Raw genomic sequence first — 56,834 nt, forward strand, 5'->3', positions numbered from 1 at the left:
GCGCTGCAGGGCGCCATCTTCGCCACGGTGAAGGCGCTCGTCGACCGGGGCGGGGCGGCAGGTGTCCGCAAGATTACGGGTACGTGGCCGGACTGATATCTGAGATAGCTGTATCGACCACCGTCAAGGCCCTCAGCGCTGCTGAGGGCCTTTTCCGCTGGTGCCGGAGTCCACGGGATTCGTCCAAGGGGAAGCTTTCCGGGTGGTTCTTCGGGTACAGTGTGGCCAGTTTTTGTGTAAGTGGTTCAGGTGGTATGCCTTCTGCAGGAGGCAGTTCCTTCTGAAAGGCCGTACGCGGCGCCGCTGCTCGAAAACGACCATCGGCCCCGCATCACCGGGCCGGCATTTTCAGAAGGAGAGTTCAGCATGGCGCAAGGAACCGTGAAGTGGTTCAACGCAGACAAGGGCTTCGGCTTCATCACCGTCGACGGCGGGGGTGCTGACGTGTTCGTCCACTTCTCGGCCATCCAGACGAGCGGCTACCGCACTCTGGAAGAGAACCAGCGGGTCGAGTTCGAGATCGCCCAGGGCCAGAAGGGCCCGCAGGCGGAGCAGGTTCGCCCCCTCTGAGACCAACCAGCCGGCCCTGAGGCCGGCAGCCGACCGCCTGGCGGAGGTCGGCTCCAGCGAAGAGGCCCCGTGTGCTGCTCCGGCAGGATGCGGGGCTTTCTGCTTTCCGACCGGCGACGTGCGCCCCGGGCGGCCCTTGTGGGCAGTCCCGGGATGCGCGTCCGCGCAATGTTCGAGCCTGAGCCGCCGTTGGCGGACTCCGGGACGGCGGCTCAGTCTGCGGATTCGTTCTGACGGGCGGCGAGCGCGCGCTTGAAGCGGGCCCGGACGCGGACGCCGATGACGATCGAGCAGAGCCCGGCCGCCGCCAGCACGGGTCCGGCCACCGCGAAGGCCGTCACGCCGCTCATGATGCTGTCGTGCACGAGGTCCAGCCCCTGGACCGTCCACAGCACGCCGATCACCAGGGCGAGCATGCCGCCCGTCAGCCAGGGCCAGCCCTTCAGGGGCACGCCGTCCTCGGGGCCCGCCGCCCCCTGCTCACCAGCGGTCATGGACCTGCGGCCGGATCAGCTCGTCGTAGACCGCCTGCACCGCCTCGTGCGCCTCCGGCGGCAGCGGTGCCAGGCCGGCCGCCGCGGCGTTGCCCTCGGCCTGGCCGGCGTTGCGGGCACCCGGGATCACCACGGTCACCGCGGGGTGGTCCAGGATCCAGCGGAGCGCGAACTGGGCCATCGTGGCGCCCTCCGGAACGTACGGCCGCAGGCGGCGCACCGCCTCCAGCCCGGTCCGGTAGTCGACGCCCGAGAAGGTCTCGCCGACGTCGAAGGCCTCGCCGTGGCGGTTGTAGTTGCGGTGGTCGTCGGCGCTGAACGTGGTGTTCTCGTCGTAGCGTCCGGAGAGCAGCCCGGAGGCGAGCGGGACGCGGGCGATGATGCCGACCCCCGCCTCGGCCGCCGCGGGCAGGACGCGCTCGAGCGGCTTGAGCCGCAGCGCGTTCAGGATGATCTGCACGCTGGCCGTGCCCGGCCGGGCGATGGCGGCGAGCGCCTCGTCGGCCTTCTCGACGCTGACGCCGTACGCCGCGATGCGCTTCTCCTGCACCAGGGTGTCGAGCGCGTCGTAGACCGCGTCGGTGCTGAAGACGGGGGTCGGCGGGCAGTGCAGCTGGACGAGGTCGAGGGTCTCGACGCCGAGGTTGGCACGGGAGCGGTCGGTCCACGCCCGGAAGTTGTCGAGCGTGTAGTTCTCGGGCTCCTGCGGCACCCGGCGGCCCATCTTGGTGGCGACGGTCAGCCCGGGGTGGCTCTTGCGGAAGCTGCCGATGACCTGCTCGCTGCGGCCGTCGCCATAAACGTCGGCGGTGTCGATGAAGGTGACGCCGGAGCCGACCGCGGCGCCGAGCGTGGCGTGCGCGTCCTCCTCGCTGACCTCACCCCAGTCGGCGCCGAGCTGCCAGGCACCGAGTCCGATCACACCGACGTCCCGCCCGAGGCGGCCGAACCTGCGCTTTTCCACCCGAGAAGACTAACGTACGCTCATATAAAACGTACGTACGGTTTGGAGGGCGCCATGTGGGATCCCGCCGTCTACCACCGCTTCGGCTCCGAGCGGTCACGTCCCTTCTTCGACCTGGTCGCGCGGGTCGGCGCCGAGCAGCCGCGCACGGTCGTCGACCTCGGGTGCGGGCCCGGAGAGCTCACCGCCACGCTCGCCGAGCGGTGGCCCGGCGCCCGCGTCGTCGGGCTCGACTCCTCGCCCGAGATGATCGACAAGGCCGCGGCCCTGGGCGCGCGCGCCGAGTTCCGGCTCGGCGACCTCGCCGAGTGGCGCCCCGACTCCGGCACGGACGTCGTGGTCACCAACGCCGCCCTGCAGTGGGTCCCCGGGCACGACGAGCTGCTGAGCGCCTGGGCGCGCTCCCTGCCGGCCGGCGCGTGGTTCGCGATGCAGGTGCCGGGCAACTTCGACGCGCCGTCGCACCGGGCGCTGCGCGAGGTGGCGCGCAGCGAGCCGTACGCCGCCACGGTCGGCGACGTGGTGCGCGAGGCCCCGGTCGACGACGCCGTGGGCTACGCCGCCCGCCTGCTGGCCGAGGGCGCGACGGTGGACGCGTGGGAGACGACGTACGTGCACCTGCTGCCCGCCACCGGCGCCGAGCACCCCGTGCTGCGCTGGATGGAAGGCACCGCCCTGCGGCCGGTGAAAGCGGCGCTGGACGACACGCAGTGGTCCGCCTTCCGGGCCACGCTCGGTGCGAAGCTCGCGGCGGTCTACCCTGCCCGAAGCGGACACGTGGCGTTCCCGTTCCGCCGGATCTTCGTCGTGGCCCACGTCCAGGAGGAAAAGTGACCGAGCTGGCCTCGTTCATCGCCGGCCTGCCGAAGGCCGAGCTGCACGTGCATCACGTCGGCTCCGCCTCGCCCCGGATCGTCGCCGAGCTCGCCGCCCGGCACGAGGGCAGCTCCCCGGTCCCCGCCGACCCGGCCGCCCTCGCCGACTACTTCGCCTTCCGCGACTTCGCGCACTTCATCGAGATCTACCTGAGCGTCGTCGACCTGATCCGCGACGACGAGGACGTCCGGACGCTGACCTACGAGGTCGCCCGGGAGCTCGCCCGCCAGCAGGTCCGGTACGCCGAGCTGACCGTCACGCCGTACTCGCACGTGCGCCGCGGCATCCCGGCACCCGCGTTCTGCGCGGCGATCGAGGACGCCCGCACCGCCGCCGCCCGCGACTTCGGCGTCCAGCTGCGCTGGTGCTTCGACATCCCGGGCGAGGCCGGGCTGCCCGCCGCGGAGGAGACGCTGCGCATCGCGCTGGAGGAGCGGCCGGACGGGCTGATCAGCTTCGGGCTCGGCGGGCCGGAGATCGGGGTGCCGCGGCCGCAGTTCAAGCCGTACTTCGACAAAGCGCGGGCGGCCGGGCTGCACAGCGTCCCGCACGCCGGGGAGACCACCGGGCCGGAGACGATCTGGGACGCCCTGCGCGACTTGGGGGCCGAGCGGATCGGGCACGGCATCTCGGCGGCGCGGGACCCGCAGCTGATGGCGTACCTGGCCGAGGAGGAGATCCCGCTCGAGGTGTGCCCCACGTCGAACGTGCGGACCCGGGCCGTGGCCTCGATCGAGGAGCACCCGCTCGCCACGCTGGTGGCGGCCGGCGTTCCCGTCTCAGTCAACTCGGACGACCCGCCCATGTTCGGCACCACGCTCGAGGAGGAGTACGCGGTCGCCGCGCACCTGCTCGGCCTGGACGAGGCCGGCGTCGCGGACCTGGCCCGGTCGGCGGTGACCGCCTCGTTCCTGCCGGCGGCGGGCAAGGACCGCCTGCTCGCGGAGATCGACGACTACGCCGCCGGCCGGCGTTAGACGAGCGGTCCGTGCTCAGAAGCGGTCCGCGTAGAGCGGGTCCTGCCAGAGCGCGAGCACGGCGAGGATGCCGATCGTCAGGATCGCCACCACGCGCACGATCCGGCGGCGGTTGAAGAACGGCTTCCGGTCGTCCTCGTCGACCTGAAGCTGCGGGCGTACGTCGGTGTCCAGCATCGTCTCTCTCCCTCGCCCGGGGCTCAGCCGGGCACCGCCGTCCAACTCTGGTGCCGCGCCTGCTCGGGATTCTGCAGCACGAGCAGGCGGGCCGGGCCGAAGCGCTGGCTGCCCACGCCGGCGGCCAGGTTGCCCACGTTGGTGCGCAGGCTGAAACCGTGGCCGGTGGCGAACAGCTGCCACCGTCCGCTGCCGTTCTGGTCGCAGTCGCCCTGCACCAGCGGCGCCCCGGCCACCGGGTTGCCGCCCAGCGGGACCACGCACTTGCCGGTGGCCCGCGACTGCAGGTTGAAGGTGTTGTCGCCCCCGGCCGGGACGAGCTTCCACTGCTGCTGGGAGCCGCCGTCCGCGCCGCCCAGCGTGATCGGTGTGCCGTTCGCCGTGCGGGCCGCGTAGAGGTCGGCGGCGCCGCCGGTGAGCGAGTTGGTCAGGACGAACCAGGCGTTCGCCGCCGGCCGGGCCGCGGGCGCCGACTGGGCGACGCCCTTCGCCGCGTAACCGGTCTTGGCGCTGCGGATCGTGACCTGGTACTTGGTGTCCGGGCGCAGGCCGATCAGCCGGGCCCGGGTCGCCTTCGTGGTCGCGATGGTGGCGCCGTCGACGTCCACCTCGTACTCGGCGTCCGGGGTGGCCGCGCTCCAGGTCAGCCGCACGGACGTGCTCGACGGGTCGCGGACCTCGAGCACCGCCTGCACGGCCGGGGCCGCGACCGGTTCCGAGCCCGGCTCTCCGCCGCTGTGCACGATCGGGTCGGCCGCCACCGGCGCACCGACCGGCGAGGACGGCTCCGCCGACGCACCCGGGTCGCCGGGGCCGGCCGGCGCGTCGCCGCCACCGTTGGCAGCGTCGCCGCCGATGCCGTCGGAGATGTCACCGCCGGTGGAGCCCGTCGTGGGGTCCGGCGCGGCGGGCGCCTGAGAGGCCGCGGGGGGTTGCGAGGCGGGGGCCGACGGGGCCTTGGCGGAGGGCTCCGTGCGCGGCTTCGCCTCGGGCTCGGCGGGACGTGCGTTGGGCACGTCCGGCACGTCGTCGCCGCCGTCGCTGCGCAGCAGGAACTCGCTCTGGGCGACGTTCCAGTTCTCCGCGAGGTAGCTGCCCGGCTTCGGGTTGGTGCTGAAGTAGTCGTCGTGCCCGCAGTCGAGGCGGTTCTCCTGCTTCCTCGGGCACACCTGGCGTACCGCGGAGCCGGAGCGGTCGGGACGGCACAGCAGGTCGCTGTCGTCGGTGCAGCTGCCGGCGCCGGTCGAGTTGGGCGAGTCCTGCAGCAGGGCGCCCAGCGTCTGGGTGACCTCCATGGCCGCCACCGCGGAGCTCCAGCAGCCGGCGTCGACCCGGCCGTACGACGGCCCGCCGTTGTTGCGGTTGCCGAGCCCCGGGCGGTTGTCGGCGACGTACGTGCCGATGCCGCAGTACACGTTGGCGTCCGCGAAGATCAGATACTTGCGGTCGTTGCGGTTGTAGCCGAGCGTCTGCAGCGCGGCGATGTTGCGGGTGAAGGAAGCGAGCGCGCCCTCGGGCATCTGCACCTCGGCGACGTCCACCCGGCACTGCGGGGTGGTCACGAACCGTACGTGCCGGGAGCCGCCGGTCTCCGCCGCGCTGGCGTCGAAGATCTGGTCCACGCCCGCCGCCCAGGTCCGGATCGAGCCCAGGTAGCCGGTGTAGCGGCTCGGCGTGCCGAACTCGTGCAGGTAGAGCACCTGGACGCGGTTGCCGCTGCGCCCGTCGCCCTGGCACGCCACGTCGTGCGTGCCCATGACGAAGTCGGCCTGGCCGGGCGCGGCGTCGGGGATGAGTGCCGGGGCGCCCGGGGTCAGCGAGCTGCCGCCCTCGTCGCGGACGATCTCGGCGTCCGGGGGCACGGTGGCGGCCTCGCGCCGCGGCTCGGCGGGCTCGGGCAGCTTGCCGGTCACCGGGGCGACGTCGCGGCTCACCCGCAGGCCGGCCGGCGCCGGGTCCGGGCCGTGCGTGCAGGTCTCGTCATCGAGCTCGTACGTTCCCGCGCACAGCGACTCCTTGCCCGCCGGGACCAGGCCGTCGTAGATCAGGCCCTGGCCCGGGTCGTCGTCGGGCAGCGACGCGTACGTGATGCGCTCCCGGTCCCGGCCGCCGCCGTCCGGGCTCCAGCCGCCTCCGACGACGCTGGGGCCGACCACGCCGCCGATGCCGAGCACGGCGACGCCGAGCAGCACCGGGAGCAACCGGTGCGGGCGGGGGTTCGCGCGTCGCCGGCCGCGGTCGGGGGCCGAGCGCCGCCGCTGCGGTGCCTCCCCACGAAGCGCAGGCCGTCGGTGCGCGGACAAACCATCTCCTCCTGCTGCGGGGGCGCGGTGGGAGGGGGTTATGGGGTGACCACCTCCCACCGCGCGAGGGCTTCGCCGGTCCGGGGTGTGGGGACGTGCTGCGGGCTTCGGACCGGGAAGCCGGATGGGATCGGGGTAGAGAGTGCCAGCCCGGCTGCGCCAGGGGAACGCCCTTAATGCAGATCTAAGCAATCCTTCTACCGTCCGGGGTAATTGCCCGTCTCGCCGGCGCCGCGGGGCGCTCACGTCTCGTCCGTGCGCTGATGCGGCCACTTGCGCTTCGCGGGGTCGCGCTCGCGGGCCAGGCGGCCGACGAGACCGAACCGGCTCGCCTGCTTGGGCGGGGCCTCCGCGTCGGCGAGCAGCATGACCACGCTGGCGCCGCCCATGGCGGCCCGGGCCAGGCTGACCGAGCCGCCCGCGGCCTGCGCGGCCCGGCGGGCGATGTCGAGGCCGAGGCCGGTCGAGCCCTGCTCGCTCTGCCCGCGCTGCAGCGCCTTCTCCGGGTCGTCGATTCCGGGCCCGGCGTCGTCCACCCGTAGCGCCACCCAGCCGTCGCGGCGGGAGATGCCCACCTCGAACGCGGTGCCCTGCGGCGTGTAGCGGAAGACGTTGCCGAGCACGGCGTCGAGGGCCGCGGCGAGCTCCGTACGGGCCACCGGCACCGGGATGCGCAGCTGGGCGCCGACCACGCGGTACTGCCTGTTCTGGTCGCCGGCCAGCGCGGACCAGAAGACCATCCGGTCGCGCACGACCTCGGCCGCGTCGCACAGCCCCTCCTCGGGAGCGTCGGCGACCTGCGCGGCGACCGCCGCCCGGGTGGTGTTGATGAGCTGGTCGACCTCGCCCTCGAGGGTGACGATGGCCTGCCGGATGCGCCGGATGCCGCGCCGGCGGTCCAGCTCGGCGGCGGAGAACTCGCCGATGTGGGTGTCGTCCGGGTCGAGCGCCTCGGCGTCGAGGCGCAGCACGGTCAGCGGCGTCCGCAGCCGGTGCGACAGGTCGGCGACCAGCTCCCGCTCGCTGGTGCGGGACGTGACGAGGCGGTCCGCCATGCGGTTGAAGGCGTACCCGGCCTCGGCGAGCTCGCGGGGGCCGGAGGGCTGGATGCGCACGCCGAGGTCCCCGCCGCCGACCGCCATCGCGGCGTGCACAAGGTTGCGCACCGAGGCGACCGCACCCCGGGCGAGCCGGTCCACCACGATCACCGAGCCGATGACCAGGCCGGCCATGATGCCCAGCAGGATCCACCAGTCGCGGGCCGTGCCCTCGCGCAGCTCGGCGTCGGGCACGAAGACCTCGACCACGGAGGTCTTGTCGCCCGCTGCCACCGGCTGCAGCCGGACGACGCCGCCGTCGACGTCGACCTCGACGGGCTCGGTGCCGCGGCCGGCCGCGACGAGTTCCTCGACCGGCACCCGGCTGTCCTTGGTCGTGCCGGGGGCGTGCACGACGACGTCACCCCCGGCCGCCTTGACCGCGGCGTCGACGCCCTTCTTGTTGGCGTTGGCGGCGACCGCCCCGGCGACCGTGGCGCTGCGCTGCTCCGCCGCGGCCATGGCGTTGTCGCGATGGTCGGTGCGCAGCTCCCAGCCCAGCGGGATGAGGAACGCGAGGGCGGCGATGGTGGTGGTGGCGGCGCTGACGTAGGCCAGCCGGGCCCTCAGTCCGGGGCCACCAACCGGAATCCGACCCCCCGCACGGTGCGCAGGTAGCGAGGCTTCGCTGCGGACTCGCCCAGTTTCCGACGGAGCCAGTACAGATGCACGTCGATCGTCTGGTCCTCGCCGACTGACGGCTGTCGCCATACCTCCTCCAACAGCTCACGACGGGAGACGACCCGGCCGGGGCGTGCCGCCAGGTATGCCAGCAGATCGAATTCCTTGCGGGTCAGGGCCAGGGGCTGGTCCCCGAGACTGGCGCTGCGCTCGCCGACGTCGACGCGCAGCTCACCCACCTCGTGCACGGCGGGCTGGGCGGTCCGGCTGGCCCGGCCCACGCGGCGCAGCACCGTGGTGATCCGCGCGTCGAGGTGGGCGCCGGTGAACGGCTTGACCATGTAGTCGTCGGCGCCGGCGCGCAGCAGCCGCACGACGGTCTGCTCGTCGTCGCGGGCCGTCGCGATGATGATCGGCACGTCGGTGATGCCGCGCAGCATCCGCAACGCGTCCGAGCCGTCGAGGTCGGGCAGCCCCAGGTCGAGCACCACGAGGTCGGGCGTCTCCGCGGCGACCCGGCGCAGGGCGTCGAGGGCCGTACCGACGGCGTGCACGGCGTGCCCCCGATCGGCCAGCGACCGGAGCATCGCACCGCGCACGACGTGGTCGTCCTCGACGAGCAACACCGTGGCCATGCGAAGAAGGTACTGCCCTTGTCTAGATAGACCGAATCCGTCATTCAGCGGCGTCCCTCGGGCACGGAGAGTGACGGAAACGGCGGTAGGATTCGAGCACCGATGTCATTCACACTCTTTCCCGACACCCGGGCGGCGCTGGCCGCCGACAGCCTCACCGGCCTCTCCGTGGGCGACGCTCTCGGCGCCCAGTACTTCGTTCCCGGCATCCGCCCCGGCACGCTGCCGGCGCCGCCGTGGCCCTGGACCGACGACACCGAGGAAGCCTGCTGCCTGGTCGCCGCGCTGACCGCCAGTGATGAGACCGACCTCGACCGGGACAGCTTCGCGGAGCTGCTCGGCCGGCACTTCGACCCTTACCGTGGCTATGGCCCCGGCGCCGTGGTGATGCTGCGGCAGATCCGCGAGGGCACCCCGTGGCCGATCGCGGCGGCGGCGGCCTTCGACGGGCAGGGCTCGGCGGGCAACGGCGCCGCCATGCGGGCCGCCCCGCTCGGTGCCTGGCACGCCGACTCGCTCGCCCACGCCGCGGCCCAGGGCGCCCGGGCCGCCGAGGTCACCCACGCCCACCCCGAGGGCATCGCGGGCGGGGTCGCCGTGACCGTCGCCGCGGCGGTGGCCGCCGCCGCCCGGCTGGAGGGCCGGCCGGTCGACCTGCTCGGCGCGGTGCTCGCCCACACCCCGCAGAGCGGGGTACGCGACGGCCTGCTCGCCGCCACCCGCATCCGCGACGCCGGCGAGGCGGCGTACGAGCTGGGCACCGGCACCCGCGCGATGGCTCAGGACTCGGTGCCGTTCGCGCTGTGGGTGGCCGCGCAGCACCTCGACGACTATCCGCGGGCGATCGCGACCTGCGTCAATGCGGGAGGCGACATGGACACGACCGCGGCAATGGCCGGGGGAGTGGTGGCCGCCTATACCGGCGTGGACGGCATTCCGGCGGAATGGATCAGTGCCAGGGAACCGCTGCCGGAATGGGTGACCGCGTCGCGCGAAAGCTGATCCGCGGGACCCACTAGCATCGTCTGCGAATCCGCTCGTCGACCGAAGGAGAACCACCGTGTCCGCAGCTCTGGTCGTGCCGGCGGGGACGACAGCGGCCGACGCGGTGGCCGCCGCCGGCCTCCCGCAGTCCGGTCCGAAGGCGATCGTCGTGGTCCGCGACACGGACGGGCGCCTGCGTGACCTCGACTGGGCACCCGCCCAGGAGGCCGAGGTGACCCCGGTCGCGATCGACGAACCGGACGGGCTGAACGTGCTGCGCCACTCCGCCGCGCACGTGCTCGCCCAGGCCGTGCAGGACGTCTTCCCCGAGGCCAAGCTCGGCATCGGCCCGCCGATCCGGGACGGCTTCTACTACGACTTCGACGTCGAGAAGCCGTTCCAGCCCGAGGACCTGACGAAGCTCGAGAAGCGGATGCAGGAGATCGTCAAGGCGGGCCAGTCCTTCCGCCGGCGCGAGTACTCCTCCCTCGAGGAGGCCAAGGCGGAGCTGGCGCACGAGCCGTACAAGCTGGAGCTCGTCGACATCAAGGGCGACGTGGACGAGGAGGCCGCGGCCGTCGGTGCCGGCGAGCTGACCCACTACGACAACCTCGACCGCGAGGGCACGCGCGTCTGGGGCGACCTCTGCCGCGGCCCGCACCTGCCGACGACCCGGTTCATCCCGGCCTTCAAGCTGATGCGCTCGGCCGCCGCGTACTGGCGGGGCAGCGAGAAGAACCCCCAGCTGCAGCGCATCTACGGGACCGCGTGGCCGAGCCGCGACGAGCTCAAGGCGTACCTGAACCGCCTCGCCGAGGCCGAGCGCCGCGACCACCGCAAGCTCGGCACCGAGCTGGACCTCTTCTCCTTCCCCGACGAGATCGGCAGCGGCCTGGTGGTCTTCCACCCCAAGGGCGGCGTGATCAAGCGCGAGATGGAGGACTACGTCCGGGCCCGCCACATCGAGGAGGGCTTCCAGTACGTCGGCACGCCGCACATCACCAAGGAAGGTCTCTTCCACACCTCGGGTCACCTGCCGTACTACGCGGACACCATGTTCCCCCCGATGCACATGGAGGGGGCGGACTACTACCTCAAGGCGATGAACTGCCCGATGCACAACCTGATCTTCAGGTCGCGCGGGCGGTCCTACCGTGAGCTGCCCATGCGGCTGTTCGAGTTCGGCTCGGTCTACCGCTACGAGAAGTCCGGTGTGGTGCACGGTCTCACCCGCGTCCGCGGCCTGACCCAGGACGACTCGCACTCGTACGTCACCGCCGAGGACGCGCCCGCCGAGATCAAGCACCTGCTGAACTTCGTGCTGTCCCTGCTGCGCGACTTCGGCCTGGACGACTACTACCTGGAACTGTCCACGCGCGACCCGAAGAGCGACAAGTTCATCGGTACGGACGAGCAGTGGGAGAAGGCCACCAAGGTCCTGGAGGACGTGGCGGTCGAGTCGGGCCTGGAGCTGGTCCTCGACCCGGGCGGCGCGGCCTTCTACGGCCCGAAGATCAGCGTCCAGGCCAAGGACGCGATCGGCCGGACCTGGCAGATGTCCACGATCCAGTACGACTTCAACCAGCCGGCCCGCTTCGGCCTCGAGTACCAGGCCGCCGACGGCTCCCGGCAGGAGCCGGTGATGATCCACTCGGCGAAGTTCGGCTCGATCGAGCGCTTCTTCGGCGTGCTGGTCGAGCACTACGCCGGCGCCTTCCCGGCCTGGCTCGCGCCGGTGCAGGTGGTGGGCATCCCGATCCGCGACGACCACGCGGCCTATCTGGAGGAGTTCGCCGCCCGGCTGCGCAAGGAGGGCATCCGCGCCGAGGTCGACCACTCGACCGACCGCATGCAGAAGAAGATCCGTACGGCCCAGCAGCAGAAGATCCCGTTCATGGCGATCGCGGGCGACGACGACGTCAACGGCGGCACGGTCTCGTTCCGGTACCGCGACGGCTCGCAGCGCAACGGCGTGGGACTGGACGAGGCGGTGGCGCACGTCGTCGAGGTGGTGCGCTCCCGGGTGAACACCGGGCCCTCCGCGGCCTGACGCCCGGCATTAGGGTGGGCGAGTGGGCGACGTGGGGGAACCGGACGGTCTCGAGCGGCTGTGGACGCCGCATCGGATGGCGTACATCTCGGGAGAGGACCGGCCTGAGGGCGGGTACGAGCAACCGGACGGCTGCCCGTTCTGCGTCGCGCCGGGGCTGGCCGAGGGCGACAGCCTGGTCGTGGCGCGGGGCGAGGCCGTGTTCGTGGTCCTCAACCTGTACCCGTACAACCCGGGGCACCTGCTGGTCTGCCCGTACCGGCACGTCGCCGACTACACCGACCTGACCGGTCCCGAAACCGCCGAGCTGGCCGCGTTCACCCAGCGCGCGATGCGGGTGATCCGGCGGGCCAGCAGCCCGCACGGCTTCAACCTCGGCATGAACCAGGGCGCGGTGGCCGGCGCGGGCATCGCGGCCCACCTGCACCAGCACGTGGTGCCGAGGTGGGGCGGCGACGGGAACTTCATGCCGGTGATCGGTCGGACCAAGGTGCTGCCGCAGCTGCTCGGCGACACCCGGGAGCTGCTCGCCAAGGCGTGGGTGGCGCTGAGCTGACTCAGCGCGCGTTCCTCGCCGCGGCGACGGCCTCCCGCCAGCCCTGGTCGGCGGGGAGCCGGCCGAGCTCCACGGCGCTGAGCTTGTCCTCCACCACGACGCGGACGGCCGCGTTGTGCAGGCCGATGTACTGCGTCGGCTTGCGCGACGCGGCGGCCGTGAAGATCTGGCCGACCGGGGCCTGGGAGAAGAACTCGCTGCGGAAACCGGTCACCGCCGGATCGTCGTAGAGGGCCGGCAGCGACGGCAGGTTCCCGGTCTCCAGGAAGATGAGACGCTGTTGGTCCGGCGCCGTGAGCCAGGCGGCCAGCTCGTACGCCTCCCGCGGGTGGGCGCTCTGCTTCGGTACGGCCAGCCACGAGCCGCCCCAGTTGCCGCCGCCTCCGCCCGGCACCGCCGTCACGTCCCACTGCCCGCGGGTCGCCGGAGCGCTCTGCTGGATGAAGCCGAGCGCCCAGGCGGGGCACGTCATCGTCGCGAACCGGCCGGCCTGCAGCGCCGCGAACCACTGGGCGCTGTACGACACGTACTTCGCGGACTCACGGGCCGCCAGCATCTCGACCGTCAGGTTCCAGGCCCGCCGTGCCCCCGGTGCGGTCTCGATGGTCAGGTTCTCGTCGCGGTCGAAGTAGCCGACCGGCTGCTGGGAGAGGATCTGGTTGTAGACGTTGCCGGCCGAGTCGGTCCACTGAGCCGACAGGCCCGCCTTCTGGAAGCGCCGGCCGGCGGCGATGTACGCCTCCCACGTCGGCCACAGCTTCGCCACCGAGGCGCGGTCGGACGGGAGGCCCGCGGCCTGCAGCAGGTCGGGGCGGTAGCACATCGCGAGCCCCCCGACGTCGGTGCCGAGCCCGATCTGGCGGGTGCGGTCGGCGCTCAGCGTGGCGTCCCACTTCCACGGCAGCCAGTTGGCCGCGAGGTCGCCGGCGCCCAGCTCGAGCAGGTTGACGAAGTCGCCGCCACGGTTGCGGAACTGGGTGAGGTATCCCTCCTCGAGGGCGACGACGTCGCCCGCGCCGCTGCCGGCGTCGAGTCGCTGGGCCAGCTTCGTGTGGTGGTCCTTGAAGTCGACCGTCCGCTCGACGACCCGGATCCCCGGGTGGGTGGCCTCGTACTCGCTCAGCAGGCTCTTGTAGCCGAAGTTGCCGAAGTCGTCGATGGTCAGCGTGATCCGGGCGTCCTCAGCGGCGCCGGTCCCGCACGCGGCCGTGGCGGCCACCAGGACGGCTCCCGCCATCAGCGCGGTCAGCCTGCGGAATCGGGTCATGGGGACACCACCTCGGTCCGGTCCTCGTACGCGTGCACGCCCCCGTCGGCCTTCTTGGCGCGGTACATCGCGGCGTCGGCGCGCTGCAGCAGGGTGCTCAGGTCCCGGCCGTGCCCGGGTGCGACGGCCACGCCGATGCTCACGCCCACCGCGACGGCCCGGCCCTCCACCAGCACCGGCCGGCGGATGGCCTGGTCGATCTCGGACGCGACCGCCAGGGCTCCTCTCGTACCGGTCCGGGGCAGCACGACGGCGAACTCGTCGCCGCCGAGCCGGACGGCGGTCCCGCGCCCGCCGGCCACCCGCTCGATCTGCTCGGCCACGGAGGCGAGCAGCAGGTCGCCGGCGTGGTGCCCGAGCGTGTCGTTGATCTGCTTGAACCCGTCGAGGTCCAGCACCAGCAGCGTGGCCGGCTGGTACGCGGACGCGTTCGCGAGCGCCGCCTCGGCCACCCGGCGCAGCTTCTCGCGGTTGCCGAGCCCGGTCAGCGGGTCGTGCACCGCGGCGTGGTCCTGGTCCTTCTGCCGGCGGCGCACCTGCAGCACCCCGCCGAGCGCGGCCAGGAGCACCAGCACGCCCGCGCAGTACAGCAGCCGGGTCGAGCGTCCGATGGAGGTGTCGACGTCGCCACGCGGCAGCTGGACCACGGCGAGGGCGTCCATCACGCCGTCGCCGTTCGCGTCGTACGGATAGTTCACCTCGAGCAGCGGTTCACCGGTCCCCGGTTCCTCGGTGCTGCGCGCGGTCGGCCGGTCCAGCGGCACCGACGCCCGCCGGGCGTCGTCCAGCGGTCCGGACAGCTGGTGGTCCGGATCGGCGTAGACGAGGCGGCCGTCTCCGAGCGACCAGATCATCAGTCCCCGGACCCGGCCCTTCTGCTGCAGCAGCATGAAGTCGGTGTCGACCTGCGCGCGGTTGTCCGGGTGCATCTGGTCGGTGAGGTCGGTGAGGGTGACGTTCCGGTCGATCACCAGCGAGCTGAGGATGACCACGCTCTGCAGGGCGCTGTCGACGGTTCGCGAGCGGATCTGCTCCTGCAGCGCGTAGACGCCCCCGGCCACCGTGGCGGTGACGGCGACGACCACGGCGAGCAGCACGCGCCACGAGGTCAGCGCGCGGGGCTCGGTGGAACGTCCGCGAAGCACGGGTGTGTGATCGTCACCGCACCGCCCGAGCTGAGGACTAGACCGGAACTCCGCAGATGAGGCGCAGGCCGGCGGCGAGCTGCTCGGCCGAGGGGGCGCGGGACGGGTCGGCGAGCCACTGCGTCGTCATGCCGGACATCAGCGCCAGCGCGGCCGAGCCGACCGTGCGGACGGTCCCCTCGTCGAGGTCGTCCTCGGGGCGCCCGGTGAGCAGCGCCGCCAGGCCGCGCCGGCCCTGCTCCATGCCGTCGGCGAGCTGGGTGCGCAGCTCGGGGGAGCGCTCGGCCTGGATCATCGCCTCGACGCTGGCCAGCCAGAGCTCGCGGTGGGTGCCGAGGGTGCCGATGAGCCGCCGCCAGTAGCGCACGAGGGGGTCGCCGGGCTCGTCGGGCGCTTCCGTGGCGAGGGCGGCGCCGACGGCCTCTCCCCAGTCCTCGATGGCGCTGAGCATGGCGGCGTTCATCAGGGCTCGCGTGGAGCCGTAGTGGTAGCCGATGGAGCCGAGGTTGGTGCCGGAGGCGGCGACCACGTCGCGGGCGGTCGTGGCCGCGTAGCCCTTCTCGTAGAGGCAACGCTTCGCGCCCTCGAGCAGGTCCTCACGGTGTCCCATGGCCGTCATCCTAGGCTCTATACAAATGTATAAGACGTTTGTATAGTCGACGCATGACACGTCGAGAGGTACTGATCTCGGGCGCCGGTCTGGCCGGCCCCGCCCTCGCCCTGGCCCTGCACCGGCACGGCATGCGGGCCACGGTCGTCGAGCGGGCCCCGGCCCTGCGCGACGGCGGCTACAAGGTCGACATCCGCGGCGCGGCGATCGAGGCCCTCAAGCGTCTCGGCCTGTTCGAGGCCGTGCGGGCCGCGGACACCGCGATGCGGACGGTCACCTACGTGCGGGCCGACGGCGCCCCGATCGCCGAGCTGGACGCCAACCTGCTGATGGGCCGCCGGGGCGACGACCGGGAGATCATGCGGACCGATCTCACCCGGATCCTGTACGACGCCACGGCCGCCGACGTCGAATACGTGTTCGGCGACTCGATCGCCACCGTCGACGAGCGCGCCGACGGTGTGGCGGTGACCTTCGCGAGCGGTGCCACCCGGCGCTTCGACCTGGTGGTGGGCGCCGACGGGCTGCACTCCGCCACCCGGCGCCTGGTCATGGGGGACGTGCCGCTGCGGCACCTGGGGGCGTACATCTCGATCTTCGACGTCCCGGAGGACCTCGGCCTGGACCACCAGGAGGTCTTCTTCTGCGCGCCGGGGCGGATGGTGTTCACCTACAGCACGGGCGCCGCGGCGCAGACCAAGGCCGGGCTGGTGTTCGCGTCGCCAGAACTGCCGCGGACCGCGGATCCCCGGCCGATCCTGCGGGACCGGTTCGCGGGCATGGGCTGGCGGGTCCCGGCGTTCCTCGACGCCCTCGACGGCGTCCCGGACCTGTACTTCGACTCGATGAGCCAGGTCGAGCTACCCCGCTGGTCGGCCGGGCGCGTGGTGCTGCTCGGCGATGCGGCGCACTGCCCGGCGCCCTCGTCCGGGCAGGGCACGAGCCTCGCGCTGACCGGCGCGTACGTGCTCGCGGGCGAGCTGGCCGCCGGTGCCGGGCACGAGGCCGCGTTCCGCCGCTACGAAACGGTGATGCGCCCGTACGTCGAGCGCAACCTGCACCTCGGGCGCAAGATGGCCGGCGACATGGTGCCCGGCGGCCGGTGGCAGATCGCGTTCCGCAACTACGGGATGCGGACGCTGAAGTACAACCCCTGGAAGCGGCAGATCATCGAGCAGGTCACCCGGCCGCTGCACGAGGCGGCCACCGCCATCGAGCTGCCCATGTATCCGATGGCAGCGGACGTCTGAGCCCTATTTCGCCGCGGCGTGCTCCTTGCGGACCGCATCGGCCAGGTGGGCGGGCATGGGCTCGTGCCGGGCGTACGTCCGGCTGAACGTCCCGGCCCCTGAGGTGAGCGCGCGCAGCTCGACCGCGTAGCGCACCAGCTCGGTCGCGGGCACCTCGGCGCGGACCAGGCTGTGCTCGCCGTCGGTGTCCGCCTCCGAGCCCATCGGCCGGCCGCGGCGGCCCGAGAGGTCGCTCATCACCGCACCCACGTACGCGTCCGGGACCCGGACCACGATCTCGTCCACCGGCTCGAGCAGCGTCATCTGGCCCTGCTCGGCGGCCTCGCGCAGGGCCAGCGCCCCGGCGGTCTGGAACGCGGCGTCGGAGGAGTCCACGCTGTGCGCCTTGCCGTCCACCAGCGTCACGCGCAGGTCGACGACCGGATAGCCGGCGACGATGCCGCGCTCGAGCTGGGCGCGGACACCCTTCTCCACCGAGGGGATGTAGTTGTGCGGCACGGCCCCGCCGACGACCTTGTCCACGAACTCGAAGCCCGCGCCGCGGGGCAGCGGCTCCACCTCGATGTCGCAGACGGCGTACTGGCCGTGGCCGCCGGACTGCTTCACGTGCCGGCCGTGACCCTTCGACGCGGCGCCGAAGGTCTCCCGCAGCGAGACCTTCACCGGCTCGGTGTCCAGGTCCACGCCGCCGGCCCGGAGCCGCTCCAGGACCACGTCGGCGTGGGCCTCGCCCATGCACCAGAGCACGAGCTGGTGGGTGCCGGCGTTGCGTTCGAGGCGCAGCGTCGGGTCGCCCGCCACCAGCCGCGCCAGGTTCTTGGCCAGCGCGTCCTCGTCGGAGCGGGACTTGGCCACCACCGCGATGGGTAGCAGCGGCTCCGGCATGCTCCACGGCTCCATGAGCAGCGGCTGCTCCTTGGCCGAGAGGGTATCGCCGGTCTCGGCGCTGCCGGACTTCGTGATCGCGCAGATGTCGCCGGCGATGCAGGCGGGCACCTCACGCAGCTGCGCGCCCAGCGGCGAGTAGACGTGGGCGATCCGCTCGTCGGCGTCGTGGTCGGGGTGCCCGCGCTCGGTCAGGCCGTGCCCGGAGACGTGCACGGTCAGCTCCGGGCGCAGGGTGCCGGAGAAGACACGGACCAGCGACACCCGGCCGACGTGCCGGTCGATCGTCGTCTTGACCACCTCGGCCACCAGCGGGCCGGCGGGGTCACAGGTGAGCGGCGGCCGGGGGCTGCCGTCGACGCCGGTCACCACGGGCAGGTCGTGCTCCAGCGGCGACGGGCCGCCGTTGACCAGGCCGTCGAGGAGCGCGTCCAGGCCCACGCCGGTGCCCGCGCAGACGGGGATCACCGGGTAGAAGTTGCCCCGGGCCACCGCCTTCTCCAGGTCCGGCACCAGGGTGTCGGTGCTGATCAGCTCGCCGGCGACGTAACGGTCCATCAGGGTCTCGTCCTCGCTCTCGGCGATGATCCCCTCGATGAGCAGGTTGCGGTCGTCCTGGATCGGGTTGAGGTGCTCGGGCTCGGCCTCGGCCGTACGCGGCGGGTAGCCCTGGGAGTAGTCGAGCACGCGCAGGGTGACCAGGCCGATGAGTCCGGCCACCGAGGTGCCGTCGTCGCCCAGCATGGGCTGGTAGATCGGCATGACGTTCTCGCCGAACGCCTCCTGGCAGTCCTGCAGGGTCTGGTCGTAGTCGGCGCGGGGATGGTCGAGCCGGGTGATGGCGACGGCGCGGGGCATGCCCACGGCGGCGCACTCCTCCCACAGCGCCGTGGTCGCGTCGTCCACCCCGTCGACCGCCGAGACCACGAAGAGCGCGGCGTCCGCGGCCCGCAGGCCGGCGCGCAGCTCCCCGACGAAGTCGGCGTAGCCGGGGGTGTCCAGCAAGTTGATCTTCACGCCCTCGTGCACGAGGGACGCGCAGGCGAGCGAGACGGACCGCTGCTGGCGTACGGCCGCGGGATCGTGATCGCTGACCGTGGTGCCCTCGGTCACCGACCCGGCGCGCGGGATCGTGCCGGTCGCCGCCAGCAGCGCCTCGACCAGCGTCGTCTTCCCCGCTCCGGAGTGGCCCACCAGCACCACGTTGCGTACTCTGCCGGGCTCGGTCACCACCGGCCCTGCCGCGTTGTCCTGGGTCTTCTGCGCCATCCCTGACGCACCTCCTGTCAGCCGGTCGGCGGCCATTCTTCCGGACCCGCCCGCTGCGGACGCGGCCGCCTGGTGCGATGGCGCGCCGCACCACCCGGCCCGTGCCGATGATCGTTTCCCGGCTGTTACGACGCTGTCCTTGGATCTGACACCCGCGCCCGCGCGCGGCGCAACCCCCCGTAGTCATGCGATTGCGCGAGGGCGGTCGCCTGTGACGATTCGGCGACGCGTGACCGGGGCCGTACCGCCCGTCGCCGGGCGCCGTTATGGTGGGACGGCCATGGCAAAGATCGTCAGCGTGCCCGCCCGTGCCGTCGTCGCGTACGGGGTCAACCCGACCGCCCGCCTCCTGCTGCGCCTCGGCGTCTCGCCGAACGCGGTGACTGTCGCCGGCACCGTCGGCGTGCTCGTCGGTGCCTGGTTCGGCGCCCAGGGAATGCTCTTCTGGGGCACGGTGATCGTCACCGCCTGCGCGCTCACCGACGCGCTGGACGGCACGATGGCCCGCATGCGCGGCCCGTCCGGCCAGTTCGGCGCGCTGCTCGACTCCTCCATGGACCGCATCGCCGACGGTGCCGTCTTCGCCGCCGTCGTCTACTACCTCGCGACCGAGGGGAACCCCTACGGCGGCGTGTGGGCGGCGCTGCTCAGCCTCATCGGCGGGCAGGTCGTCTCGTACGTGAAGGCACGTGCGCAGAGCCTCGGCCTGAACGCCGACGTCGGCATCGCCGAGCGCCTCGAACGCCTGCTCATCCTCGGCGTCGGCGGGCTGCTCGGCGCCGCCGGGCTGAAGTGGGGGCTGCCGGCGATGCTCTGGATCCTCGCCGTGCTGTCCCTGATCACCGTCCTGCAGCGGCTCATCCACGCGGCCCGGTCCGACCGGCCCGGCGCCACACCGCCCGCGCCGGTCGCGCCGGCGGGGGAGGCCCCGTGAAGGACCGGCTCACCGAGCTCGGCTACGCCGCCGGATGGCGGCTCGTCCGGATGCTGCCGCTGCCCGCCGCCCGCGCCGTCTTCACGACCGTCGCCGACCGGGCCGCGCGGGCCAACGGTCCGGGCACCCAGCGACTGCGCCGCAACCTGCGCCAGGTGGTCGGTCCGGACCTGAGCGACGCCGAGCTCGACGAGCTGGTACGCGCCGGCCTGCGCTCGTACGCCCGCTACTGGATGGAGGCGTTCCGGCTGCCGTCGCAGTCCAAGGAACGCTTCCTCGCCGACTTCCACCTCGAGCAGGCGGACGAGCTGCACGCGGTGCTGGCCGAGGGCCGGGGCGTGATCCTCGCCCTGCCGCACGTCGGCAACTGGGACGCGGCCGCCGCCTGGCTGGTCTCCAGCGGCCACAGGATGATCACCGTGGCGGAGCGGCTCAAGCCGGAGGGGCTGTTCGAGCGCTTCGTCGCGTACAGGGAGAAGCTCGGTATGGAGGTTCTCCCCCTCACCGGCGGGGAGCGGCCGCCGCTCGACGTGCTCGCCGAGAAGGCCACCCAGGGCTACGCCGTCGCGCTGCTCGCCGACCGGGACCTGTCCGCGCGGGGCGTGGAGGTGCAGTTCTTCGGCGGGCGCACCCGGATGCCGCCCGGGCCGGCGCTGCTCGCCCTGCGGACCGGGGCGCCGCTCTACGCCGCGGACCTGTGGTTCTCCGAGACCCGCACCGAGGCCCGGATCCGCCGCATCGAACCGGCCACCGAGGGCGCCCTGGACGTCCGGGTCAAGGAGACGACCCAGCGCCTGGCGGACGCGTTCGCCATCGGCATCGCCGAGCACCCGCAGGACTGGCACATGCTGCAGAAGCTGTGGCTCAACCAGAGCGCCCGGGTCTGAGAGGCGGGGCAGCGTGCGGATCGGGATCGTCTCGCCTTACTCGTTCGACGTGCCCGGCGGCGTGCAGAACCACATCGTCGACCTCGCGGAGGCGCTGATCGGTCTCGGTCACGAGGTGAGCGTGCTGGCGCCCGCCGACGAGGACGCGGAGCTCCCGCCGTACGTGGTGCCGGCCGGGCGGGCGCTGCCGCTGCCGTACAACGGCTCGGTCGCGCGGATCGCGTTCGGGCCGGTGTCCACCGCACGGGTCCGGCGCTGGCTGGCGCGGGGGAAGTTCGACGTCCTGCACGTTCACGAGCCGATGACCCTGAGCCTGTCGCTGCTGGCGGTGCTCTCCGCCCGCGGGCCCGTCGTGGCGACCTTCCACACCGCGATGACCCGCTCCCGCGCGCTCTCCGCCGCGCAGGGGCTGCTGCAGCTCGTGGTCGAGAAGATCACCGCGCGCATCGCGGTCAGCGAGCTGGCCCGCAAGGTGCAGGTCGAGCACCTCGGCGGCGGCGCGGTCGAGATCCCCAACGGCGTCGCGGTGGCGAAGTTCGCCTCCGCCGAGCCGCTGCCGGGCCGGCCCGGCGAGGGCGGCACGCTCGGCTTCCTGGGCCGCTTCACCGAGCCGCGCAAGGGCTTCGAGCTGCTGCGGGCCGCGTTCGTGACGCTCGCCCGGGAGCGCCCGTGCCTGCGCCTGTTGGTGGCCGGTCCCGGTGACCGCGACGACCTGTACGACGGGATCCCTGCCGACCTGCACCCGCGCGTCGAGTTCCTGGGCCTGGTCAGTGAGGAGGACAAGGCCCGGATGTTGCGCAGCGTGGACGTCTACGTGGCGCCGAACACGGGCGGTGAGTCGTTCGGCATGATCCTCACCGAGGCCATGGCGGCCGGCGCGGCGATCGCCGCCAGCGACCTCGACGCGTTCCGCCGGGTCCTGGACGGGGGCCGGGCCGGGGCGCTGTTCCCCACGGGCGACGCGGCGGCGCTCACCACCCTGCTCGGCGAGCTCCTCGACGACCCCGAACGTCGCGCTGAGCTGTCCGAGTGTGCACGCACAGTAGTTAGGACGTTCGACTGGCCCAGCATCGCCCAACGGGTCCTCGAGGTGTACGCCACGGCGATCGAGGCGACGGACGGGCGAGTTTTCGACGAAGAGTGGGCCGAACCACGGCCTGGGGCGTGACTCTCCGACACGGTGAGGCACTACGATGCCCGGCATGTGGTGGGTCCTGGGTGTGCTCGCGGTCGTCGCTCTGCTGGCGGCGTACCTCGCCTGGACGGCGCACCGCGTCGAGCGGGTCCACGTGCGCGCCCAGTCGGCGGCCCGGGCGCTCGACGCCCACCTGGTGCGCCGCGCCGCGGCCGCGGCGGTGGTCGCCGAGCGGACCGACTTCGTGGAGCTCTATGCGGCTGCCCGGCTCGCCCTCGACGCCGGGCCGGACGAGCGCGAGGCGGCGGAGAACGACCTGACCCGCCAGCTGCAGGCGGCGGCGCTCAACGGCGCCGACCCGGCCACCGCCACCCTGGTGGCCACGAGCCGCCGCGTCGTGCTGGCCCGTCAGGTGCACACCGACCTGGTCCGCGACGCTCTGACCGCGCGGCGGCGCCCGCTGGTGCGGCTGCTGCGCATGGCCCGGCACTACGAGCGGCCGCGCTACTTCGAGATCGTCGACCCGACGCCGCCGGTGCCCGTGGCGCCGCGCCCCGCCGAGCCTGCGGACCTGCGCATCCCCGCCGCCTGATCTTTGTCGTGCAGGCCACCGGGGGGTCGATTGGCCATCGGCCGGCCCGGGTGGCGAGCGTAAAATTCCTCACGAAACCCGATCTTGTGAGGAGTTCAGACACCGTGTCCGAGACCGCGCCCGACAGCCAGCCCACCACCGGTACCGCCCGCGTGAAGCGCGGGATGGCCGAGATGCTCAAGGGCGGTGTGATCATGGACGTGGTCACGCCGGAGCAGGCCAAGATCGCCGAGGACGCCGGCGCGGTCGCCGTGATGGCCCTCGAGCGGGTTCCCGCCGACATCCGCGCCCAGGGCGGCGTGTCCCGGATGAGCGACCCCGACATGATCGACGGCATCATCAACGCGGTGTCGATCCCGGTCATGGCCAAGGCCCGCATCGGCCACTTCGTCGAGGCCCAGGTGCTCCAGTCGCTCGGCGTCGACTACATCGACGAGTCCGAGGTGCTGACGCCCGCCGACTACGCCAACCACATCGACAAGTGGGCCTTCACCGTCCCCTTCGTCTGCGGCGCCACCAACCTCGGCGAGGCCCTGCGCCGGATCACCGAGGGCGCGGCCATGATCCGCTCCAAGGGCGAGGCCGGCACCGGCGACGTCTCCAACGCCACCACCCACATGCGCACGATCCGCGGCGAGATCCGCCGGCTCACCTCCCTGCCCGAGGACGAGCTGTTCGTCGCCGCCAAGGAGCTGCAGGCGCCGTACGACCTGGTCAAGGAGGTCGCGGCCACCGGCAAGCTGCCCGTCGTGATGTTCACCGCCGGCGGCATCGCCACCCCGGCCGACGCGGCGATGATGATGCAGCTGGGCGCCGAGGGCGTCTTCGTCGGCTCCGGCATCTTCAAGTCCGGCAACCCGGCCCAGCGCGCGGCCGCCATCGTCAAGGCCACCACGTTCCACGACGACCCCGACGTCATCGCCAAGGTCTCCCGCGGGCTGGGCGAGGCCATGGTCGGCATCAATGTCGAGGACGTCCCCCAGCCCCACCGCCTCGCCGAGCGCGGCTGGTAACCGTCTTCCGCACGCCGCGCCGGTCCCTGGACCGGCGCGGCTTTTCGCCACTCACGCAGAATGAAGGGTGCGGGTGGCTGTTCTGAGCCGCCAGGCTCTCGGCCGCCCGCGCCCGGCCTCGGCGGGAGCGACGGTCTGCACCATGCAACCAGGCACGACATCAAGCTCTTGACTTTGATCTGGATCGAGACCCTCATGAACATCGGAGTCCTCGCCCTCCAGGGTGATGTCCGCGAACACCTCTCCGCCCTGGCCGAGAGCGACGCCCTGGCGCGCCCGGTCCGCCGGCCGGAAGAGCTGGACGACGTCGACGCGCTCGTCATCCCCGGCGGCGAGTCCACCACCATGAGCAAGCTCGCGGTCACCTTCGGCCTGCTGGACCCGATCCGTAAGCGGATCGCCGACGGCATGCCCGTCTACGGCTCCTGCGCGGGGATGATCATGCTGGCCACGACGGTCCTGGACGGTCGGCCCGACCAGGAGTCCTTCGCCGGCATCGACATGACCGTGCGCCGCAACGCCTTCGGCCGGCAGGTCGACTCTTTCGAGGCCGCGGTGCGCATCGACGAGGTCGAGGGCGGCGATTTCCACGCCGTCTTCATCCGCGCGCCGTGGGTCGAGGAGGTCGGCGCCGACGTGCGGGTGCTGGGTCGCGTCGAGGACGGGCCCGCCGCCGGTAGGATTGTCGCCGTTCGGCAGGGGAACCTGCTCGCCACGGCTTTCCACCCGGAGCTCACCGGCGACCTCCGCGTCCACCGGTACTTCGTCGAGATGGTCCGCCACGCCGTAGACGCACGGTAGTACGACACGGAGGTTACGCATGTCCGGCCACTCCAAGTGGGCGACGACCAAGCACAAGAAGGCCGTCATCGACGCCAAGCGCGGCAAGATGTTCGCCAAGCTGATCAAGAACGTCGAGGTGGCGGCCCGTGTCGGCGGCGGCGACCCGGCTGGTAACCCCACGCTCTACGACGCCATCCAGAAGGCCAAGAAGAGCTCGGTCCCCAACGACAACATCGACCGCGCCGTCAAGCGCGGTTCCGGCCTCGAGGCCGGCGGCGCCGACTGGCAGACCATCATGTACGAGGGCTACGGCCCCAGCGGCGTGGCGATGCTGATCGAGTGCCTGACCGACAACCGCAACCGCGCGGCCACCGAGGTCCGCACGGCGCTGACCCGCAACGGCGGCACCTTCGCCGACGCCGGCTCGGTGTCGTACCTGTTCAACCGCAAGGGCGTGGTGATCGTCCCCAAGGGCGAGCACTCCGAGGACGACATCATGCTGGCCGTCCTGGAGGCAGGCGCCGAGGAGATCAACGACCTGGGCGACTCGTTCGAGGTCGTCAGCGAGCCCGGCGACCTGGTCGCGGTCCGCACGGCGCTGCAGGACGCCGGCATCGAGTACGACTCCGCCGAGTCCTCGCTGGTGCCGACGATGACGGTGCCGGTCGACGAGGAGGCCGCCCGCAAGGTCTTCAAGCTGATCGACGTCCTCGAGGACTGCGACGACGTCCAGAACATCTACGCCAACTTCGACGTCAGCGACGAGATCATGGCAGCACTTGACGCGTGACAGGTGGTCGCGTGACTAGTAGGGTGAGGAGGTGCTTGTGATGACGAGCCTCTATTTTCCGCCGATCGAGAGCATCGATGTCGAAGATCTCCTCACCCTGCCCGAAGGTTATCGCTACGAGCTGCACGCGGGAAACCTCAACATCATGACCCCATCGACCTTCTGGCATAAGGAGATGGCGGGTCGTCTGTACCTGCTTCTGCACGCGGCGGGGCTTCGGGTCTTCCAGGACCCGGGGGTGCTGGGGGATCGGCCGCGGGACTGCCGCCTTCCTGACCTCGGGGTGGTCGAAGTCCTGCCTCCCGGCTTGGCGTCCTACTCGAACTTGCCCGGGTCCGCTTACCGTCTCGTCGTCGAGATCGTGTCGGAGAGCTCGCCAAACGGCGAGTACACCGAAAAGATGGCCTGGTACGCCGAGCGTGGCATCCCTGAGTACTGGATCGTCGACCAGGCGCCCGGCTGTCCGGACGATGACGCGCTCGTCTTCGTGTACAAGCTGTCCCAGTCGGACGACAAGGCTGCCTACGCGTGCGAGCGTGAGGTGCTGCTCTCCGAACTTGAGGTGGAGTACCGCGCCCGCTAGCTCAGCCGGCGCCGGAGGCCTGGGACATGACCTGGATCATGCCGCCGACCAGGAGGATGCCGCCGCCGCAGATGCGGGCGTAGCGGTGCCAGATGTGCCTGCGGTAGGCGTGCACCCAGGCGATCTCCGCTTCCGCCACGACGCCGGCCTCGTCGCGTACCGTCGTCGGAAGCAGCGGGGCCAGCTGCTGCGCGACCGTCGTCGGTGCCGGCCGAGCGTACGTCTTCGGCGGGGGCACCACCGTGACCTCGACCGGGTAGATCTGGTCCTCGCGCCACTGCGCGGTCCGCTTCGCCAGGCGGTGGGTCAGGTAGTCGCCGCGCACGTCACGGCGCCGCAGCCGGCCCTCCCAGACCAGCCGGCGCCAGTGGCCCGCGAGGTCGGTGAGCACGTCCATCGCGAGCGAGCCCGCGGACCGGTCGCCGCCGCACAACCGCCAGGCCTCCCGGTGCAGCGGTTCCAGGCGGTCGGCGACGAACGCGAGGTAGTCCGCCGGCGGCTCGTCGTCCATCGGCGGGAACAGGTACGCCACCCCTCCATCGTCGAGTGACGCCGGTCACCGCACAAGGGGTCGATGTGCGTGTGTCGCCCGGGGCAGCCGGGTCCGGCCGTACTAGGGTGTCGAACACACGTCCGAGGTGAAGGGGGAGCTCGTGCGGGTCCTCGGCATCGACCCCGGCCTCACCCGCTGCGGCGTCGGGGTCGTCGAAGGCGTGCCCGGACGCCCGTGCAAGCTCGTCGGCTACTACGTCGTCTACACCGAGCCGGACGAGGACATCGCGCTGCGCCTGTTGCACCTCGACCGCTCGCTCGCCGAGCTCGTGGCCGAACACCGGCCCGACAGCGTCGCCGTCGAGCGGGTCTTCAGCCAGCACAACACCCAGACCGTCACGGGTACGGCGCAGGCCAGCGGCGTCGGCATCCTCGCCGGTGCGCGGGCCGGACTGCCCGTCCAGACGTACACGCCCAGCGAGGTCAAAGCGGCCGTGACCGGGTCCGGAACCGCCGGCAAGGCCCAGGTCACCAGCATGGTGACCCGCCTGCTCGGCCTCGACGGCCCACCTCGCCCCGCCGACGCCGCCGACGCGCTCGCCATCGCGATCTGCCACATCTGGCGCGGCGGCACCCGGGCCCGGCTGCAGGCCGCCGCGGTCAAGGCCGCCCGTACCCCCGTTCGCAGGACAGGAGCCCGTTGATGATCGCCAGCGTGCGCGGCGTGGTCGCCGCCATCGCCCCGGACAGCGCCGTCATCGAAGTCGGCGGGGTCGGGCTCGCCGTGCAGTGCGCGCCCGGCACGCTCGCCGGTCTCCGGGCCGGCGCCGAGACCCGGCTCGCCACCAGCCTTGTCGTGCGGGAGGACTCGCTGACCCTCTACGGCTTCGCCGACGACGACGAGAAACACCTCTTCGAGCTCCTGCAGACGGCGAGCGGCGTCGGCCCGCGACTGGCCCAGGCCGTGCTCGCCGTCCACCAGCCGGAAGCCGTACGCCGGGCGATCTCGTCCGGAGACATCGCCGCCCTGACCCGCGTCCCCGGCATCGGCAAGAAGGGCGCCGAACGCCTGGTGCTCGAGCTGCGCGACCGCATCGGCGCCGTCGCGACCGGCCCCGACGGCGTGGCGGGCGCCCTCAGCGGCGGCTGGCAGGAGCAGGTCCGCCAGGGCGTCATCGCGCTCGGCTGGTCCGCCCAGCAGGCCGACCAGGCGGTCGCCGCCGTCGCCGAGACCGTCGACGGCGAGACACCCCCGGTGCCGGTCCTGCTGCGCCAGGCGATCCGTCTGCTGGGCCGCACCCGATGAGCGACGACCTGGTCTCCCCGTACGCCGAGGACGAGGACCTGGACGCCGAGGCCAGCGTCCGCCCCCGCCGCCTCGCCGACTTCATCGCCCAGCACCGCGTCCGCGACCAGCTCGAGCTGCTGCTGAAGGGCGCGATGGGCCGCGGCACCCCGCCCGACCACATCCTGCTCTCAGGGCCGCCCGGCTTAGGTAAGCCCGTCTCGGTGGACGCCCTCGTCCTCATGAGGGACGGAACTCGACGCAGGCTGGGCGATGTGGCGGTCGGTGACTTCGTCATCACCCGTACCGGAGAGCCCGCCGAGGTGCAGGCGGTGCACGAACAGGGCGAGCTCGACTCCGTTCGGATCCGGACGGCAGCCGGTCGGGAGGTGGTCGCCGCGCCGGATCACCCCTTCTGGACGACCGAGGGTTGGGTCAAGGCCGGTGATCTCACTCCGGACGACGTGCTGGCCAACGTGCTGAGTCCCGGCACCGTCGCCGACGGCACGGAGACGGCCGACGAGTTCCGGCTGGCCGGATACATGATCGGCGACGGCTGCACCAGCAACCAGGTCACCTTCACCGGCGGGGATCCCGCAGTGCTGGACGACTTCCGCGCGACGTGTGACCGCCTCGGTTATCCGCACAACACTCGGCCCAACTCGGCACGCAGCTCGCTCATCAGGGTCTCCGATCTCAAGCCATGGCTGCGTGAGACCGGGCTGCTGGACAAGACCGCTTGGATGAAGCGAGTTCCCGAGTTCGTCTACCGCGGGGACACCTGGCAGGTCAGCGCGTTTCTGGCGGCGTACTTCGCCTGCGACGGCACGGTCAGTCGCCGGGGCAAGGATCGCTACGACGTGGTGATCGAGTTCTACAGCGTCTCCCGTGGCCTTCTCGAGGACACTCAGCATCTTTTGCTCCGGCTCGGGATCCAGTCGCGCTTGAAGCTCAAGCGAGGCCGCTACCAGGGGCATCCCCACGAATCGTGGCGACTCAGCATCACCAGTCAGGACGACGCGGCCCGGTTTGTGGAGCGAATCAGCCCGATCGGTCAGCGCGGCGAGCGGCTGCGGGAGTGGGCTCCCCGCCGGGACCGCTTCGACGAGTCTCTGGCGCCCGACCGTGTCGTCTCGGTGGAGCCCGCCGGCCTGCACGAGTGCCGCTGCCTGACGGTCGCCGGCGACCACACCTTCACGGTGAACGACCTCGTCGTGCACAACACCACGCTGGCGAACATCGTGGCTGCCGAGCTGGGTACCGGGATCCGCACCACGAGCGGTCCGGTGATCGAGCGGTCCGGGGATCTCGCCGCGATCCTGACCGGCCTGAGTGAGGGCGACGTCCTCTTCATCGACGAGATCCATCGGATCGCCAAGCCGGCCGAGGAGCTGCTCTACAGCGCCATGGAGGACTTCCGGGTCGACGTGGTGGTGGGCAAGGGGCCCGGCGCCACCGCGATCCCGCTCGACGTCGAACCGTTCACTCTGGTCGGCGCCACCACCCGCGCCGGGCTGTTGTCCGGACCCATGCGCGACCGGTTCGGGTTCGTCGCCCACCTGGACTTCTACTCGCCCGCCGACCTGGATGCGCTGCTGCACCGGTCCGCGCGGATCCTCGGGGTGCCGATCACGCCGGAGGGCGCCGCCGAGATCGCCGGGCGGTCGCGGGGGACGCCGCGTATCGCCAACCGGTTGCTGCGGCGGGTGCGGGACTACGCCGAGGTGCGTGGCGACGGTGTCGTCAACGAGGAGACCGCCAAGGCCGCCCTAACCGTGTACGACGTCGACCAGCTCGGCCTGGACCGGCTCGACCGGGCCGTGCTGCGCGCCCTGGTGGAGTCGTTCCGGGGTGGCCCGGTCGGGCTGTCGACGCTCGCCGTGGCGGTGGGGGAGCAGTCCGACACCGTCGAGGAGATGTGCGAGCCGTTCCTGGTGAGGGCGGGTCTGCTGGCGCGTACGCCGCGGGGGCGGGTGGCCACCGACGCGGGCTGGCGGCACCTCGGCAAGACGCCGCCGGAGGGCCGGGCCGGGATGCCGCACCAGCCCGACCTCTTCGCCCGGGATGGGGAATCCTCTCCGTAATGTGAACGTGACGTGTGCCGCTCGGCTCCTTCCCAGGAAGAAGGATTAGACTCGCCGCCGTCCAGCGGGACGTATATATCGCCACACCGCGCGTCCTTCGGCCGCGGCGGTGGCCCCACGGAAGGTTCCTCCTCGTGACTTTCGCAGCTCAAGCGCAGGGCGGCGGCAGTTTCATGCCGTTGCTGCTCATCGTCCTGCTCTTCGGCGTCATGTACTTCATGATGATCCGCCCCCAGCAGAAGCGCCGCCGCGAGGCGCAGGCCATGCAGTCGGCGCTGGGCCCCGGCGATGAGGTCGTGACCATCGGCGGCCTGCACGGCACCGTCGTCGCCGTCGACGACGAGGTCGTCACGCTGGAGATCCAGCCCGGTGTCAACGCCCGGTACGCCCGCCCGGCGATCGCCCGCGTGACCCGGCAGGAGGCCGTGGCGGAGGAGCCCATCGTGGCCGATGATCCCGTCGTGGCGGAGCCGGTGGCCGAGGAGCCGGTGCAGAGCCCGGTCGTCGAGACCCGCAAGAACAAGGACTGACGCCGCACGCGCGGCCCGCCCGAGGCGGGCCGCGGTGTCGCGGAATGGCAACGGGCCGCGGGGTGGGGCACCCGAACGGCCCTTTGTTGTGAATAATCGGCGCCGGGTCAATCGGCCGGACGTGTGTTCCGGTCCGGCGCCGCTTGCCCCGCCCTATCCCCACCTGCGGCCGCGCTCCCGCGGCAGCTCTCAGCACGAGGAGATCGACAGTCGTGGCACGACCACCACAGGGACAACCACATCCCGGGCGGCAACTCGCCGTGCTCGGTCTCCTCTTCGCGATCCTGTACCTGCTGGTGTTCTGGGGCCCCGGCACCAAAGGGCTCGGCTACGAGGAGCGGCTGCACCCCCGGCTCGGGCTCGACCTGATCGGCGGCACGCAGGCCACGTACCAGGCGGCCCTGCTGGCCAACGGCCAGGTGCCGAACCAGAACAGCATGGAGGAAGCCCGCAAGATCATCGATCAGCGGGTGAACGCGCTCGGCGTGACCGAGGCCGAGGTGGTCGTCGAGGGCAACCGCAACATCGTGGTGTCCGTCGCCGGTGAGGCGAACGACCAGCTCAAGAACGTCGGCCAGGCGGCCGAGATGCGGTTCCGCAAGGTGCTGAAGGCGACCGGCGACGCCGCTGCGGTGGCGGTCAACCCGCCGTCGGCCGCACCCAGCGCGGCCCCCAGCGGCAGCGCGACGCCGAAGCCGAGCGCCTCGGCCGGCGCGAAGAAGGCACCCGCCAGCGCCGTCCCGTCGGCGTCGAGCGGCGGCCAGGGCGGCGGCGAGCGGGCTCCCGCGCCCAGCGCCAGCGCCTCCGCCCCGGCGTCCGCGCCGTCCGCCGCACCGGCCCCGGCGCCGTCCGCGTCGGCGGCACCCGCGCCGGTCACCGCGGACGTCAAGCAGCAGCGCGCCGCGATCGAGAAGAAGGTCGGCGCCGCCGCGTGGGCCGCGGCCGAGAAGCTCACCGACCCGGTGGACCTGTCCACCGACCCTAAGGCGGGGCTGCCTTTCAAGGCGTTCTCGACGCTGACCCCCGAAGAGGTCAACGCGCTGAGCCCGGAGATGCAGTTCAACGTCCCGACGATCAGCTGCGACCAGCTCGAGAAGCGGCCGGCGGGCGCCATCGCCGACATCAAGTCGAAGGTGGTCGCGTGCCAGAGCGGCGCGAAGATGTACCTGGACGCCGCGAAGGTCATCGGTGAGGACATCGACACCGCGTCGCCGCAGCTGGACCAGCAGTCGGGCCAGTGGGTCGTGTCGCTGGACTTCAAGAGCGAGGGCCAGAAGAAGTGGACCGAGCTCACCCGTGAGGCGTTCCAGCCGGCGTCGAACGACACCTGCCTGACCGCCGCGCAGGCGCTGTCGACCGGTGCGACGCACTGCCTGGTCGCCGTGGTCCTGGACAAGACGGTCATCTCCGCGCCGGAGATCCAGGGCGTGCTGAGCGGCCAGTCGCAGATCACCGGGCAGTTCAACTCGGCCTCGGCGCGCGAGCTCGCCGACCAGATCAAGTACGGTGCCCTGCCGGTCACCTTCCAGCCGGTGGCGACGCAGACCGTCTCCGCGACGCTGGGCATCCAGCAGCTTGAGGCCGGCCTGATCGCCGCTGCCATCGGCATGGGTCTGGTCGCGATCTACGCGTTCTTCTACTACCGCCTGCTCGGCTCGGTCATCTTCCTGAGCCTGCTGCTCTCCGGTCTGCTGACCTTCGGGGCGCTGGTCGTGCTCGGCCGCACCACCGGGTTCACGCTGACCCTCGCCGGTATCGCCGGTTTCATCGTGTCGCTCGGTGTCGCAGCCGACTCGTTCGTCATCTACTTCGAGCGCCTCAAGGACGAGATCCACGAGGGGCGGAGTGCGCGTAGCGCCGTACCGAGGGCGTGGGCCCGCGCGCGGCGTACCATCATCTCCGCGAACACCATCACGATCATGGCGGCGCTGGTGCTGTACATCGTGTCGATCGGCGCGGTGCGGGGCTTCGCGTTCGCGCTGGGCCTCTCCACGGTCCTGGACCTTCTCGTGGTGTTCCTCTTCCGCCACCCGATCATGACGATGTTCGCGAACACCAGGGCGTTCCTGTCGCCGCGGGTCAGCGGCCTCGGCCGCGCCCTCAAGCGGACCCCGACCGAGAAGGAGGCCTGACATGGCCAAGGGCCTTGCCGAACGCCTCTACATGGGCGAGGCGAACCTCAACATCGTCGGTCGCCGCAAGCTGTGGTTCACGATCGCGGCGGCGCTGGTCGTGCTCGCCATCGGCAGCTTCGTGGTCCGCGGCTTCCACCTGGGCATCGAGTTCTCCGGCGGCACGCAGTTCTCCCTGCCGGCCGCCGTCGGCAGCACCGAAGCCGCGCACAACGCGGTGGAGAAGGCCGTCGCGACCGCGGGTGTGGCCAAGGAGGCCAACATCGGTGCCGCCCAGCAGGTGGGCAAGGGCAGCGACACGAGCTACACCGTCCGCACCGCCGCGCTCTCCCAGGAGCAGTCGACCGCGGTCAAGAACGCGCTGGTCAAGGACCTGGGCGTGCCCGCCGAACAGATCAGCGACGACCGGGTCTCCGCCGCATGGGGTGGTCAGGTCACCCGGCAGGCGCTGCTCGGTCTCGGCATCTTCCTGGTGTTGGTGCTCGGCTATCTGGTGATCCGCTTCGAGTGGCGGATGGCGGTCGCGGCGGTCACGTCGCTGCTGCTCGACCTCGTGCTGACCGCGGGTGTGTACTCCATCGTCGGCTTCGAGGTCACCCCGTCGACCATCATCGGCTTCCTGACGATCCTCGGCTTCTCCCTCTACGACGTCGTCGTGGTGTTCGACAAGGTGCAGGAGAACACGCGCGGGATCACGGCCGGCAGCACCAGGACGTACGGCGAGGCGACCAACCTCGCGGTCAACCAGACCCTGATGCGCTCGATCAACACCGGTCTCGTGGCGCTGCTGCCCGTCGGCGGCCTGCTGTTCATCGGTGCCGGCCTGCTCGGCGCGGGCACGCTGAAGGACCTCGGCCTGGTGCTGTTCGTCGGCATGGGCCTGGGCGTGCTGTCGTCGATCATGTTCGCGTCGCCGATGCTCGTCGCGCTCAAGAACCAGGAGCCCCGGATCAAGGCGCACAACGCCCGGGTACTGGCCCGCCGCTCCTCGGCTCGTTCCGGCGACGTCGCCCGCGGCGAGCGCTCCCGGACCCCGAACGCGACCGCGTCCGACGAGGTCCCGGCGCTGGCCGGCACCACGCAGGGTACGACGCCACGCCCGGGTGCGCGGCCGGCCGGCAAGCGCGGCAACAACCGCGGCGGCGGTGCGGGCAACCGTCCGAGCGGCGGCCAGAAGCGCCGCTGACCATTCCGTGCCGACGGCCTGCCACCGCATCGGTGGCAGGCCGTCGCTTTGTCTAGGCTGTGCCGCGTGACGAATACTGCACAGGTACGCGGGGACAGCGGCCCGGAGGCGGCCGCGCTGGTCGCCGGCCAGGTGGTGGACGTGCCGGACTTCCCCAAGCCCGGCATCGTCTTCAAGGACCTGACGCCGCTGTTCTCCGACGGACGGGCGTTCCGCGAGGTCGTCGATGCGATCGTCGCCCACCACGGCGCCGGGTCGTTCGACGTCGTGGCCGGCATCGAGGCGCGCGGGTTCGTGCTGGCCGCCGCGATCGCGTACGCGACCGGCACGGGTGTCGTGCCGATCCGCAAGGCCGGGAAGCTGCCACGGGACACGTTCTCGGCCTCGTACGCCCTCGAGTACGGGGAGGCGACCCTGGAGGTGCACCAGGACGCCTTCGTCGCCGGGCAGCGGGTTCTGGTGGTCGACGACGTGCTCGCCACGGGGGGAACGGCCGGGGCCGCCCTGGAGCTGGTCGAGCGGGCCGGTGGCGCGGTGTCCGGGTTCTCCGTGGTGATGGAGCTGGGCTTCCTCGACGGGCGGGCGCGGCTGAGCCCTCGTACCGTGCACGCCCTGCTGACCGTTTGATCCCTTTAGCGGTTCTCGGCGCAACTCTTTCGCCCATCGGGCCGGGCCATCGGGGAAGGGTGGGCGGGTAGGATGGCGTTTCCAACCAGGTGAGCAGTAGCGACGTGAGGAGGCCGGTGTCCAGCGACGTCGCCCCTCCGACGGAGGGCACGGTGCAGCCGACCGACGCGACCAGGGCTTCCACGGCGCCGAGTGACTCGGCGACGGCCGCGCAGCCCGACGCAGCTTCACCGGCCGAGCCCGGCGCGGCCCCCGCGAACGGGGTGGCCGCGGGGACGAAGCCGTCCCGCACGCCGGCCACCGCCGCCGATGACACGCCCGCGACGCCGGCCGCGGAAGGCGACAAGGCCCCTGCGACAGGCGGCGTGGCCCCTGCGACGGGCGACAAGGCCCCTGTGAAGGGCGACAAGGCCCCTGCGACAGGCAGCGCGGCCCCTGTGACCGGCGACAAGGCCCCTGCGACGGGCGACAAGGCCGCGCGGACCCCAGGCGCGGACGGCAAGGTCGCGCGGACCGCTGGCGCGGACGGCAAGGTGGCGCGGACCGCTGGCGCGGACGGCAAGGCCGCGCGGACCCCAGGCGCGGACGGCAAGGTCGCGCGTACTCCAGGCGCGGACGGCAAGGTCGCGCGCGCCGCAGGCCCGGACGGTAAGGCCGCGCGGGCCGATGCCGCCGCGACGTCCGTCTCCGACGGCGAGGCGACCCAGCCCCTGGCGCCGGGCGACGATGGCGCCGTCGGGTTCGGGCTGGCCAGTGCGCCGACCGGGCGGCGGGTGCGGGCCCGGCTCGCCCGCTTCAACGCGCCCTGGCAGAGCACCCAGGTCAGCGAGGTGCTCGAGCCGCTGATCGCCACGCACCGGGCCAGCCACCCGAAGGCCGACGGCCGGGCGCTGCAGCGCGCGTTCGACGTCGCCGCTCGCTGGCACTCGGGGCAGTATCGCAAGTCCGGCGACCCGTACATCACGCATCCGCTGGCCGTGGCGACCATCCTGGCGAACCTGGGCATGGACACCACCACGCTCGTGGCCGCGCTGCTGCACGACACCATCGAGGACACCGACTACAGCCTCGACCAGATGCGCGCGGACTTCGGCGGTGAGGTCGCGCTGCTGGTCGACGGCGTGACGAAGCTCGACCGGGTCAAGCTCGGCGACGCCGCCAAGGCCGAGACGATCCGCAAGATGGTCGTCGCGATGGCCAAGGATCCCCGGGTGCTGGTCATCAAGCTGGCCGACCGGCTGCACAACATGCGCACCCTGACCTTCCTGCCCCGCGCCAAGCAGGAGCAGAAGGCCAAGGAGACGCTGGAGATCCTGGCGCCGCTGGCCCACCGGCTCGGTATGAACACGATCAAGTGGGAGCTCGAGGACCTGGCGTTCGGCACGCTGTTCCCGAAGCGGTTCGAGGAGATCAACCGGCTGATCGGGGAGCACCAGCCGCAGCGGGAGGCGCTGCTGCGGCAGGTGACGAACCGGGTCCAGCTCGACCTGAAGTCGGCGAAGATCAAGGCCGAGGTGACCGGCCGGCCCAAGCACCTGTACTCGATCTACCAGAAGATGATCGTGCGGGGCCGCGACTTCAACGACATCTACGACCTGGTCGGCGTGCGCATCCTGGTCGACACGGTCCGCGACTGCTACGCCGCGCTGGGCGTGATCCACGCGAACTGGCAGCCGGTGCCGGGCCGGTTCAAGGACTACATCGCGATGCCGAAGTTCAACATGTACCAGTCGTTGCACACGACGGTCATCGGCCCGACCGGCAAGCCGGTCGAGATGCAGATCCGGACCTTCGCGATGCACCGTACGGCGGAGTTCGGTATCGCCGCGCACTGGAAGTACAAGGAGCAGAAGGGCGCCACGATCGTCGGCCCGCCGGCGCACATCGACGAGATGACGTGGCTGCGGCAGCTGCTCGACTGGCAGCGCGAGGCCAGCGACCCGAGCGAGTTCCTCGACGCGCTGCGCTTCGATCTGTCCAGCCAGGAGGTGTACGTCTTCACGCCCAAGGGCGACGTCATCCCGCTGCCGACCGGTTCGACGCCGGTGGACTTCGCGTACGCGGTGCACACCGAGGTGGGTCACAAGACGATCGGTGCGCGGGTCAACGGCAAGCTGGTGCCGCTGGAGTCGACGCTGTCCAACGGCGACGTGATCGAGATCTTCACGTCGAAGTCGGCGACGGCCGGGCCGACGCAGGACTGGCTCGGCTTCGTCAAGAGCCCGCGGGCGCGTACCAAGATCCGGCAGTTCTTCAACAAGGAGCGCCGCGAGGAGGCGATCGAGGCCGGCAAGGAGGCGATCGTCAAGGCGATGCGCAAGCAGGGCCTGCCCCTGCAGCGCATGCTGACCAGCGAGAACCTCACCACCATCGCCCGCGACCTGCATCTGGCGGACGTCTCCTCGCTGTACGCGGCCGTCGGTGAGAACACCGTCTCCGCCCAGTCGGTCGTGCAGAAGCTCGTCGCCGGCTTCGGTGGCGAGGAGGGCGCGGTCGAGGACATCGCCGAGACCGCCGTCGCGACCCGCCCGCCGCGTAACCGCAGCACCGCCAACGACCCCGGCGTCGTGGTCAAGGACGTCAGCGACGTGTGGGTGAAGCTGGCCCGCTGCTGCACGCCGGTGCCGGGCGACGCGGTGTTCGGTTTCGTCACCCGCTCCGGCGGCGTGAGCGTGCACCGCGAGGACTGCGCCAATGCCGAGGACCTGCGGGAGCAGAGCGAACGCGTGGTCGAGGTGAGCTGGAAGCCGACGTCGGCGTCGACGTTCCTGGTGGCGATCCAGGTGGAGGCGCTCGACCGGCACAAGCTGCTGGCGGACGTGACCCGGGTGCTGTCCGAGGAGCGGGTCAACATCCTGTCGGCGACGGTCACGACCACGCGGGACCGGGTGGCGGTCAGCCGCTTCACGTTCGAGATGGCCGACCCGAAGCACCTGGGCCACCTCGTGGCGGCGGTGCGCAAGGTGGACGGCGTCTTCGACGCCTACCGCGTCACTTCGGGCGCCTGACGGCGGAGACGAATGAGGGGCGGACCCGCCCGGGCCCGCCCCTCACCAACCGCTGATCAGGCTGCGCTCATCGTCAGCGACTTGATCTCGACTTCCTTCTTCGGGTGGCCGTCGCCCTTGGAGTTGGCGTTGTCGCTGCCCGCCTTGGCCACGTCCTCGACGATGTCCAGACCCTTGGTGATCGTGCCCAGGACCGTGTAGTCGGCGGGGAGGTCCGTGTCGGCGTACACGATGAAGAACTGGCTGCCCGTGGTGCTGGGCGCCTGGGTCTTGGCCATCGCGATCGTGCCCTTCGGGTACGTGGGCTTCGCGTTGGTCGGGAGGTTCTCCTCCGGGTACTTGAAGTTGGGGCCGCCCTGGCCGTCGGTGGGGCGGTAGCCCTTGCCCGACGCCGACGGGTCACCGCACTGCAGCACCTTGATGCCCTCGGTGGTGAGCCGGTGGCACTTGGTGTTGTTCCAGAACTTCTTGCCGGACAGGTAGGTGAACGCCGCGCCGGTGCAGGGGGCCTTGGAGAGGTCCACCGTGGCCGTGATGGCACCGAGGTTGGTGTCCATGGTCAGCGTGCTCTTGCCGGTGTTCGGCACATTGTTCGGGGGCAGGCCGCCGGTGTCCTTGATCTTGGCACCGCTGCTGCCGTCCTCCGGGATCCAGTTGCAGGCGACCGTTCCCGGCGGCGGCGCGGCGGCGGACGGGGTGTCCTTGTCGTCGTCGTTGCCGAGGGCGGCCGCGATCCAGACCGCGGCACCCGCGATCACCACGACCGCGAGGGCCGAGCCGATGATGGCCTGGCGCTGCCGGCGCTTCTTGGCCGCAGCGGCCCGCTCGGCCATCTCCTTCTCCAGGCGCGCCCGCGCCGCCGCGCGCTGCCTGTCCTTGATCGACGACACGGTGTTCCTCCTGATATCCCTGCGTGCGGTGGGGGCTACTGGCTGGACGCCGAGGGCGCCGCGGACGGGGCCGAGGCCGCGGCCGATGGGGTCGAGACGGGGGCTGTGGTGGGCTCGCCGACGGTGATGCTCTGCACGGTGATCTTGTCCTTCGGCTTCACCTTGTCACCCGCGTCGTTGGCCACGACCGGGATCTTGCCGAGCTTCGCCACCGTGTCCATGCCGCCGGTGACCTGCCCGACGATCGGGTACTGCGGCTCGCCCTTGGGCGTGAAGTCCTTGAAGAAGATGAGGAACTGGCTGCCGTTGCTGCCGGGCGGGTCGCCGATGAGGGCCACCGTGCCCTTCGGGTACAGCGGGGCGGCGGGCGTCTTCGACGGAGCGGCCGAGGCGCTGGGTGTGGGCTCCGGCGCCTGCGGCAGGTTCTCGTTGTAGACGCTGTACGTCGGCCCGCCCTGGCCCGTACCGCTGGGGTCGCCGCAGCGGATCGCACCCTCGGTCGTGATCTCGTGGCAGGTGGTGTTGTCGTAGAACTTCTTGCCCGCGAGGTAGGACAGGTCGGCGGCGCTGCACGGCGCGCTCACCAGGTCGAGGGTCACCACGATCGGCGCGCCCTTGTCGGTGGTGATCGTCATCGGCCGGGTGCCCTCGGTGGGGATGCCGGCGGTCGGCGGCTCGCCCACGTCCTTGAGGCTCTTGTTGCTCTCGGCGTTCTGCGTCGTCCACGCGCAGACGTCGGCGTCCGCGGCGTCCGTGGTCGTGTCGTCGCTGTCGAACGCGCCGCCGAGCCAGGCGATGCCGCCCACGATGAGGATCAGCGCGGCGGCCGCGCCCAGGCCGGCCTGGATCTGCCGACGGCGGCGCTGCTTCGCGGCCCGGCGCGCCAACTGGCGATCAAGCTTCTCCCGCGCCAGTTTCCGCGCCCGATCCTTGCTGGAGACCACCTAGGGCTTCCCTTCCTCACACTGAGCACCCCGTGCGCCACGCCACACGCCCGCAAGAGTGTACGGGTAACGCCTGAGAATGTGGTGTGCGAGGTTGCGTGCCGGTGTGTACGGTGCGTCCGGCTAGGCTTTCGGGGGAATGCGACAGCTAGAGAGGGGTGCGGAGTGCTCGTCACCGGCTTTCCGGCCCAGGCCTTCGACACCAACTGCTACGTCGTGGCCCCGGGCCCGGGCGAGCAGTGCGTGGTCGTCGACCCGGGCGTCGGCGTGCTGGACCAACTCGACGAGGTGCTCGCCCAGCACCGGCTGCACCCGGCCGCGGTGCTGCTGACCCACGGCCACTTCGACCACACGTTCTCCGTCGCGCCGGTGTGCGGTGCCAAGGGCATCACCGCGTACGTGCACCCGGCCGACACCGAGCTGCTCGCCGACCCGGCCAAGGGCCTGGGCGTCAGCCTGGACGAGCTGTTCGGTGGCCGGCTCACGTACTCCGAGCCCGACGACGTCGCGGAGCTGACCGACGGCGCCACGCTGAGCCTCGCCGGTCTGGAGATCACCGTCGACCATGCGCCCGGCCATACCGGCGGGTCGGTGCTGTTCCGGCTGCCCGGCGCGGGCTCGCAGTGGGAGGCGGAGCAGCTCTGCCTCTCCGGCGACGTGCTCTTCGCCGGCTCCATCGGGCGCACCGACCTGCCGGGCGGCAACACGCAGACGATGCTGACCAGCCTGCGGGAGAAGATCCTGCCGCTGGCCGACGACACCGTCGTGCTGCCCGGCCACGGACCCGAGACGACGATCGGCCGCGAGCGCTCGGCCAACCCGTACCTGCGGGACCTGACCGGAGCGCCCAGCCGAGGCCTCTAGACCTCGCAAGGAGAAGCACCATCATGAGCAAGCCCACGCCCATCTCCGGGTTCCCGGAGTGGCTGCCCGCCCAGCGGATGATCGAACAGAACGTCATCGAGAAGATCCGCGCCACCTTCGAGCTGTACGGCTTCGCGCCGCTCGAGACCCGCGCCGTCGAGCCGATGGACCAGTTGCTGCGCAAGGGTGAGACCTCCAAGGAGGTGTACGTCCTGCGCCGCCTCCAGGAGGACCCCGCCACGGGAGGCGGCGACGACGCGCTCGGCCTGCACTTCGACCTGACCGTGCCGTTCGCCCGGTTCGTGCTGGAGAACAGCGGCAAGCTGCAGTTCCCGTTCCGGCGCTACCAGATCCAGAAGGTGTGGCGCGGCGAGCGCCCGCAGGAGGGCCGCTACCGGGAGTTCCTGCAGGCCGACATCGACGTGGTCGACCGGGACACGCTGCCGTTCCACTACGACACCGAGATGCCGCTGGTGATAGGCGACGCCTTCCGGTCGCTGCCCATCCCGCCGGCGACGATCCTCGTCAACAACCGCAAGGTGTGCGAGGGCTTCTACACCGGGCTCGGCCTGGGGGATCCGGACCAGGTCCTGCGTACCGTCGACAAGCTCGACAAGATCGGCCCGGACAAGGTCGCGGCCCTGCTGGTGGAGACGGCCGGCGCGACCGACGCGCAGGCAGCGGCGTGCCTGCGGCTGGCGGAGATCTCGGCGCAGGACGCGTCCTTCGTGGACGCCGTGCGTGCGCTCGGCGTCGAGGACCCGCTTCTCGACGAAGGTCTGGACGAGCTCGTCCGGGTCGTCGACGCGGCCGCCGAGCACGCTCCCGGGCTGGTCCGGGCGGAGCTGAAGATCGCCCGCGGTCTCGACTACTACACCGGCACGGTCTACGAGACGCAGCTGCGGGGATACGAGCGCTTCGGTTCGATCTGCTCGGGCGGACGGTACGAGAACCTCGCGTCCTCGGGCAACGAGCGGTTCCCGGGCGTGGGCATCTCCATCGGCGTGTCCCGGATGCTGGGTCTGCTGTTCGGCCACGACGCGCTCACCATCTCGCGCAGCGTGCCGACGTGCGTGCTGGTCGCACTGCCCAATGAGGACCTGCGAGGGCGGTGTGACCGGATCGCCCAGGCGCTGCGGTCGCGGCGGATCAGCACCGAGGTCGCGCCGTCGGCCGCCAAGTTCGGCAAGCAGATCCGCTTCGCCGAGCGGCGTGGGATCCCGTACGTCTGGTTCCCGGGCGCGGACGGCGAGCCCGACACCATCAAGGACATCCGCTCGGGTGAGCAGGTCGAGGCGGACGCGGGGGCGTGGACGCCGCCGGCCGGCGATCTGGTGCCGGTGGTCGGCGCCGGCGGGTAGTGCTGGCCCTACCGCAGCCGGGTAGCCAGGGGGAATGATCTTGCCGGGGAAACTCGACAGGATCGATGCATGACGACCGAGACGAACACCCCCACCACGTCCTCGCACCCCGTCCGCAAGGCGGCGCTCGTGCTGGCGGCGGCGGCCGCGCTCACCGCAACAGGTGTGAGCGCTGCCGCCGCCACCACGGACCAGCCGAAGCCGTCCGGGCCGGGGGCGCCCACCGTGAACGACGCCCTGCAGCGGGAGGTCGCCCGGCGCGTCCTGGAGGTCGGCCCGCCCGGGTACATCGCCCGGATCGACGACGGGCGCCGGGTCCACACCTACGCCCGCGGCGTCGCCGACCGGGCCACCGGGCGGCGGATCACCGTTCGCGACCAGTTCGAGGCCGGCAGCAACACGAAGACCTTCACGGCCGTGCTCGCCCTGCAGCAGGTCGACCGGCGCAAGCTGAAGCTGGACGCCCCGGTCGAGAAGTACCTGCCCGGTGTCGTGCCGAACGGCGAGAACATCTCCGTGCGGATGCTGCTGAACCACACCAGCGGCCTGTTCAGCTACACCGGCGACCCGGACTTCTTCGTCGGCATGGAGAATGATCCGCAGCATGTCTACACCGACGCCGAGCTGCTCGCCGTGGCGTTCAGACACGAGCCGTACTTCGCGCCGGGCAAGGGCTGGCAGTACTCGAACACCAACTACACGCTGCTCGGGATGATCCTGCAGAAGCAGACCGGCAGGAGCCTGCCCGACCTGGTGCGGCAGCGCATCACCGGCCCGCTCGGCCTGCGGCACACCTACTTCGCCGACCCGCGGGCGACGAACACCGGCCCCGGGTACGCCCACGGCTACGCGATCAAGTTCGCGAGCGGCACGCCGCAGTACACCGACGTCTCGAGCTGGCCGCTCGGCGGCTGGGCCGGTGCCGCCGGCGCGATCGTCACGACGACGAGCGACCTGTCCCGCTTCTTCTCCGCCGTTCTGCAGGGCAGGCTCTTCTCCCAGGAGCAGCTCAAGCAGATGAAGACCACGGTGCCGCTGCCGGACGGCTTCCCGATCAAGGGTGGCTACGGCCTGGGGCTGTTCCGCACCGACTCGCCCTGCGGCACGGTGTGGGGCCACGGCGGTGACACGATGGGCCACCACAGCACCGCTGCAGCGACCGAGGACGGCCGGCGTGTTGCGGTCACCGACTCGACGGGCGAACCCAACGAGGCGACCGAGAACCCCGGCGTGGAGCGTTACTACCGGACCATCCTCTTCGGCGCCGACGCGGTGACCGTCTGCCAGATGCTCGGCAAGCCGGTGCCCTCCGAGGTGCTCGACAACCTCCGGGGCATCACGCCCGCCCCCAGCGCCGCGAAGTGACGTCAGGCGCCCGCGGCCTCGAGGATCATGCAGCTCGAGGTCGCGTGGGCGACCAGACGGCCGGCCGCGTCGGTCATCCGGGCCTCGGCCAGCGCGGTCCGGCGCCCGCGCTGCAGGACGGTGCCGGTGGTGGTCAGCCGTCCTGACGCCACCGTCACCGGGCGCAGGAACTTCACGGTGAGGTCGAGGCTGGTGTAGCCCACCCCGGCCGGCAGCGTCGAGTGCACGGAGCAGGCGGCGGCGGTGTCCAGCAACGTGGAGAGGACGCCGCCGTGCACCGTGCCGAGCGGGTTGTAGTGGAACTCCTGCGGCTCGAGGTAGATCGTGACGCTGCCCTCGGCGACGTCCATGCCGCACATGTCGACCAGGTGCATGACCGGGGGAGCGGGCACCTCGCCGGCGGCCATGGCCTGGAGCAGCTCGAGGCCGGTGGTGCGGCCGAGCAGGCTCGCGTTCTCGGCCGGGTCGGTCCACTCGAAGGTCCGGGACCGGGCCTCCCTCTGGGTCTGCGTCATGGACGCAGGCTTTCACCCCTTGCTGCGTCTGTCAATGAGACCTAGCCTCGGTGGTTATGACCCCGACCACAGTGCGCCCCGAGGCCCTGGAGTGGTCCGTCGAGACCTGCACGATCGGCCGCTCGATGGCCGTGCTCGGCGAGAAGTGGACCTTCGTCGTCATGCGTGAGGTGTTCAACGGCGTCCGGCGCTTCGCCGACATGCGCGAGCAGACCGGCATCCCCCGGCAGGTCCTGACCAACCGGCTGGCCTCGCTCGTCGCGCACGGCGTGCTGCGCCGGGAGCCCTACCAGGAGCCCGGCGCCCGGGTACGCCACGAGTACCGGCTCACCCAGAAGGGCTTCGACCTCTACCCCGTCCTGGTCGCGGTGATGGAGTGGGGCGACCGCTACCTCGCCGAGCCCGAGGGTCCGCCGCTGACCATGACGCACCGGGCCTGCGGAGCGGAGATCCACACCGAGCTGCACTGCGCGGACGGTCATCGCGTGACCGAGTACCGCGACGTCCTCCCGCGGCCCGGCCCGGGAGCCCGGCGCCGCCGATGACCACCGCTAAGCTGCCGGATCGTGGACCCGCTGCGCGACAAGGTGTTCCGCGGACTGTGGATCGGCGTACTCGCCAGCAACGTCGGCACGTGGATGCAGACCGTCGGCGCCTCGTGGCGGGTCGTGCACGAGCCGGACGCGGCCACGTACGTCAGCCTGGTGCAGACGGCCACCATGCTTCCCGTGCTGCTGCTCGCGCTGCCGTCCGGCACCCTCGCCGACACGTTCGACCGGCGCCGGCTGCTGCTCGGCGTACAGGTGGGGCTCTTCGGGGTGGCAGCGACCCTGACCGCGCTGACGGCGGCCGACCGGATGCCGCCCGCACTGCTGCTGGTCTTCACGTTCCTGCTGGGTGTCGGCCAGGCGCTGACCCTGCCGACGTGGCAGGCGGTCATCCCCGAGGTGGTGCCCCGCGCCGAGCTGGCGTCGGCCTCGGCGCTGGGCGCGGTCAACACCAACCTCGCCCGCGCGGCCGGGCCCGCCGTCGCCGGGCTGCTCGTGGCGCACGCCGGTGTCACCGTGGTGTTCGGACTCAACGCGTTGTCGTTCGTCGTGTTCGCCGTCGCCCTGATGCGCTGGCGGCGGCCCCCGCAGGAGGGGAGCAGCCACGCCGAGCGGTTCGGCCCGGCGCTGCGCGCCGGTGGCCGCTACGTGCGCTACTCGCCGGTGGTGCGCCGCATCCTGCTGCGCGTGGCGTTGTTCGTGCTGCCCGGCAGCATCGTCTGGGGTCTGCTGCCACTCGTCGCGGACCGCGAGCTGGACATGGGCTCCAGCGGCTACGGCATCCTGCTGGCCGCGCTGGGCGCCGGCGCGATCCTCGGTGCCCTGCTCATGCCGCGCATCCGCGCGCAGGTGTCGCCCAACCGGCTCCTCGTGCTCTCCGGCATCGTCTACGGCGGTGCGCTGGTCGTCGTCGCGCTCGTGCCTGTCGCGCTGGTCGTCGTGCCGGTGCTGGTGCTCGCCGGGCTGGCCTGGATGGCCCAGGTGTCGCGGATGAACGCGAGCCTGCAACTCTTCCTGCCCAACTGGGTACGCGCCCGTGGCTTCGCCGTCTACCAGGTCGTCTTCGCAGGCGGGCAGGCGCTCGGCGCTTTCTGCTGGGGCCAGGTGGCCGAGGCGGCAGGGCTGCGGGGCGCGTTCCTGGCCGCCGCGACGCTCATGCTCGCCGGTACGGCCACCGTCGTCCGCCTGCCCCTGCACGAGCAGGCCGGCGACCGCAGCCCGGCGATCTACTGGCCGGAGCCGCACCTGATGCTGGAGCCGCATCTCGACGACGGCCCGGTGCTGGTCACGACGACCTATCGGGTACGCCCGGAGCACCGCGACGACTTCGTCGCGGCGATGCAGGCGGTCCGCCGTTCCCGCCAGCGCACCGGCGCGACCCGCTGGGGACTGTTCCGTGACGGCGAGCAGGCCGACGAGTTCGTCGAGGTCTACCTGGTGCCGACATGGGAGGAGCATCTGCGCCAGCACGACGGGCGGATGACGGGCAGCGACGAACGCGAGGAGGAGAAGGCGCTGGCGCTGGCGGACGGTCCGCCGGCGGTTACGCACCTCCTGCCCGCCCAGTCGCCCGATTAGCCAGATGTTTCGTATTTGTTCCGATTAACCTCATAACCGAGCCGCTCTCCCGCAGCGCCTTCCCGGTCCTGATCCGGCGACGGGCCGCCGCAACGCCCTCCGGCGACCCCGCCGCGACGGGTCCGTAGCAGCGGCATGCTCGGAGGAGGTGCAGCGTGGCCGGCCGTTTGCTGATCATCGGCGGCGCCGAACGTCACGGTACCGCCGGCACCGCCATCCTGCGCCGCTTCGTCGAGCTGGCCGGCGGACCCGCCGCCGACATCGTGATCATCGCGACGGCCAGCGGCGAACCCGAGGTCCTCGAGAGCGAGTACGCCCAGCTCTTCACCCGCCTCGGCGCGGGATCGGTCCGCGGCCTGCGGATCACCAGCCGGACCGAGGCCAACGAGCGCGCCGTCGTGCCGGCCCTCGCCTCGGCCACCGGCGTCTTCTTCACCGGCGGCGACCAGACCCGGATCACCACCGTCCTCGGCGGCACCCTCACCGACTCGGCCCTGCAGCGGCTCGTGCAGGGCGGCACGATCGTGCTCGGCGGCACCAGCGCGGGTGCCGCCATGATGTCCGGCACCATGATCCTCGGCGGCGCCGCCCCCGGCGTCACGCGGGCGGCCGTGCGCACCGGCCCCGGCCTGGAGTTCCTGCCCGGCGTGGTCATCGACATGCACTTCGCCGAGCGGGGCCGGCTCAACCGGCTGCTCACCGCCATCGCGCTCTACCCGCACGAGCTCGGCCTCGGCATCGACGAGGACACCGCGATCCTCGCCGCCGACGACCGGTTCGAGGTGCTCGGCTCGGGTGCGGTCACCGTCGTCGACGCCGGGGGTGCCACGGACATCCGGGTGCCTGCCCAGGGCCCCATCGCGCTGACCGGCGCCCGCATCCACGTGCTTCCCGCCGGGAGCACTTTCGAACTGTCCAGCCGCCGCCCCTCGATCGTCGACGGGGCCGCCGGGGAACGGGGATCGGCACGATGAAGATTCTCAGCCTGCGCCACCTGCGCGGACCCAACGTCCACCTGTCCCGGCCCGCGGTCGTGGCCAGGCTGCGCCTCGACGACCTCACCGGGCGGGAGACCAGCGACATCGCCGGCTTCCCCGAGCGGCTGCTGCGCTCGCTGCCGGGCCTGGCCGAGCACCACTGCGCGGCCGGCGCCCCGGGCGGCTTCGTGAGCCGGATGCGCGGCGGCACCTACTTCGGACACGTCACCGAGCACGTGATGATCGAGCTGTCGCAGCGGATCGGGCGGGACGTCAGCTTCGGGCGTACCGTATCGGCCGGAGAGCCCGGGGTCTACGACCTGATCGTGGAGTGCCCGCGCGACGAGTCCCCGGAGTCGACCCTGCCCGGGCAGCTGCTGGAGGCGGCGGTGGAGCTGGTCGCCAAGGTGGCCGCCGGCGCCTCGATCGGCGCGGCCGAGCTGCAGGACCGGCTGACCGCCCTCTCGGAGCTCGCCGAACGCGAGGCCACCGGCCCGAGCACGACGTCGATCATCACCGCGGCCCGGCGCCGCGGCATCCCGGTCGAGCGGTACGGCGACCTCAGCCTGCTCCGCCTCGGCTGGGGCACCCGCCGCCGGCTCGCGTGGGCCGCGATGACCGACCGGACCGGCGGCGTGGGCATCGACATCGCCGCCGACAAGCAGGTCACACGCCGGCTGCTGAACGACGCCGGCATCCCCGTCGCGCCCGGCGGTGCGGCGCGCCGGCCCGAGGAAGCCGTCCTGCTGCTCGAGGAGCTGGGCGGCCCGGTCGTGGTGAAGCCACGGTGCGGGCGCCAGGGCGAGCACGTGGCGCTGAACCTGCACACCGCCGAGGAGGTCGAGGCGGCGTACGCGGCGGCGGGCGGCGACGTGGTCGTGGAACGGCAGCTGCCCGGGCGTGACTACCGGGTGCTGGTGGTGGCCGGCGAGGTGGTCGCGGCCGCCGAGCGGATCGCGGCGCACGTCGTCGGAGACGGCGAGAGCACGGTCGCCGAGCTCGTGGCACGCACCAACGCGGACCCGCGGCGCGGCCCGGGCCACTCCCGCGTGCTGACCCGCATCACCCTCGACGAGCTCGCAGACGCCGTGCTGGCCCGGCAGGGCTGCACGGCCGACACGGTGCCCACCGCCGGCACCACGGTGTGGCTGCGCGACAACGCCAACCTCTCCTCCGGCGGCACCGGCCGCGACGTCACCGACCGCGTGCACCCCGACGTCGCGCGGATGTGCCTGCGGGTCGCCGGGCTCGTCGGCCTCGACATCGCCGGCATCGACCTGCGGCTGCCCGACATCGCCGCGCCGGTCCCGCCCACCGGCGACCCCGACGAGATCGCCGCCGGCGTCATCGAGGTCAACGCCGTACCCGGGCTGCGGATGCACCTCGCGCCGGTGCACGGCCGGTCGCGGGACGTGGGCGACGCGATCGTGCGGGCCATGTTCCCCGGCGGCTCCGACGGGCGCATCCCGGTCGCCGCGATCACCGGGACCAACGGCAAGACGTCCGTGGCGCGGATGGCGGCGTACCTGCTCGCCGGCACCGGCCTGCGGATCGGGCTCACGACCACCGACGGCGTCTCGCTGGACGGGCGGACGGTCTACCGCGGCGACGCCACCGGACCGCGATCGGCCCAGATGGTGCTGGGAGACCCGGGGGTCCAGGCGGCGGTCCTGGAGACCGCCCGCGGGGGCACGCTGCGTCGCGGACTCGGGTACGACTGGAGCGACGTGGGCGTGATCACGAACATCACGGCCGACCACCTCGGCCAGGACGGCCTGGAGTCGATCGAGGACATCGCGCACGTGAAGGCCCTGGTGGCCGAGCGGGTCCGGGACGGCGGCACGCTCGTGCTCAACGCCGACGACCCGTGGGTGCGCAGCCTGGCGGAACGTCCCCGGGTACGGGCGGACCGCAAGCGCATCGTCTGGATCGGTGCCGACCCGCACCAGCCGGTGCTCGAGCACCACCTCGCCCGGGGCGGGTCGGCGTACCTGCTGCAGGACGGCTGGCTGGTGCAGGCGACGGGGGCCCGCCGGACGCCGCTGCTGCGGGTCGCCGAGGTGCCGGGGACGTTCGGGGGCGCGGCGCCGTACGCGGCCGTCAACGCCCTCGCCGCCATCGCGACCGCCCGGGCGATGGGCGCGAGCGCCGACGTGGTCACCGAGCGCCTGCTCGACTTCGAGCCGCGGGTGCACAACCCCGGCCGGGGCACCGTGCTGCGGCTCGGCGACGTCACGCTCTTCGTCGACTACGCGCACAACCCGGCCGCGCTCGCCGCGGTCCTGCGAACCCTCGAGCGCCTGTACGGGCGGGACCGCTGCGTAGCCGCCGTGACCCTGCCGGGCGACCGGCGCGACGACCTGCTCGCCGCCTCGGCGCAGGTGATCGCGGACGGCGTGACCCGGGCGGTGCTCTACGACGACGAGGACCTGCGCGGCCGTGCGGCCGGGGAGGTGGCCACGCTGGTGGAACGCGAGATGCGGGGCCGGCGGCCCAACTTGCGAGCGGTACGGGCGGACGGCTACCGGGCGGCGGTGGACGAGGCGATGCGCCTGGCCGCGCCCGGCGACGTGGTGCTCGTGCTCTACGAGAAGCTCGCGGCGATGCTCGAGCACCTCGAGGAACGGGGTGCCGTGCCGGTCGAGGCGCCGCCGGTCCGCGGGCTGCGGCCGGTGAGCCTGGCCGGGCTCGGCCGGCCGGGGGTGCTGGACCCGGCGGGCGGGTGAGCCTCGCCGGGCCGGACGCGGCCGGGCTCGGCCCGGCGGGCGGGCTGACCCGTTTTGTCCCACGTTCCGGTGAGCGTGACCAACAAAGCATGATCGGCGTCGAACTTTCATCCGATCGGGCGGGGTGACGCAGGTCATTGCCCTTCGACAAGAAACTGCGGGCACGGTGCGTGAGCGGGGCTCGCGAACGGTCCAATGTCATCGCAGCGTGATGCAAGAGCCACTGCACGTGCAGAATCCCTTGTAGATGCGCCCCCTTCGGGGGATACCCGCAAGTTCTCATAAAAGGTGCAGAAGCCGCGCCGGATGGCTGGCACGATCATCTATACCGCCGTGACCAGGCCTTTCCCCGCCTCGTCGCGTTGCGTACCGGTGGCGCACAGCGCGAAACGGACGGTGACGAGCCGCAGGTCATCCGGGCCGTCGACGAGTCGAGACAGGGGCCGATCGTCGGCTACGATCCACGCCGTCGATGGGGAATGCTCGGATCCGTTCGGCGGACCGAAAACCGCCCCGGCACCTGGACACATGGCGGTGTGCTCCCGGTGTTTCATCCGATCGCGCATGTGGGGGCACATGAGCACGACGGACCTGCCCGGTTCGAGTCTGCTGGCCGGTCGTTACCGACTGGTCGAGCGGCTCGGTGCCGGCGGGATGTCAGTGGTGTGGCGAGGCTTCGACGAGGTCCTCGGCCGGCAGGTGGCGGTCAAGGTGCTGCCCCCGTCGACGAGCACCGATCCCTCCTTCCGGCGCCGGCTGCGAGCGGAGGCCCAGGCCGCCGCGCGACTCAGCCACCCGCACATCACCAATGTGTACGACTACGGCGAAGCGACCACCGTCGACGGCGAACCGGTCCCGTACGTCGTGATGGAGCTGGTCGACGGCGAGTCGCTCGCCGCCGTGCTGGCCCGCGTCCGGCGCCTGCCCTGGCCGGCGGCCGTCCGTATCTGCTCCGAGGTCTCCGCGGCCCTGGCCGCCGCGCACGCCCGCGGCATCGTGCACCGCGACGTGACCCCGGCCAACGTCATGCTCACGCCGGCCGGCGCCAAGGTCGTCGACTTCGGCATCTCGGCCCTGATCGGCGAGAACGACATCGACCCGGACGGCAGCCTGCTCGGCACCCCGGCCTACCTGGCGCCGGAGCGGCTCGAGGGCGGCCAGGTCAGCCCGGCCACCGACGTGTACGCGGTCGGCCTGCTGATCTACCGCACCCTCATCGGCCAGCTCCCCTGGGACGTCGGCACCACGACCGCGTTGCTGCGCGCCCACCAGTACACCGAGCCCGACCCGCTGCCGCCGGTCGAGGGCCTGCCCGCGGCGGTGTCGGCACTCATCGCCCGCTGTCTCGAGAAGCGACCCGCCGACCGGCCGTCCAGCGCCGAGCTCGCCCACGTGCTGGGCACCGTGTCGGCCGGTGTGCCGGCGGCGCGCGCCTTCGTGCCGGACTGGGCGGACAACGGCGAGGACACCACGATCCTGCCGTCGGCGCGCTCGTACACCGACGGGCTCGGACGCCTGCGTCCCGGGCACGCCCGGGTGGCCGACGGCGGCCCGCCCGGTCGCGGCGTGGCCGCGGTGCCGCCCGCCGCCCCGGCGGCCGGCGGGGCTCACGCAGCCGGCGCCCCTGCCGGGGCCGGCGGTGCTTACGCGGCTGGCGGGTTCGCGGCGGGAGGATTCTCGGCGGCGGGCGGTGCTTACCCGGCCGGCGAGGCCGCGGCGGGTGGGGGACTCGCGGCCGGTGCCGCCGAGAAGATGCCGGACGGTGACGCCCCGGTGTCGCCGGCGCCCGGCATGCCCGCCCAGCCGATCTCGGTCGCCGAGGTCGAGGCGGCGATGGGCGCCGCCGGTCAGGCCGTGAACAACGCCCCGGCGGCCCCTGTGGCGCCGCCGCGAGCCGGGCGCAACAGCCGCTTCGGCCCTGTCCCGCCCGCCGCTGGTGTGGGTGGTGCGGTCCCGCCGCCGCTGCCGCCCGCGGCCGGTGGCTTCGGCCGGGGTGCCGGCTGGGAGGAAGCCGAGGACCGCGAGCCGGGTGCTGCGGCTCACGACCCCGACCATGGCGCAGCGGCTCACGCCGACGGGCCCGCGCTTCGTCCGGCGTTCGGCGGTGGCCCGGCGTGGGCCGAGGGGGCCGGTGCGGCACCTCCGACGCGTGCGGCGGGCGGCGTGCCGCCCACCCAGCGGCCGGGAGGAGCGCAGCCCGTCGGTGCGCCCCGCCCCGGTGGCCGGGCGGGCACGACCAAGCGGCGCGCCCTGATCATCGCGGCCGGCTCGGCGGCGCTGGTCGTCGGCGGCGGTGCCTGGGCGCTGGCGCAGGGGCCCGGCGGCTCTCCGCGTACCGTTGTTCCCAATGCCGTGGGGCCGCAGCCCACGCAGCTGGCCGGCGCCAACAAGTGCGTGGTGAGCTATGCGGTCTGGTCCGACGACGGCGGCCGCTTCAAGGCGGCCGTGACGATCGCCAACCGCGACACCAAGGCTGTCAAGAACTGGAAGCTGTGGTTCCTCATGCCCGGCGACCAGGTGGTCTCCGGCAACGGCAAGCTGCACCTCGATCAGCAGGCCCGCGCGGTCACCGTCGAGACCGGCAGGACGCTGAACCCGCAGGCGACAGAGACGATGCAGTTCACCGGCCGCTACAAGGACAGCAACGCCGCTCCGATGGTGTTCGAGCTGGGCGGGCAGGCCTGTGAGACGTACGTGTCGCCCAAGCCGGGCGAGCCGTCGCGGCCGGTCGAGCACCTGACCAACGGCACGGTCCGGCTCGGCCCGGTGCCGAGCGAGGACTCCCCGGTGCCGGGCATCTCCATCGACCCGAGCGGCGTGGCCGTGCCCGTGCCGGTCACCTCGACGGAACCGGGCAAGCCGGGTACGAGCACGCCGCCGTCGTCGTCGCCGACGCCTATCACCGGTCCCACCGACGACGATGACGACGCCCCGCCGCCCGAACCGCCGTCGACCTCGTCGTCCTCGTCGTCGTCGCCCGCGGTCGACCAGAGCACCGGCACCACGACCCCGCCGCCGATGGAGTCGGATCCGCCCACGGATCCCGCGGATCAGGACGATCCGCCCAGCGAATTCGGATAGACAGCGCGGAACCACCAGGCGGTCGACCGGAGTGCCGGTCGGCCGCCTGGCTGCGCGTTACAGTCAAAATGATGCCGGCAGGCACATTCGTCCCCATGACGCGCTGCCCGAGACGGACGGGGCGGCCGCTGGAGACGCACGCAGCCGAAAACGGGGGACACCGTCTCGGCGTGCCTGCGGGCCGGCGTGACGCACGCGAGGAAGATGGTTGATACCGGTCCGCAACCTGACCGGGCCTGTTCCGCACCGTTGCGAGCGTTAGCTGAATCTCTGGCAAGTCGTTGTACATCGGGGAGTCCGACATGATCAGCATGGTTCAGGACCTGGCCGCGGAGGCGCTGTTCGTCTCCCACCTCCAGCCGTCCGAGTGCCCCAGCCGCAAGGCGGTGGAGGAGGCGGTGACCGCCATGATCCTGCGCCACGGCAGCGACGGGTGCGCCGCGACCGTGGCGACGGAGTTCGGCGACCACCCGGAGGTGGCGGTCCGCCGGATGAACTGGGTCCGCCAGGAGCTCAAGAACGTGATGGCGCCGCAGCGCAGCCCGCACTACGCCAGCTGACCCCGCGGACGCCGGCGGTGACGTCGCCGGCTGAGCTGTCCGCGTCCGGCAGCTGCCGGACGCGCTCGCCCGGTGCTATGCCGGGACAGGCGCGGCAACGGGCGTGCATCTCGGGGACATCGCGGGGTATTGAGAGAGTGCCGTCGCACGCGCTGCTGGAGCGATACGTTGATCTCTGGGGCCCCGTGTGGCACCGCGCTTGGCGCAGGTTTGGCGCCGCGACCGCAATGGGCCCACGGCGGTCCGCAGTTGCAACGCAGGCCGCGCAGGGTGGCCCGCGGACGTAACGCAGGCCGCGCACGGTGGCCCGCGGTGATAACGCAGGCCGCGCACGGTGGCGCGGTCGTGACGCACGCGGGCGCACGGTGGCCCGCGGTCGTGACACAGGCCGCGCACGGCGCCCGACGCCGGCTGTTGCCGCGGCGCGGGTAGGCCCCGGCTCGGGCGCACGCCCCGCCCCGCGACGCCGCTCGGGGCCCATCTCACGCCTCCCGCCCCGGCGGGCACCCTCCGGGGCACCTGAGCCTTTTCATGAAAAAACTCCATAAAAGCAACCGAGTTCGGCCGCCACTGCACCCGTCGGCCGCAAATGTCTTCCTCATCGGCCGGTTCACCTGCCGGCCCTGTACGAGCGAGGAGGACTACGTGACCGCCACGACCGAACTCCCCGCCGCCATCGGCACGACCCACGACGCGCCGTCCGCGCGCGACATCGAGGACCTGGTCCGCGAGCACATGCCGATGGTGGGCCACCTGGTCCGGGAGCTGCTGAACCGCGTGCCCGGCCATGTCCACTCGGACGACCTGTCGTCCGCCGGGTTCGCCGCGCTCCTCGGTGCCGCGCGCTCCTTCGATCCGAGCCGCGGCATCCCGTTCCACCGGTTCGCCGCCGTGCGGATCCGGGGTGCGCTGCTCGACGAGCTGCGGGGCCAGGACTGGGCCAGTCGTTCCGTACGCGCCCGGGCCCGCAAGACCGCGCAGGCCCGCCAGGAGCTCACGGCGGCGCTCGGGCGTACGCCCACCGAGGCCGAGGTCGCCGAGATGCTGGGCATCGGGGTGGCCGAGCTCGCCGCCGTCGAGGACGACGTGCAGAAGGCGGCGCTGCTGAGCCTTCAGGGGTTCCCGACCGGCGCGGCCGAGGAGATGGTGCCGGAGCTCTCCGAGGGCCCCGAGGACCTGCTGCTCAAGCGGGAGCGCCTCGGCTATCTGCACCAGGCGATCCAGGCGCTGCCGGAGCGGCTGCGCATGGTCGTCACCCAGTCGTTCCTGCAGGAGCAGCCGCTCAGCGAGGTGGCCGCCGAGCTGGGGGTGACCGAGTCCCGGATCTCCCAGTTGCGCACCGAGGCGTTGCGTCTGCTGCGGGAGGGGCTGAACAGTTCGCTGGCGCCGGAGCTGCTGACGGTGGCCGCGGGGGGCCCGCGTACGCGCAAGGGCTGCCTCCAGCGCCGCCGCAGCGAGTACTTCGCCCGGGTGGCCGAGCAGGGCAACCTGCACACCCGGCTGGCGCTGACCGACAGCCACGGCGTCCCGATCGCCTTCGCCGCCTGATCAGCACGATCGGCCGCATGGTCCTCGGGTGACCATGCGGCCGGTCCGTCAGGCGAAGACGTCCTGCTGGTAGCGGCCCTCGACCTCGAGGGCACGCAGCCACTCGTCGGCCTGCTCGGCCGTGCCGCCGGTGCGGCGCCGGTGCAGGGCCGCCAGCTCGGCCCGGACCGCCGGGGCCATGCGCGCGCCGTCGCCGCACAGGTAGAGGTGGCCGCCCGCCTCGAGCAGGTCCCAGACCTCGTCGCCGGCGGCCGCGAGGGCGTCCTGCACGAACCGGTGGGGGTGGTCCGGCACCGCCGAGTACGCCAGGTGCAGGTCGACCACCCCGGACTCGGCCCACTGCCGCATCTCGTCGGCGTACAGCCAGTCGTGCTGAGGGTGGCGGCAGCCGTAGAACAGCAACGCCCGCCCGCGGTCCGGCTGCAGCGCCCGTTCCTGCAGGAAGGCGCGGAGCGGTGCGAAGCCCGTGCCCGGTCCGACCAGGACCATCGGGGTGCGCGGGTCGGCCGGCGGACGGAACGGCGGGGCCGGGACGCGGACGTGGCCGTAGAACGTGTCGCCGGGTCGCAGCCGGGCGAGGTACTGCGAGCACATGCCGCGGTACCGTCCCTGCCCGGCCAGCGCGGGGCCGTCCACCAGGCCGACCGTCAGTGTGACCAGGTTCGGGTCGACGGCCGGCGACGACGAGATCGAGTAGAACCGGGGCCGGATCGTGCCGGCCAGCGACAGGAACACGCCGAACGGCAGCTCGATCGCCGGGAAGCGCTCGAGCAGCCCCAGCACGGAGACCCGCTTGGCGAGGATGTCGTCCGCGTACGCCTGGCGGGCCTCGTCGGTGTCCCCGATCCACTGGTGGAGCTGCCGGGTGGTCCACGGGCACTCCGTGTGCTCCGCGAGTGTGCTCAGCTGGTGCCGGGTGGCCGGTTCCTGCAACTCCACGAACTCGGTGAGCAGCAGTTCCGTGGTCACCGGCACGCCGATCGGCAGCGACGTCGGGCGCCCGCCGTCCTGGCGCAGGCGGATCACCCGGTCGCGGGGGACGCGCAGGCAGCGGAGCGCCCATGCCACCAGCTCCGGGTCGTTCTTGGCGTAGACCGCGAGGTGGTCGCCCGCCCGGTATCCGGTGCCCTCGGGCAGGCGTACGGTGACCGCCTTCACGCCCGGCCGCGGCGCCTCGACGCTGAAGTCCCAGAGCCCGGTGGGGTCGCTCACGAGCTCTTCCACCGACACCACGGTCATCGGGTACGCCTGTGCCGACACCACCGCCGGCCGCACCTGGTCCTCGCCGAGCACCTCGACCGCATAGCGTTCGCCCGCCGGGGCCTCGCCGGTGCTCGCGCCGTAGGCCTCCGCGAGCGCCGCCCACAGCCGGTCCAGCCAGGCGGTGGCCATGCCGTCGAAGTCGCCCGCCGCGTCGGTCTCGCCGCGCGGCACCACGGCCGTCGCGCCGGCCGCGGCCAGCGCCGCGTCGATCCGCTTCGGGAACGCCTGGTAGGTCGCCCACTGCGTGTTGCCGTTCCCCAGGACCGCATACCGTACGCCGGTGAGCGCGCCGGCCGGGATCTCGAGCGCGTCGAAGCGCTGGGCGTTGTCCGGCGCCTTGCCGTTGTAGCTGGCCGCCACGACCGCGAGCAGGCCGTCGGTGGGCAGGTCGCCGGCGAGCTCGTCCAGGGTCTGCACGGTGACGTCGAAGCCGGAGCGGCGGGCCCGGTCGGCGAGCTGCTGGGCGAGGTCCTCCGAGGTGCCCAGGTTCGAGCCGTACGCCACGCGCAGGCGTACCCCCGAAGCCTCGACCTCGGCTCCCGACGCGGCGGGCTCGCTCTCCGGGCCGGCCACGACGGACATCCGCTCGTGCTCCTGGCGGGGTCGCACCCGCAGGGTGAGGCCGTCGGGCTTGATGGTCAGGGTCTGCTTGATCGTCAGCTGGTGGCCCTGCGGGTCGGCGATCGCGAACCGCTGCAGGATCATGGCGAGGGCCAGACGCGCCTCGGTGAGCGCGAACTGCCGGCCGATGCAGGCCCGTTCGCCGTTGCCGAACGGCTTGTACGCGTGCGGGTGGTGGGCCGCCTTGCGCTCGGGCAGCCAGCGGTCGATGTCGAAGGTGAGCGGGTCGTCCCAGGCTTTCGGATCGGTGTGCAGGGGCTTCAGCAGCACCCCGACCTTCTGCCCGCGGACCAGGTGGTACTTGCCGCCGATCACCGTGTCCTCGCGTGCCTTGAGCCCGATGCCGGGGATGGGGGAGAGCAGGCGCAGCGTCTCGTCGAGGATCCGCGGGATCACGTCGAGCTTCATGATCGTCTCGTAGGTGGGCACGGTGTCGCCGGGCAACATCCAGTCCACCTCGGCGTACGCCTGCGCGAGGACGTGCGGGTTGCGCATGAGCAGGTGCAGCGCGAAGGAGAGGGTGCCGCTGGTGGTCTCGTGACCGGCGATGAGGAACGTCAGCACCTGGTTGCGGATGTTGGCGTCGGTCAGCCGGCCGCCGGTCACCGGGTCGGCCGCGTCGAGCATGAGCCCGAGCAGGTCGCGGGACTGGGTGCCGGCGGCTCGCCGGGCGCGGATGACCTCGTCGACCAGCTCCTGCATGCGGGCGATGTCGGCCCGGTATGCCGCGTCGGCCTTCTTCTTGAGGCCGGTGACCAGCGGCAGCTGCCGGGTCCGGTCCATCGCCTCGGTCAGCGCGCGTCCCATCGCCTGCAGGAACGGGTGCAGCTCGGGCTGCTCGAAGGAGCGGAACGCGTGCCCGAAGCCGGTGAGCGCGATGGTGTCGAGGGTCAGCCGGGTCATGTCGTCGGTGACGTCGACGTCGGTGCGCTGCTCCCAGTGCCGGACCAGGTCCTGGGCCACCTGGAGCATCTGCGGGTAGTACGCCTTCATGGACCGCTGGCTGAACGCGGGCAGCAGGATCCGGTGCGCCTGGCCCCAGCTCTCCTCCTGCTCGCGGGCGGTGAAGAGGCCGTCGCCGGCGAAGTCGCGCACGTGGATCAGCGGCGGGTCGATCGGTTTGTAGAAGCGGCTCTCGTCGCAGACCTCGGCGACCAGGTCGGGGTCGTACACCATGACGACGTGCCGGCCGTTGAGGTTGA

The 56,834-nt window shown here is 72.2% G+C and carries 49 protein-coding genes and 3 pseudogenes (2 of these 52 cut by a window edge); 37 read left to right on the plus strand and 15 right to left on the minus strand.

Going from position 1 to position 56,834, the window contains the following annotated elements; translation table 11 throughout:
* On the plus strand, positions 1 to 96 hold the 3' portion of the coding sequence (locus AB0J80_RS16390; RefSeq protein WP_364705348.1) for a DUF4235 domain-containing protein. Its footprint begins 177 nt before the window's first position; 96 of the gene's 273 nt are visible here — the last part of the coding sequence; its start codon lies off the left edge, out of view; its stop codon occupies positions 94 to 96.
* Between the two features lie 270 nt (positions 97 to 366).
* Positions 367 to 570, plus strand: coding sequence for a cold-shock protein (locus AB0J80_RS16395; RefSeq protein WP_011905669.1), 204 nt, complete (start codon positions 367 to 369; stop codon positions 568 to 570).
* Positions 571 to 782: 212 nt separating this feature from the next.
* On the opposite strand, the gene AB0J80_RS16400 is transcribed toward AB0J80_RS16395, so the two are convergent.
* Together AB0J80_RS16400 and AB0J80_RS16405 are read right to left on the minus strand one after the other, a co-directional pair.
* Positions 783 to 1,064, minus strand: a complete 282-nt coding sequence (locus tag AB0J80_RS16400; RefSeq protein ID WP_364705350.1) for a hypothetical protein — start codon at positions 1,062 to 1,064, stop codon at positions 783 to 785.
* Positions 1,051 to 2,028 (minus strand): aldo/keto reductase, encoded by a 978-nt coding sequence (locus tag AB0J80_RS16405; RefSeq protein ID WP_364705352.1) that lies wholly within the window; start codon positions 2,026 to 2,028, stop codon positions 1,051 to 1,053. Before AB0J80_RS16405 ends, AB0J80_RS16400 begins: the two co-directional genes overlap by 14 nt.
* 54 nt (positions 2,029 to 2,082) lie before the next feature.
* Between AB0J80_RS16405 and AB0J80_RS16410 the strand changes: the two genes are divergently transcribed.
* Entirely contained in the window at positions 2,083 to 2,862 is a 780-nt protein-coding gene (locus tag AB0J80_RS16410) for a trans-aconitate 2-methyltransferase (protein ID WP_364705354.1), read from the plus strand.
* Complete coding sequence (locus tag AB0J80_RS16415; protein ID WP_364705356.1) at positions 2,859 to 3,881, plus strand: adenosine deaminase; 1,023 nt, start codon at positions 2,859 to 2,861, stop codon at positions 3,879 to 3,881. Before AB0J80_RS16410 ends, AB0J80_RS16415 begins: the two co-directional genes overlap by 4 nt.
* 15 nt (positions 3,882 to 3,896) lie before the next feature.
* On the opposite strand, the gene AB0J80_RS16420 is transcribed toward AB0J80_RS16415, so the two are convergent.
* The 4 genes from AB0J80_RS16420 to AB0J80_RS16435 all read right to left on the minus strand — a co-directional run bounded on the left by AB0J80_RS16420 (position 3,897) and on the right by AB0J80_RS16435 (position 8,714).
* Entirely contained in the window at positions 3,897 to 4,058 is a 162-nt protein-coding gene (locus AB0J80_RS16420) for a hypothetical protein (RefSeq protein WP_364705358.1), read from the minus strand.
* A 23-nt stretch (positions 4,059 to 4,081) separates the two neighbouring features.
* Positions 4,082 to 6,361, minus strand: coding sequence for an RICIN domain-containing protein (locus AB0J80_RS16425; RefSeq protein ID WP_364705359.1), 2,280 nt, complete (start codon positions 6,359 to 6,361; stop codon positions 4,082 to 4,084).
* Positions 6,362 to 6,603: 242 nt separating this feature from the next.
* Positions 6,604 to 7,920, minus strand: coding sequence for a HAMP domain-containing sensor histidine kinase (locus tag AB0J80_RS16430; RefSeq protein ID WP_364705361.1), 1,317 nt, complete (start codon positions 7,918 to 7,920; stop codon positions 6,604 to 6,606).
* A gap of 104 nt (positions 7,921 to 8,024) precedes the next feature.
* Positions 8,025 to 8,714: a response regulator transcription factor gene (locus AB0J80_RS16435; protein WP_364705363.1), complete on the minus strand. Its 690-nt coding sequence runs from the start codon at positions 8,712 to 8,714 to the stop codon at positions 8,025 to 8,027.
* Between the two features lie 102 nt (positions 8,715 to 8,816).
* Here AB0J80_RS16435 and AB0J80_RS16440 point away from each other — a divergent pair, with 102 nt between their 5' ends.
* From AB0J80_RS16440 to AB0J80_RS16450, 3 genes are all read left to right on the plus strand, one after another.
* Complete coding sequence (locus tag AB0J80_RS16440; RefSeq protein ID WP_364705365.1) at positions 8,817 to 9,716, plus strand: ADP-ribosylglycohydrolase family protein; 900 nt, start codon at positions 8,817 to 8,819, stop codon at positions 9,714 to 9,716.
* Positions 9,717 to 9,774: 58 nt separating this feature from the next.
* Complete coding sequence (gene thrS / locus AB0J80_RS16445) at positions 9,775 to 11,748, plus strand: threonine--tRNA ligase (RefSeq protein WP_364705367.1); 1,974 nt, start codon at positions 9,775 to 9,777, stop codon at positions 11,746 to 11,748.
* A 76-nt stretch (positions 11,749 to 11,824) separates the two neighbouring features.
* The gene (locus AB0J80_RS16450; protein ID WP_364705659.1) at positions 11,825 to 12,304 is read left to right on the plus strand and encodes an HIT domain-containing protein; all 480 of its coding nucleotides are present in this window, start codon (positions 11,825 to 11,827) and stop codon (positions 12,302 to 12,304) included.
* 1 nt (position 12,305) lies between these two features.
* On the opposite strand, the gene AB0J80_RS16455 is transcribed toward AB0J80_RS16450, so the two are convergent.
* The 3 genes from AB0J80_RS16455 to AB0J80_RS16465 are packed head-to-tail and all read right to left on the minus strand — an operon-like array spanning position 12,306 to position 15,326.
* Entirely contained in the window at positions 12,306 to 13,571 is a 1,266-nt protein-coding gene (locus AB0J80_RS16455; RefSeq protein ID WP_364705368.1) for an ABC transporter substrate-binding protein, read from the minus strand.
* The gene (locus AB0J80_RS16460; protein WP_364705370.1) at positions 13,568 to 14,716 is read right to left on the minus strand and encodes a GGDEF domain-containing protein; all 1,149 of its coding nucleotides are present in this window, start codon (positions 14,714 to 14,716) and stop codon (positions 13,568 to 13,570) included. Before AB0J80_RS16460 ends, AB0J80_RS16455 begins: the two co-directional genes overlap by 4 nt.
* Positions 14,717 to 14,753: 37 nt before the next feature.
* The gene (locus tag AB0J80_RS16465) at positions 14,754 to 15,326 is read right to left on the minus strand and encodes a TetR/AcrR family transcriptional regulator (RefSeq protein WP_364705372.1); all 573 of its coding nucleotides are present in this window, start codon (positions 15,324 to 15,326) and stop codon (positions 14,754 to 14,756) included.
* Between the two features lie 53 nt (positions 15,327 to 15,379).
* Here AB0J80_RS16465 and AB0J80_RS16470 point away from each other — a divergent pair, with 53 nt between their 5' ends.
* Entirely contained in the window at positions 15,380 to 16,576 is a 1,197-nt protein-coding gene (locus tag AB0J80_RS16470) for an FAD-dependent monooxygenase (protein ID WP_364705373.1), read from the plus strand.
* A 3-nt stretch (positions 16,577 to 16,579) separates the two neighbouring features.
* On the opposite strand, the gene AB0J80_RS16475 is transcribed toward AB0J80_RS16470, so the two are convergent.
* Positions 16,580 to 18,730: an elongation factor G-like protein EF-G2 gene (locus AB0J80_RS16475; RefSeq protein ID WP_364705375.1), complete on the minus strand. Its 2,151-nt coding sequence runs from the start codon at positions 18,728 to 18,730 to the stop codon at positions 16,580 to 16,582.
* A 280-nt stretch (positions 18,731 to 19,010) separates the two neighbouring features.
* On the opposite strand from AB0J80_RS16475, the gene pgsA reads away from it, so the two are divergent.
* The 8 genes from pgsA (at position 19,011) to AB0J80_RS16515 (ending at position 25,447) form a co-directional block, all read left to right on the plus strand.
* Positions 19,011 to 19,664 (plus strand): phosphatidylinositol phosphate synthase, encoded by a 654-nt coding sequence (pgsA, locus tag AB0J80_RS16480; RefSeq protein ID WP_364705377.1) that lies wholly within the window; start codon positions 19,011 to 19,013, stop codon positions 19,662 to 19,664.
* A complete protein-coding gene (locus tag AB0J80_RS16485) occupies positions 19,661 to 20,551 on the plus strand; it encodes a phosphatidylinositol mannoside acyltransferase (protein ID WP_364705379.1) in 891 nt (296 codons plus the stop codon). The genes pgsA and AB0J80_RS16485 overlap by 4 nt, the downstream gene beginning before the upstream one ends.
* A 13-nt stretch (positions 20,552 to 20,564) precedes the next feature.
* Complete coding sequence (locus AB0J80_RS16490; protein WP_364705381.1) at positions 20,565 to 21,719, plus strand: glycosyltransferase family 4 protein; 1,155 nt, start codon at positions 20,565 to 20,567, stop codon at positions 21,717 to 21,719.
* A gap of 25 nt (positions 21,720 to 21,744) precedes the next feature.
* Positions 21,745 to 22,278: a hypothetical protein gene (locus AB0J80_RS16495; protein WP_364705382.1), complete on the plus strand. Its 534-nt coding sequence runs from the start codon at positions 21,745 to 21,747 to the stop codon at positions 22,276 to 22,278.
* A gap of 104 nt (positions 22,279 to 22,382) precedes the next feature.
* Positions 22,383 to 23,291 carry a pyridoxal 5'-phosphate synthase lyase subunit PdxS gene (pdxS, locus tag AB0J80_RS16500; RefSeq protein ID WP_364705384.1) on the plus strand — a complete coding sequence of 303 codons (909 nt, stop codon included), beginning with the start codon at positions 22,383 to 22,385 and terminating at the stop codon, positions 23,289 to 23,291.
* Positions 23,292 to 23,486: 195 nt separating this feature from the next.
* Positions 23,487 to 24,092 carry a pyridoxal 5'-phosphate synthase glutaminase subunit PdxT gene (gene pdxT / locus AB0J80_RS16505; protein ID WP_364705386.1) on the plus strand — a complete coding sequence of 202 codons (606 nt, stop codon included), beginning with the start codon at positions 23,487 to 23,489 and terminating at the stop codon, positions 24,090 to 24,092.
* A gap of 19 nt (positions 24,093 to 24,111) precedes the next feature.
* Entirely contained in the window at positions 24,112 to 24,864 is a 753-nt protein-coding gene (locus AB0J80_RS16510; protein ID WP_364705388.1) for a YebC/PmpR family DNA-binding transcriptional regulator, read from the plus strand.
* A 40-nt stretch (positions 24,865 to 24,904) separates the two neighbouring features.
* The gene (locus AB0J80_RS16515) at positions 24,905 to 25,447 is read left to right on the plus strand and encodes a Uma2 family endonuclease (protein WP_364705390.1); all 543 of its coding nucleotides are present in this window, start codon (positions 24,905 to 24,907) and stop codon (positions 25,445 to 25,447) included.
* A gap of 1 nt (position 25,448) precedes the next feature.
* Here the strand turns inward: AB0J80_RS16515 and AB0J80_RS16520 are convergent, their stop codons facing one another.
* Positions 25,449 to 25,979 (minus strand): hypothetical protein, encoded by a 531-nt coding sequence (locus AB0J80_RS16520; RefSeq protein ID WP_364705392.1) that lies wholly within the window; start codon positions 25,977 to 25,979, stop codon positions 25,449 to 25,451.
* A gap of 121 nt (positions 25,980 to 26,100) precedes the next feature.
* Here AB0J80_RS16520 and ruvC point away from each other — a divergent pair, with 121 nt between their 5' ends.
* The 10 genes and pseudogenes from ruvC (at position 26,101) to AB0J80_RS16570 (ending at position 36,791) form a co-directional block, all read left to right on the plus strand.
* Positions 26,101 to 26,643 carry a crossover junction endodeoxyribonuclease RuvC gene (gene ruvC / locus AB0J80_RS16525; protein ID WP_364705660.1) on the plus strand — a complete coding sequence of 181 codons (543 nt, stop codon included), beginning with the start codon at positions 26,101 to 26,103 and terminating at the stop codon, positions 26,641 to 26,643.
* Entirely contained in the window at positions 26,643 to 27,245 is a 603-nt protein-coding gene (ruvA, locus tag AB0J80_RS16530) for a Holliday junction branch migration protein RuvA (protein ID WP_364705394.1), read from the plus strand. Before ruvC ends, ruvA begins: the two co-directional genes overlap by 1 nt.
* Positions 27,242 to 27,439: pseudogene (locus tag AB0J80_RS16535) on the plus strand (Holliday junction branch migration DNA helicase RuvB); the annotation flags it as partial. The gene ruvA and the pseudogene AB0J80_RS16535, both read left to right, overlap by 4 nt.
* A gap of 27 nt (positions 27,440 to 27,466) precedes the next feature.
* Positions 27,467 to 28,255: pseudogene (locus tag AB0J80_RS16540) on the plus strand (LAGLIDADG family homing endonuclease); the annotation flags it as partial.
* A gap of 105 nt (positions 28,256 to 28,360) precedes the next feature.
* A complete protein-coding gene (ruvB, locus tag AB0J80_RS16545; protein WP_364705661.1) occupies positions 28,361 to 29,308 on the plus strand; it encodes a Holliday junction branch migration DNA helicase RuvB in 948 nt (315 codons plus the stop codon).
* A 134-nt stretch (positions 29,309 to 29,442) separates the two neighbouring features.
* The gene (yajC, locus tag AB0J80_RS16550; protein ID WP_364705396.1) at positions 29,443 to 29,838 is read left to right on the plus strand and encodes a preprotein translocase subunit YajC; all 396 of its coding nucleotides are present in this window, start codon (positions 29,443 to 29,445) and stop codon (positions 29,836 to 29,838) included.
* A 212-nt stretch (positions 29,839 to 30,050) separates the two neighbouring features.
* Positions 30,051 to 31,970: a protein translocase subunit SecD gene (gene secD, locus AB0J80_RS16555; RefSeq protein WP_364705398.1), complete on the plus strand. Its 1,920-nt coding sequence runs from the start codon at positions 30,051 to 30,053 to the stop codon at positions 31,968 to 31,970.
* Position 31,971: 1 nt separating this feature from the next.
* Positions 31,972 to 33,156: a protein translocase subunit SecF gene (gene secF, locus AB0J80_RS16560; RefSeq protein WP_364705400.1), complete on the plus strand. Its 1,185-nt coding sequence runs from the start codon at positions 31,972 to 31,974 to the stop codon at positions 33,154 to 33,156.
* A gap of 66 nt (positions 33,157 to 33,222) precedes the next feature.
* Positions 33,223 to 33,783, plus strand: a complete 561-nt coding sequence (locus AB0J80_RS16565; RefSeq protein ID WP_364705402.1) for an adenine phosphoribosyltransferase — start codon at positions 33,223 to 33,225, stop codon at positions 33,781 to 33,783.
* Positions 33,784 to 33,899: 116 nt separating this feature from the next.
* Positions 33,900 to 36,791, plus strand: a complete 2,892-nt coding sequence (locus AB0J80_RS16570; RefSeq protein ID WP_364705404.1) for a RelA/SpoT family protein — start codon at positions 33,900 to 33,902, stop codon at positions 36,789 to 36,791.
* Positions 36,792 to 36,847: 56 nt separating this feature from the next.
* Here the strand turns inward: AB0J80_RS16570 and AB0J80_RS16575 are convergent, their stop codons facing one another.
* Both AB0J80_RS16575 and AB0J80_RS16580 read right to left on the minus strand, forming a co-directional pair.
* Complete coding sequence (locus AB0J80_RS16575; protein ID WP_364705406.1) at positions 36,848 to 37,681, minus strand: peptidylprolyl isomerase; 834 nt, start codon at positions 37,679 to 37,681, stop codon at positions 36,848 to 36,850.
* A gap of 35 nt (positions 37,682 to 37,716) precedes the next feature.
* Positions 37,717 to 38,625 (minus strand): peptidylprolyl isomerase, encoded by a 909-nt coding sequence (locus AB0J80_RS16580; RefSeq protein WP_364705408.1) that lies wholly within the window; start codon positions 38,623 to 38,625, stop codon positions 37,717 to 37,719.
* A gap of 165 nt (positions 38,626 to 38,790) precedes the next feature.
* On the opposite strand from AB0J80_RS16580, the gene AB0J80_RS16585 reads away from it, so the two are divergent.
* The 3 genes from AB0J80_RS16585 to AB0J80_RS16595 all read left to right on the plus strand — a co-directional run bounded on the left by AB0J80_RS16585 (position 38,791) and on the right by AB0J80_RS16595 (position 42,215).
* A complete protein-coding gene (locus AB0J80_RS16585) occupies positions 38,791 to 39,489 on the plus strand; it encodes an MBL fold metallo-hydrolase (RefSeq protein ID WP_364705409.1) in 699 nt (232 codons plus the stop codon).
* A 23-nt stretch (positions 39,490 to 39,512) separates the two neighbouring features.
* A complete protein-coding gene (gene hisS / locus AB0J80_RS16590) occupies positions 39,513 to 40,850 on the plus strand; it encodes a histidine--tRNA ligase (RefSeq protein WP_364705411.1) in 1,338 nt (445 codons plus the stop codon).
* A 69-nt stretch (positions 40,851 to 40,919) separates the two neighbouring features.
* Positions 40,920 to 42,215, plus strand: coding sequence for a serine hydrolase domain-containing protein (locus AB0J80_RS16595; RefSeq protein WP_364705413.1), 1,296 nt, complete (start codon positions 40,920 to 40,922; stop codon positions 42,213 to 42,215).
* Positions 42,216 to 42,217: 2 nt separating this feature from the next.
* Here AB0J80_RS16595 and AB0J80_RS16600 read toward each other — a convergent pair whose 3' ends face one another.
* The gene (locus tag AB0J80_RS16600; RefSeq protein WP_364705415.1) at positions 42,218 to 42,730 is read right to left on the minus strand and encodes a PaaI family thioesterase; all 513 of its coding nucleotides are present in this window, start codon (positions 42,728 to 42,730) and stop codon (positions 42,218 to 42,220) included.
* A 56-nt stretch (positions 42,731 to 42,786) separates the two neighbouring features.
* On the opposite strand from AB0J80_RS16600, the gene AB0J80_RS16605 reads away from it, so the two are divergent.
* The 8 genes and pseudogenes from AB0J80_RS16605 to AB0J80_RS16640 all read left to right on the plus strand — a co-directional run bounded on the left by AB0J80_RS16605 (position 42,787) and on the right by AB0J80_RS16640 (position 53,748).
* Entirely contained in the window at positions 42,787 to 43,275 is a 489-nt protein-coding gene (locus AB0J80_RS16605; RefSeq protein WP_364705417.1) for a helix-turn-helix domain-containing protein, read from the plus strand.
* Between the two features lie 21 nt (positions 43,276 to 43,296).
* Entirely contained in the window at positions 43,297 to 44,856 is a 1,560-nt protein-coding gene (locus tag AB0J80_RS16610) for an MFS transporter (protein ID WP_364705419.1), read from the plus strand.
* Between the two features lie 155 nt (positions 44,857 to 45,011).
* A complete protein-coding gene (locus AB0J80_RS16615; RefSeq protein ID WP_364705421.1) occupies positions 45,012 to 45,830 on the plus strand; it encodes a cyanophycinase in 819 nt (272 codons plus the stop codon).
* Positions 45,827 to 48,559: a cyanophycin synthetase gene (gene cphA, locus AB0J80_RS16620; RefSeq protein WP_364705422.1), complete on the plus strand. Its 2,733-nt coding sequence runs from the start codon at positions 45,827 to 45,829 to the stop codon at positions 48,557 to 48,559. Before AB0J80_RS16615 ends, cphA begins: the two co-directional genes overlap by 4 nt.
* A gap of 564 nt (positions 48,560 to 49,123) precedes the next feature.
* Positions 49,124 to 50,068: pseudogene (locus AB0J80_RS16625) on the plus strand (serine/threonine-protein kinase); the annotation flags it as partial.
* A gap of 324 nt (positions 50,069 to 50,392) precedes the next feature.
* Positions 50,393 to 51,640, plus strand: a complete 1,248-nt coding sequence (locus tag AB0J80_RS16630; RefSeq protein WP_364705663.1) for a cellulose binding domain-containing protein — start codon at positions 50,393 to 50,395, stop codon at positions 51,638 to 51,640.
* Between the two features lie 302 nt (positions 51,641 to 51,942).
* Entirely contained in the window at positions 51,943 to 52,200 is a 258-nt protein-coding gene (locus AB0J80_RS16635; RefSeq protein ID WP_364705423.1) for a hypothetical protein, read from the plus strand.
* A gap of 645 nt (positions 52,201 to 52,845) precedes the next feature.
* Positions 52,846 to 53,748: a sigma-70 family RNA polymerase sigma factor gene (locus AB0J80_RS16640; protein WP_364705425.1), complete on the plus strand. Its 903-nt coding sequence runs from the start codon at positions 52,846 to 52,848 to the stop codon at positions 53,746 to 53,748.
* A 48-nt stretch (positions 53,749 to 53,796) separates the two neighbouring features.
* Here the strand turns inward: AB0J80_RS16640 and AB0J80_RS16645 are convergent, their stop codons facing one another.
* Positions 53,797 to 56,834: the 3' portion of a cytochrome P450 gene (locus tag AB0J80_RS16645; protein WP_364705427.1), read on the minus strand. 127 nt of this gene lie beyond the right edge of the window; 3,038 of the gene's 3,165 nt are visible here — the last part of the coding sequence; its start codon lies beyond the right edge, outside the window; its stop codon occupies positions 53,797 to 53,799.

Source organism: Actinoplanes sp. NPDC049548, assembly GCF_040676695.1.
Lineage (GTDB): Bacteria > Actinomycetota > Actinomycetes > Mycobacteriales > Micromonosporaceae > Actinoplanes.

Excerpts from the sequence above, each read along its gene's own strand:
- ruvA (WP_364705394.1), top strand. The coding sequence starts at position 26,643 with ATGATCGCCAGCGTGCGCGGCGTGGTCGCCGCCATCGCCCCGGACAGC.
- cphA (WP_364705422.1), top strand. The coding sequence starts at position 45,827 with ATGAAGATTCTCAGCCTGCGCCACCTGCGCGGACCCAACGTCCACCTG.
- pgsA (WP_364705377.1), top strand. The coding sequence starts at position 19,011 with ATGGCAAAGATCGTCAGCGTGCCCGCCCGTGCCGTCGTCGCGTACGGG.
- AB0J80_RS16515 (WP_364705390.1), top strand. The coding sequence starts at position 24,905 with ATGACGAGCCTCTATTTTCCGCCGATCGAGAGCATCGATGTCGAAGAT.
- AB0J80_RS16595 (WP_364705413.1), top strand. The coding sequence starts at position 40,920 with ATGACGACCGAGACGAACACCCCCACCACGTCCTCGCACCCCGTCCGC.
- AB0J80_RS16455 (WP_364705368.1), bottom strand. The coding sequence starts at position 13,571 with ATGACCCGATTCCGCAGGCTGACCGCGCTGATGGCGGGAGCCGTCCTG.
- AB0J80_RS16510 (WP_364705388.1), top strand. The coding sequence starts at position 24,112 with ATGTCCGGCCACTCCAAGTGGGCGACGACCAAGCACAAGAAGGCCGTC.
- AB0J80_RS16400 (WP_364705350.1), bottom strand. The coding sequence starts at position 1,064 with ATGACCGCTGGTGAGCAGGGGGCGGCGGGCCCCGAGGACGGCGTGCCC.
- AB0J80_RS16495 (WP_364705382.1), top strand. The coding sequence starts at position 21,745 with ATGCCCGGCATGTGGTGGGTCCTGGGTGTGCTCGCGGTCGTCGCTCTG.
- hisS (WP_364705411.1), top strand. The coding sequence starts at position 39,513 with ATGAGCAAGCCCACGCCCATCTCCGGGTTCCCGGAGTGGCTGCCCGCC.
- AB0J80_RS16395 (WP_011905669.1), top strand. The coding sequence starts at position 367 with ATGGCGCAAGGAACCGTGAAGTGGTTCAACGCAGACAAGGGCTTCGGC.
- AB0J80_RS16465 (WP_364705372.1), bottom strand. The coding sequence starts at position 15,326 with ATGGGACACCGTGAGGACCTGCTCGAGGGCGCGAAGCGTTGCCTCTAC.
- AB0J80_RS16630 (WP_364705663.1), top strand. The coding sequence starts at position 50,393 with ATGGGCGCCGCCGGTCAGGCCGTGAACAACGCCCCGGCGGCCCCTGTG.
- AB0J80_RS16600 (WP_364705415.1), bottom strand. The coding sequence starts at position 42,730 with ATGACGCAGACCCAGAGGGAGGCCCGGTCCCGGACCTTCGAGTGGACC.
- AB0J80_RS16635 (WP_364705423.1), top strand. The coding sequence starts at position 51,943 with ATGATCAGCATGGTTCAGGACCTGGCCGCGGAGGCGCTGTTCGTCTCC.
- AB0J80_RS16475 (WP_364705375.1), bottom strand. The coding sequence starts at position 18,730 with ATGGCGCAGAAGACCCAGGACAACGCGGCAGGGCCGGTGGTGACCGAG.
- AB0J80_RS16420 (WP_364705358.1), bottom strand. The coding sequence starts at position 4,058 with ATGCTGGACACCGACGTACGCCCGCAGCTTCAGGTCGACGAGGACGAC.
- AB0J80_RS16450 (WP_364705659.1), top strand. The coding sequence starts at position 11,825 with ATGGCGTACATCTCGGGAGAGGACCGGCCTGAGGGCGGGTACGAGCAA.
- AB0J80_RS16605 (WP_364705417.1), top strand. The coding sequence starts at position 42,787 with ATGACCCCGACCACAGTGCGCCCCGAGGCCCTGGAGTGGTCCGTCGAG.
- AB0J80_RS16470 (WP_364705373.1), top strand. The coding sequence starts at position 15,380 with ATGACACGTCGAGAGGTACTGATCTCGGGCGCCGGTCTGGCCGGCCCC.
- AB0J80_RS16435 (WP_364705363.1), bottom strand. The coding sequence starts at position 8,714 with ATGGCCACGGTGTTGCTCGTCGAGGACGACCACGTCGTGCGCGGTGCG.
- AB0J80_RS16440 (WP_364705365.1), top strand. The coding sequence starts at position 8,817 with ATGTCATTCACACTCTTTCCCGACACCCGGGCGGCGCTGGCCGCCGAC.
- secF (WP_364705400.1), top strand. The coding sequence starts at position 31,972 with ATGGCCAAGGGCCTTGCCGAACGCCTCTACATGGGCGAGGCGAACCTC.
- AB0J80_RS16430 (WP_364705361.1), bottom strand. The coding sequence starts at position 7,920 with ATGGCCGCGGCGGAGCAGCGCAGCGCCACGGTCGCCGGGGCGGTCGCC.
- pdxT (WP_364705386.1), top strand. The coding sequence starts at position 23,487 with ATGAACATCGGAGTCCTCGCCCTCCAGGGTGATGTCCGCGAACACCTC.
- AB0J80_RS16410 (WP_364705354.1), top strand. The coding sequence starts at position 2,083 with ATGTGGGATCCCGCCGTCTACCACCGCTTCGGCTCCGAGCGGTCACGT.